44 protein-coding genes and 1 pseudogene (1 of these 45 running past the window's edge) are annotated in these 57,671 nt (G+C 45.0%); 34 read left to right on the top strand and 11 right to left on the bottom strand.

Translation table 11 applies throughout. The features are described 5' to 3' along the window. The 3 genes in view from ACESPU_RS20735 to ACESPU_RS20725 are tightly spaced (at most 12 nt apart) and all read left to right on the top strand, a layout consistent with a single transcriptional unit that may run on beyond the window. Positions 1 to 287: the 3' end of a TRAP transporter substrate-binding protein gene (locus ACESPU_RS20735; protein ID WP_005855377.1), read on the top strand. It extends 709 nt beyond the left edge of the window; only the last 287 of its 996 coding nucleotides appear in the window; the start codon falls outside the window, past its left edge; it ends in the stop codon at positions 285 to 287. Continuing rightward, entirely contained in the window at positions 271 to 741 is a 471-nt protein-coding gene (locus ACESPU_RS20730) for a TRAP transporter small permease (RefSeq protein WP_048927709.1), read from the top strand. Before ACESPU_RS20735 ends, ACESPU_RS20730 begins: the two co-directional genes overlap by 17 nt. 12 nt (positions 742 to 753) lie before the next feature. Next, positions 754 to 2,052 (top strand): TRAP transporter large permease, encoded by a 1,299-nt coding sequence (locus ACESPU_RS20725; RefSeq protein ID WP_008780864.1) that lies wholly within the window; start codon positions 754 to 756, stop codon positions 2,050 to 2,052. A 178-nt stretch (positions 2,053 to 2,230) separates the two neighbouring features. Here the strand turns inward: ACESPU_RS20725 and uxuA are convergent, their stop codons facing one another. From uxuA to ACESPU_RS20705, 4 genes are all read right to left on the bottom strand, one after another. Beyond that, positions 2,231 to 3,409 (bottom strand): mannonate dehydratase, encoded by a 1,179-nt coding sequence (gene uxuA, locus ACESPU_RS20720; protein WP_158532506.1) that lies wholly within the window; start codon positions 3,407 to 3,409, stop codon positions 2,231 to 2,233. Positions 3,410 to 3,491: 82 nt separating this feature from the next. Continuing rightward, a complete protein-coding gene (locus tag ACESPU_RS20715) occupies positions 3,492 to 4,304 on the bottom strand; it encodes an SDR family oxidoreductase (protein ID WP_005865131.1) in 813 nt (270 codons plus the stop codon). Further along, positions 4,304 to 5,365, bottom strand: coding sequence for a LacI family DNA-binding transcriptional regulator (locus tag ACESPU_RS20710; protein ID WP_121772991.1), 1,062 nt, complete (start codon positions 5,363 to 5,365; stop codon positions 4,304 to 4,306). Before ACESPU_RS20710 ends, ACESPU_RS20715 begins: the two co-directional genes overlap by 1 nt. Positions 5,366 to 5,399: 34 nt before the next feature. Next, on the bottom strand, positions 5,400 to 6,026 hold the full coding sequence (locus ACESPU_RS20705; RefSeq protein WP_008780866.1) for a hypothetical protein: 627 nt from the start codon (positions 6,024 to 6,026) through the stop codon (positions 5,400 to 5,402). 300 nt (positions 6,027 to 6,326) lie between these two features. On the opposite strand from ACESPU_RS20705, the gene ACESPU_RS20700 reads away from it, so the two are divergent. The 5 genes from ACESPU_RS20700 (at position 6,327) to ACESPU_RS20680 (ending at position 13,645) form a co-directional block, all read left to right on the top strand. Next, positions 6,327 to 7,538, top strand: a complete 1,212-nt coding sequence (locus tag ACESPU_RS20700) for an efflux RND transporter periplasmic adaptor subunit (RefSeq protein WP_373133636.1) — start codon at positions 6,327 to 6,329, stop codon at positions 7,536 to 7,538. A 53-nt stretch (positions 7,539 to 7,591) separates the two neighbouring features. Continuing rightward, complete coding sequence (locus ACESPU_RS20695; protein ID WP_048927712.1) at positions 7,592 to 10,813, top strand: efflux RND transporter permease subunit; 3,222 nt, start codon at positions 7,592 to 7,594, stop codon at positions 10,811 to 10,813. A 3-nt stretch (positions 10,814 to 10,816) separates the two neighbouring features. Continuing rightward, a complete protein-coding gene (locus tag ACESPU_RS20690) occupies positions 10,817 to 12,208 on the top strand; it encodes a TolC family protein (protein WP_005865140.1) in 1,392 nt (463 codons plus the stop codon). A gap of 23 nt (positions 12,209 to 12,231) precedes the next feature. After that, positions 12,232 to 12,999 (top strand): acyl-ACP--UDP-N-acetylglucosamine O-acyltransferase, encoded by a 768-nt coding sequence (lpxA, locus tag ACESPU_RS20685; protein ID WP_022193086.1) that lies wholly within the window; start codon positions 12,232 to 12,234, stop codon positions 12,997 to 12,999. A gap of 184 nt (positions 13,000 to 13,183) precedes the next feature. Next, positions 13,184 to 13,645, top strand: coding sequence for a hypothetical protein (locus ACESPU_RS20680; protein ID WP_022193087.1), 462 nt, complete (start codon positions 13,184 to 13,186; stop codon positions 13,643 to 13,645). Between the two features lie 270 nt (positions 13,646 to 13,915). Here ACESPU_RS20680 and mdh read toward each other — a convergent pair whose 3' ends face one another. Next, positions 13,916 to 14,857 carry a malate dehydrogenase gene (gene mdh, locus ACESPU_RS20675; RefSeq protein ID WP_158532504.1) on the bottom strand — a complete coding sequence of 314 codons (942 nt, stop codon included), beginning with the start codon at positions 14,855 to 14,857 and terminating at the stop codon, positions 13,916 to 13,918. Positions 14,858 to 15,129: 272 nt separating this feature from the next. Here mdh and ACESPU_RS20670 point away from each other — a divergent pair, with 272 nt between their 5' ends. Together ACESPU_RS20670 and ACESPU_RS20665 are read left to right on the top strand one after the other, a co-directional pair. Beyond that, positions 15,130 to 17,907: a SusC/RagA family TonB-linked outer membrane protein gene (locus tag ACESPU_RS20670; RefSeq protein WP_373133635.1), complete on the top strand. Its 2,778-nt coding sequence runs from the start codon at positions 15,130 to 15,132 to the stop codon at positions 17,905 to 17,907. 12 nt (positions 17,908 to 17,919) lie between these two features. Beyond that, positions 17,920 to 19,545 (top strand): RagB/SusD family nutrient uptake outer membrane protein, encoded by a 1,626-nt coding sequence (locus ACESPU_RS20665; protein ID WP_373133634.1) that lies wholly within the window; start codon positions 17,920 to 17,922, stop codon positions 19,543 to 19,545. Positions 19,546 to 19,596: 51 nt separating this feature from the next. Here the strand turns inward: ACESPU_RS20665 and ACESPU_RS20660 are convergent, their stop codons facing one another. The 3 genes from ACESPU_RS20660 to ACESPU_RS20650 are packed head-to-tail and all read right to left on the bottom strand — an operon-like array spanning position 19,597 to position 21,908. Then, on the bottom strand, positions 19,597 to 20,781 hold the full coding sequence (locus ACESPU_RS20660) for a class I SAM-dependent rRNA methyltransferase (protein ID WP_130882296.1): 1,185 nt from the start codon (positions 20,779 to 20,781) through the stop codon (positions 19,597 to 19,599). Beyond that, positions 20,782 to 21,363, bottom strand: coding sequence for a 3'-5' exonuclease (locus ACESPU_RS20655; RefSeq protein ID WP_005855416.1), 582 nt, complete (start codon positions 21,361 to 21,363; stop codon positions 20,782 to 20,784). After that, positions 21,360 to 21,908, bottom strand: coding sequence for a DUF5063 domain-containing protein (locus ACESPU_RS20650; protein ID WP_005865156.1), 549 nt, complete (start codon positions 21,906 to 21,908; stop codon positions 21,360 to 21,362). Before ACESPU_RS20650 ends, ACESPU_RS20655 begins: the two co-directional genes overlap by 4 nt. A 211-nt stretch (positions 21,909 to 22,119) precedes the next feature. On the opposite strand from ACESPU_RS20650, the gene ACESPU_RS20645 reads away from it, so the two are divergent. From ACESPU_RS20645 to metH, 19 genes are all read left to right on the top strand, one after another. Further along, positions 22,120 to 23,505, top strand: coding sequence for an aldo/keto reductase (locus tag ACESPU_RS20645; protein WP_005865158.1), 1,386 nt, complete (start codon positions 22,120 to 22,122; stop codon positions 23,503 to 23,505). 21 nt (positions 23,506 to 23,526) lie between these two features. Beyond that, complete coding sequence (locus ACESPU_RS20640; protein WP_146375558.1) at positions 23,527 to 25,047, top strand: 4Fe-4S binding protein; 1,521 nt, start codon at positions 23,527 to 23,529, stop codon at positions 25,045 to 25,047. A 156-nt stretch (positions 25,048 to 25,203) separates the two neighbouring features. Beyond that, positions 25,204 to 27,723 carry a DNA translocase FtsK gene (locus ACESPU_RS20635; RefSeq protein WP_008771632.1) on the top strand — a complete coding sequence of 840 codons (2,520 nt, stop codon included), beginning with the start codon at positions 25,204 to 25,206 and terminating at the stop codon, positions 27,721 to 27,723. Positions 27,724 to 27,725: 2 nt separating this feature from the next. Next, complete coding sequence (locus tag ACESPU_RS20630) at positions 27,726 to 28,400, top strand: LolA-like putative outer membrane lipoprotein chaperone (protein ID WP_005865168.1); 675 nt, start codon at positions 27,726 to 27,728, stop codon at positions 28,398 to 28,400. Between the two features lie 37 nt (positions 28,401 to 28,437). After that, positions 28,438 to 29,391 (top strand): thioredoxin-disulfide reductase, encoded by a 954-nt coding sequence (gene trxB, locus ACESPU_RS20625; protein WP_005865171.1) that lies wholly within the window; start codon positions 28,438 to 28,440, stop codon positions 29,389 to 29,391. A 111-nt stretch (positions 29,392 to 29,502) separates the two neighbouring features. Further along, positions 29,503 to 30,279, top strand: a complete 777-nt coding sequence (locus ACESPU_RS20620; RefSeq protein ID WP_122380754.1) for a glycerophosphodiester phosphodiesterase family protein — start codon at positions 29,503 to 29,505, stop codon at positions 30,277 to 30,279. Between the two features lie 12 nt (positions 30,280 to 30,291). Further along, positions 30,292 to 31,779 carry a glycoside hydrolase family 10 protein gene (locus ACESPU_RS20615; protein ID WP_087346683.1) on the top strand — a complete coding sequence of 496 codons (1,488 nt, stop codon included), beginning with the start codon at positions 30,292 to 30,294 and terminating at the stop codon, positions 31,777 to 31,779. 45 nt (positions 31,780 to 31,824) lie between these two features. After that, positions 31,825 to 32,253, top strand: a complete 429-nt coding sequence (locus ACESPU_RS20610; protein ID WP_008771636.1) for a hypothetical protein — start codon at positions 31,825 to 31,827, stop codon at positions 32,251 to 32,253. Between the two features lie 113 nt (positions 32,254 to 32,366). Then, a complete protein-coding gene (locus ACESPU_RS20605; protein ID WP_122380753.1) occupies positions 32,367 to 34,604 on the top strand; it encodes a TonB-dependent siderophore receptor in 2,238 nt (745 codons plus the stop codon). Between the two features lie 163 nt (positions 34,605 to 34,767). Next, on the top strand, positions 34,768 to 35,118 hold the full coding sequence (locus ACESPU_RS20600; RefSeq protein WP_122380752.1) for a cation transporter: 351 nt from the start codon (positions 34,768 to 34,770) through the stop codon (positions 35,116 to 35,118). Positions 35,119 to 35,286: 168 nt separating this feature from the next. Then, complete coding sequence (locus ACESPU_RS20595; RefSeq protein WP_005865183.1) at positions 35,287 to 35,814, top strand: RNA polymerase sigma factor; 528 nt, start codon at positions 35,287 to 35,289, stop codon at positions 35,812 to 35,814. 6 nt (positions 35,815 to 35,820) lie between these two features. After that, positions 35,821 to 37,089 carry a porin family protein gene (locus ACESPU_RS20590; RefSeq protein WP_122380751.1) on the top strand — a complete coding sequence of 423 codons (1,269 nt, stop codon included), beginning with the start codon at positions 35,821 to 35,823 and terminating at the stop codon, positions 37,087 to 37,089. Positions 37,090 to 37,144: 55 nt separating this feature from the next. Beyond that, positions 37,145 to 37,918 (top strand): hypothetical protein, encoded by a 774-nt coding sequence (locus tag ACESPU_RS20585; RefSeq protein WP_005865187.1) that lies wholly within the window; start codon positions 37,145 to 37,147, stop codon positions 37,916 to 37,918. A 128-nt stretch (positions 37,919 to 38,046) separates the two neighbouring features. Then, entirely contained in the window at positions 38,047 to 38,808 is a 762-nt protein-coding gene (locus tag ACESPU_RS20580) for a hypothetical protein (RefSeq protein WP_158532501.1), read from the top strand. A gap of 5 nt (positions 38,809 to 38,813) precedes the next feature. Then, on the top strand, positions 38,814 to 39,563 hold the full coding sequence (locus tag ACESPU_RS20575; protein WP_008778525.1) for a hypothetical protein: 750 nt from the start codon (positions 38,814 to 38,816) through the stop codon (positions 39,561 to 39,563). Between the two features lie 33 nt (positions 39,564 to 39,596). Next, positions 39,597 to 40,163, top strand: a complete 567-nt coding sequence (locus ACESPU_RS20570; RefSeq protein ID WP_005865193.1) for a YIP1 family protein — start codon at positions 39,597 to 39,599, stop codon at positions 40,161 to 40,163. A gap of 14 nt (positions 40,164 to 40,177) precedes the next feature. Next, on the top strand, positions 40,178 to 40,639 hold the full coding sequence (smpB, locus tag ACESPU_RS20565; protein WP_005855460.1) for an SsrA-binding protein SmpB: 462 nt from the start codon (positions 40,178 to 40,180) through the stop codon (positions 40,637 to 40,639). Between the two features lie 6 nt (positions 40,640 to 40,645). Continuing rightward, the gene (locus ACESPU_RS20560) at positions 40,646 to 41,605 is read left to right on the top strand and encodes a nucleoside recognition domain-containing protein (RefSeq protein WP_005865195.1); all 960 of its coding nucleotides are present in this window, start codon (positions 40,646 to 40,648) and stop codon (positions 41,603 to 41,605) included. Then, on the top strand, positions 41,598 to 45,290 hold the full coding sequence (gene metH, locus ACESPU_RS20555; RefSeq protein WP_122380749.1) for a methionine synthase: 3,693 nt from the start codon (positions 41,598 to 41,600) through the stop codon (positions 45,288 to 45,290). The genes ACESPU_RS20560 and metH overlap by 8 nt, the downstream gene beginning before the upstream one ends. Positions 45,291 to 45,409: 119 nt before the next feature. Here metH and ACESPU_RS20550 read toward each other — a convergent pair whose 3' ends face one another. The 3 genes from ACESPU_RS20550 to ACESPU_RS20540 are packed head-to-tail and all read right to left on the bottom strand — an operon-like array spanning position 45,410 to position 51,720. Beyond that, positions 45,410 to 46,966 carry a M81 family metallopeptidase gene (locus tag ACESPU_RS20550; protein WP_005865200.1) on the bottom strand — a complete coding sequence of 519 codons (1,557 nt, stop codon included), beginning with the start codon at positions 46,964 to 46,966 and terminating at the stop codon, positions 45,410 to 45,412. 34 nt (positions 46,967 to 47,000) lie between these two features. Further along, entirely contained in the window at positions 47,001 to 48,512 is a 1,512-nt protein-coding gene (locus ACESPU_RS20545; RefSeq protein ID WP_005865202.1) for a RagB/SusD family nutrient uptake outer membrane protein, read from the bottom strand. 13 nt (positions 48,513 to 48,525) lie between these two features. Next, entirely contained in the window at positions 48,526 to 51,720 is a 3,195-nt protein-coding gene (locus tag ACESPU_RS20540; RefSeq protein ID WP_181987541.1) for a TonB-dependent receptor, read from the bottom strand. A gap of 906 nt (positions 51,721 to 52,626) precedes the next feature. Between ACESPU_RS20540 and ACESPU_RS20535 the strand changes: the two genes are divergently transcribed. The 5 genes and pseudogenes from ACESPU_RS20535 to ACESPU_RS20515 form a co-directional block, all read left to right on the top strand. After that, positions 52,627 to 53,559: a site-specific integrase gene (locus ACESPU_RS20535; RefSeq protein ID WP_048927729.1), complete on the top strand. Its 933-nt coding sequence runs from the start codon at positions 52,627 to 52,629 to the stop codon at positions 53,557 to 53,559. Between the two features lie 419 nt (positions 53,560 to 53,978). Continuing rightward, entirely contained in the window at positions 53,979 to 54,641 is a 663-nt protein-coding gene (locus tag ACESPU_RS20530) for a transcription termination/antitermination NusG family protein (protein WP_005865210.1), read from the top strand. 9 nt (positions 54,642 to 54,650) lie between these two features. After that, entirely contained in the window at positions 54,651 to 55,088 is a 438-nt protein-coding gene (locus ACESPU_RS20525) for a hypothetical protein (RefSeq protein ID WP_048927730.1), read from the top strand. A gap of 238 nt (positions 55,089 to 55,326) precedes the next feature. After that, positions 55,327 to 57,275: pseudogene (locus ACESPU_RS20520) on the top strand (polysaccharide biosynthesis protein). A gap of 34 nt (positions 57,276 to 57,309) precedes the next feature. Next, positions 57,310 to 57,671 (top strand): BT0820 family HAD-type phosphatase (locus ACESPU_RS20515; protein WP_347112081.1); only part of this gene is annotated, 362 nt, incomplete at its 3' end.

The raw sequence follows: 57,671 nt of genomic DNA, 5'->3' as shown, positions 1-57,671 counted from the left end.
CGGACGTGATCATCATTAGCTTGGCTACTTGGCAGAAGCTGACGGAACAAGAACGTAATTGGCTGCGACAGGCCGCTGACGCCGCCGCTATTTATCAACGGAAACTTTGGGCGGAGCAAGAGAAGCAATCGCTAGAGGAGATGGAAGCGCATGGCGTAGAGATTATTTACCCGGATAAGCAGCCGTTTATGGATGCCGCCGCCCCGATGATCGAGCGGTTTAAGAATGATCCGGTTTTTCATGATTTAATTGATCAAATACAGAATACCCATGAGAAAGATAATTGATAAAGGATTGGAGCTATCGTTGATTTTCTTGATGGCTTTCTTGGTCGTGGATGTGCTATGGCAGGTATTAAGCCGGTATATTCTGGTTTCCCCGAGTTCCGTGACGGATGAATTGGCCGGATATTTATTGATCTGGGTGGGATTGTTGGGGGCCGCTTATGTATCCGGTAAAAATGAGCATCTAGCGATCGATTTATTGCTTCAACATATGCGTCCTTCCCGCAGAAAGCTCTTGCGATTGTTTATCTTCTTGATCGTATTTTTATTCGCTGTATTTGTATTGATCGTAGGAGGGGCTTGGCTGGTATACACTCGTTTTCATTTGGGAGTTACTTCGGCTTCCTTAGAGATTAATTTAGGATATGTGTATTTGGCATTGCCGCTAGGGGGATTGCTTACCGCTTATTATGCGATAGATAACGCGATCACCTTATTTCGTTCCTCTAATTCTTAAAAGACTGATGATATGGATATTATAGGTATACTCGTATTAGTGATAAGTTTCTTTTTCCTGCTGGTGGTCGGGGTTCCGGTAGCGTATAGCATCGGTGTGGCGGGTATATTGACGATGCTCGTGAATATAGACTCGCTTCCCGCCCTTACGACTTATGCGATGCGTATGGCTTCGGGTCTGGACAGTTTCGCTCTGTTGGCGATCCCGTTTTTTATATTGGCGGGGAATATCATGAATAGCGGAGGTATCGCCTTGCGCTTGATCGATTTCGCTAAAGTGCTGGTCGGACGGTTGCCCGGAGGACTGGCGGTGGTCAATGTCGTGGCGAATATGTTATTCGGGGCGATCAGTGGCTCTGCCGCCGCCGCTGCCTCTGCTATCGGGAGTATTATGACACCGGAGATGAAAAAGGCCGGTTACGATCCGAATTTCAGTGCCGCCGTAAATATCTCTTCCGCCACTACCGGCATGACGATACCTCCGAGTAATGTCTTGATCGTTTACTCCTTGGCGAGTGGTGGAGTCTCTGTATCCGCCTTGTTTATGGCTGGTTATCTACCGGGAATTCTTACGGGAGTGGCGATCATGATCGTAGCCGCTATGTTTGCCGCACGAAAGGGGTATCCGGTTGGCGTACGTGTTCCGTTCTCGGAGGCGACAAGGGTATTTTTCAGGGCGATCCCTAGTTTGATGCTATTGGTGATCGTGATCGGAGGAATCTTGGCGGGACTGTTTACGGCGACCGAGGCTTCGGCGATCGCTGTATTGTATGCGTTAATCCTCTCTTTTATCTATAAGGAACTTACTTGGGCTAAATTGCCGCAAGTGTTATTGCGATCGGCCAAGACTACGGCCATCGTCCTTCTTCTGGTGGCGACCTGTACGGGTTTATCTTGGATCATGAGTTATGAGAATATTCCTCAGACGGTAAGTGCCGCTTTGCTAAGTATAAGCGACAATCCGGTGGTCATCTTGATACTTATAAACGTGATCCTATTGATTGTCGGGATCTTTATGGACATGACGCCCGCTGTCTTGATCTTTACCCCGATCTTCCTGCCGATAGCGACGGGGCAATTGGGGATGGACCCGGTACATTTCGGGATCATGATGGTATTGAACCTTTGTGTGGGATTATGTACGCCACCGGTGGGTTCGGTATTGTTTATCGGATGTAGCGTGGCGGGGACAAAGATCGATCAGGTGATCCGTCCGTTGCTGCCGATGTTCGCGGCGATGGTTATTGTCTTGTTCTTGGTGGCCTTCTTGCCGGATTTAAGCTTATTGATTCCCCGGTTGTTCGGTTTGTGATGTTCCCCCATAGGGTCGAAGTAGCCTTGTGCTATAAATAGGGCAGTACTGTGTACGAAGTATTCCAGTACTTACGTACTGAGTACCGCAATACTTCGTACAGAGTACTGTAGTACTTTAGCCACAGTACTGCGGTACTTCGTACACAGTACTGTGCTAACTGTAAGACGCTGTCTTTTTAATGTCCTTTGAACAGGGATAAGGCGATACCCATCTCCAATCCCCGTAGTTCGGCCAGACCCCGTAAACGTCCGATGCAGGAGTAGCCCGGGTTGGTTTTCTTCTTTAGGTCGTCTATCATTTGATGTCCATGATCCGGTCGCATGGCGATGGAGCATTGGCGGCGTTGTTGCAATTCCAGTAAGGCTTTCATGACACCGTACATATCCACATCGCCCTCCAGATGGTTCGCCTCGAAGAAATTACCCTCGGAATCTCGTTGCGTACTGCGGAAATGAACGAAATCGATCCGATCCCCGTAACGTTCCATGATCCCGGCCAAGTCGTTATCACTTCTGACACCGAAAGAACCTGTGCATAGGCAAAGCCCGTTGCTTGGATTCGGCACGGCCTCTATTAACTTCCGGAAATCATCTTCCGTGCTCAAGATGCGGGGAAGCCCGAGAATGGAATAGGGGGGATCATCCGGATGGATAACGAGCTTGACACCGGCCTCGTCCGCTACGGGAGCGATTTCCCGCAAGAAATAGATCAGGTTCGAGCGAAGTCTCTCCGCGTCGATATCTTTATAACGGTCTAACGCTTCCCTAAACTGCTCGATCGTAAAAGTCTCTTCCGAGCCGGGTAGTCCGGCGATCATATTGCGAACCAATAGCTGGCGGTCTTCCTCGCTCATAGCGTCATAGCGTGCCTTGGCTTTCGCCTTGTCCGCCTCCGTATATTCGGCTTCCGCCGCCGGTCGTTTCAATATAAATAAGTCGAACGCCATAAAAGCCGCACGTTCAAAGCGCAAGGCTTTGGAACCATCCGGCATCGTATAAGCCAAATCGGTACGAGTCCAGTCCAATACCGGCATGAAGTTGTAAGTAACTACCCGGATATCGCAAGCTCCCAGATTACGGATGCTTTGTTTGTAGTTCTCTATATAGGTTTGAAAATCCCCGGTTTGCGTCTTGATATGCTCGTGTACGGGCACACTCTCAACCACACTCCACTGTAATCCGGCGGATTCGATCAAGGCTTTCCGCTTTTGAATCTCTTCCGTAGTCCAAACTTCCCCGTTCGGGATATGGTGCAACGCATTTACGATACCGGTGGCACCCGCCTGACGGATGTCCCAAAGGCTGACAGGATCATTCGGTCCGTACCAACGCCAAGTTTGCTCACATAGATACATAATGAATAATTTTTAAATTTATCAATGTGCCAATATGCCAATGCGGTTTGATGCATGGCTGGTTGGCACATTGGCACATTATTTAGATGGAGAAAGCGTCGAAGCCTCCGTCTATGGGGATCACGGTACCGGTTACGAATGCGGAGGCGTCGCTCGCCAGCCATTGTAAAGTACCGAGTAATTCCTCCGGTTTTCCTAAGCGGCGGAACGGCGTGTGCGCGACGATCGTGTTGCAACGATCACTAGGTGATCCATCCGGATTGCTCATCAATGCCCGGTTCTGCTCGGTAAGGAAGAATCCCGGTGCCATGGCGTTTACTCGCAGGCCCTCTCCGAATTTAATCGCTAGCTCCCCGGCCATGTATTGCGTGAAATTGTTGATAGCGGCTTTCGCGCATCCATAGCCAACCACACGAGTCAATGGGCGTAGGGACGATTCGGACGAGATGTTAATAATGCTTCCTTTCCCTTGCCCCACCATGACCTCGGCGAAGACCATTGTCGGCAGTACGGTCCCGAATAAGTTCAGGTCCACGACCGTCCGGAAAGCATCGATATCCAGATCAAAGATCGTCTTGTCGGGAGGAATCGTCGCTCCGGCTTGGTTACCACCCGCCAAATTGACTAAAACATCAATCTTCCCATATGCTTTCAATATCTCTTGCTTGTTTTGCTCCAGCAAGGCTTTATCCAGTACGTTTGAAACCAAGAATAAGGCCTCGCCCCCTTCCGCTTTAATCTCACCAACCAAGGCAGATCCTTTTTGCTCGTTTCGTCCGAGGATTACGACGTACGCGCCTTCTCTCGCCAAGTGCTTGGCCATGCAGGCTCCTAATATACCATAGCCTCCGGTCAACAAAATCACTTTCTCTTTTACGCTAAATAAGGAGTTCATCAGATATAATTATTGTAGTATTGTATATTTTCCTTTACCAAGATATCAATCGGCATATAATTGACAGGCTCAATTTTCTCCTTAAGGATCAAATGCCTAAAAAGTGCCTTGATACAATGATATCCTTGTACCTCCGGTCGCTGGGCGATCAAATGCGTGATCAAGCCGTTTTCCAGATAACGGACATTCGGTTCTATCACATCGTAGCCAAGAAGCTTGAAAGGATAGTCCGGCCGTTCGCTACTTAGATAATCTCCAAGGAAATGGGCCCTCGAATTAAAGATGATACCGATTCTTACTTGAGGATATTTGTCGAAGAAAGTATTCAGTAGTCTCGTATTCTCTTCTCGGTCATCCGCGTGCACATGCAGCAAATGAATCTTTCCCTTGAATGAGGTATTGGCGAGATAATCCCGGAATCCTTCCTCTCGCTTCTGCACTTGCGTAGAACATGAATCCCCCTTACGGGTGAAACGGAAAATCACTAGATCGTCCTCTTCACGGATTTGCTCGAATAAAAGGCGTCCCGCTATATACCCCGAATCATATGAATGCGTTCCGTAGTAAGAGATACAATTCGTGTGGTCGATAAAAGAATCGATTAATATATAAGGAATACCTTTCTGGTCTAGCCGCTGGGTCAAGGTCAAGACACTTTGCTTGAATAATGTAGCAATGATAACCCCTTGGCAATCCGCGGTCTCAATCTTCGGGATTAATTCGTCGAAACTGTTGCTATCGTATTGGTCAAAATAGATTTGCTCGACGTCTATATTATAGCTAAACAATTCCCGTTCCGCTTTCTCTATCCCTTGGCTTAGTTTCGCCCAGTATTCCCCTTCAAGAAAAGAAGGGATCAAAGCGATGAAATGATATTTTTTCTTCAACGCTAAAGAACGGGCTATCAGATTTGGTTGATAGTCAATTTCTTTTAAGACTTTCTCCACCTTTTTCCGTGCATCCTCCGATACCTTTCCCCGCTCATGTAAAATGCGGTCTACCGTACCGGTTGATACGCCGGATAATTCGGCGATATCTTTTATCCTGTAATTTTTATTCATGGTATAGATTGTAGTGTGTATTCGTCCTCTCTGCTTATTCGAGTATTTGAAGAGGAGTGTTCAATTTACGGAAAACGTAGCCATACATCATATAGATAAGAGGAACGGCGACGAAAATTCCGATACCGAACAAAATACATCCTAATATCAGGATCCCGATCATAACCAACGCCAGAATGAACAGAGGCAATACTTGTCCTTTCGTTATCTCCCAGCTTTTATGCAAAGACTCGATAATCCCGGCGTTTTCCTCGATAATAAAGGCTTGGAAGAACTGAAGGCGCAATGCCAGATAAATACCGGGGATGATAAAAAATAAGAAACCCGCCAATACGACAAATCCCGTGATAAGACTCGCTAGAAAGTAGGTGATGATATTCTTTGTCTGTTGTCCATATGCGGAAAACTGAGGTTCTTCCCCATCCAACGCCTGAAATATATTTTTCATATATCCTAAGGAGAAAATAATGGAGAATAACGCGCTGATCACGTTTACGATGATTTTACCGATAATAGAACTTTGCATGGGCATCGCGAACGCTGTCAGCGTGAAAGACAAGATACAATATCCGATTAATAATCCGGCTAATATCCATAGCTGCGACTTCGTTCCCTTCCATGCGGTACTGAATACTTCTGATATTATAAATTTAGGCTCCATAATATATAATATTTGTTTATTGTGTGTGGACACAAATGTAAAATATATTGTTGAAAAAAACAATTTTATTTTCGTTTGAAACCAAAAGAGGTGTATTTCAACGGGTACTTCTTTCTAAGTGCTATTAATTTAGGTGAAAAAGATAAGTAGGAAACAGAAATCGTGTAAAAAGTTTCTACATTTGTAGGATGAAACAGCGAGTAAAGACCCTATTGTGTGAATAGATGTAAAAGATATCCACTTGGGTTAGAAAGAGAAGGTAACTGAAAAACAGCCTTGAATATATAATTATATACAAATATGGATAAACGAATGCTGAAAATTACGATTACTCAGTTAAGGCAGATCGCATTGTTTGCGGTTGGTATGTCTTTATTAACTGCCTGTGGAAACAGTCAGAGTGGTATGAAATTAGGGGATGCTGAGTTCGCTGTGATGGCGGTCAATTCAACGACTAGCGACCAAACAACATCCTATCCGGCTACCATCAAAGGTACGCAGGATATCGAAGTCCGTCCTCAAGTTTCTGGATTTATCGTGAAATTATGTGTGGATGAGGGAGCTACGGTTCGTAAAGGACAGGCGTTGTTCCAAATTGATCCTACGCAGTACGCTGCTGCGGTAGGTCAGGCTAAGGCCGCGGTAGAGATGGCGAAGGCAAACGTAAGCACTTTAACATTGACCGAGAAGAATAAGAAAACTTTGTTTGATCAGAAAATCATCAGTGATTTCGAGTATCAGATTGCCGTGAACCAGCTGATGTCGGCAAAAGCGAGCTTGGCGCAGGCGGAGGCTCAATTGGTTAGCGCTAACCAGAACTTGTCTTTCTGTACGGTTACAAGTCCCTCGAACGGTGTTGTCGGTACATTCCCGTATCGTGTAGGTAGCTTGGTAAGCGCTTCGATCGCTCAACCGCTGACTACCGTATCTGAGATCGGTGATATGTATGTGTATTTCTCTATGACGGAAAAGGAGCTATTGGCATTGACGAAAGCCGGTGGTACCTTGAAAGAGCAATTAGAGAAGATGCCGGCCGTAAGACTGCAATTGGCGGATGGCTCTACGTACCATCATGAGGGTAAGATTGATGCCGTGAGCGGTGTTATCGATCAATCTACCGGTTCTGTAAGCATGCGTGCTATTTTCTCTAACGAGGGAAATGTCTTACGAAGCGGTGGTACTGGTAATATCATCTTCCCATATACGATGAACGATATCATTACGATCCCTCAATCGGCTACCGTGGAGATTCAGGATAAGAAATTCGTATTTGTATTGCAGCCTGATAATACCGTGAAGAATACCGAGATCAAGGTTTCCAATTTGAATGATGGCAAAAATTATTTAGTGACGGGAGGCTTGAAGTCCGGTGATAAGATTGTCGTGGAAGGCGTACAGATCTTGAAAGACGGCCAGGAAATCCAGCCGATTACTCGTGAGCAGCAAAAGGCAAAGTACGATCAGGCCTTGAAAGACCAGCATGACGGTAATTTGCAGACTGCTTTTAATTAATAGGTATATAGAATAAGACAAATATTCGCTTTTGTCGAGTAAAAACGAAAGATATGAAATTAGATAGATTTATAAACCGCCCGGTGCTCTCCACGGTGATTTCCATCTTGATTGTCATCTTGGGTTTCCTAGGCTTGATTTCCTTGCCGGTTACCCAATATCCGGATATCGCCCCTCCAACCGTTTCGGTAAGGGCAACTTATACGGGTGCCAATGCGCAAACGGTATTGAATAGTGTGATCGCGCCTTTGGAAGACCAGATCAATGGTGTTGAGAACATGATGTATATGAGTTCCAATGCCTCTAATAATGGTTCCGCGGATATCTCCATTTATTTTAAGCAAGGAACGGACCCGGATATGGCGGCTGTCAATGTGCAGAACCGTGTATCTATGGCACAAGGTTTGTTGCCCGCCGAGGTAACGCAGATTGGTGTGACGACCCAGAAACGTCAGAACTCAATGTTGTTGGTTTTCTCCGTATACGCGGAAGATGATCGTTATGACTCAGAGTTTCTTGAGAATTACGCGAAGATTAACTTGATCCCGGAAGTCCAGCGTGTGCCGGGTGTCGGTGATGCCAACGTGTTGGGTACGGACTACTCCATGCGTATTTGGTTGAAGCCGGATGTGATGGCCCAATATAAATTAAGTCCGAGCGACGTAACCGTTGCCTTGTCTGAACAGAACGTAGAGGCCGCTCCGGGTTCGTTCGGCGAACAAGGAAATCAGTCTTTCCAATATACGATCCGCTATAAAGGACGTTTGCAAGAGGCTAATGAGTTTGAGCAGATTGTTGTAAAGGCTTTGCCGGATGGTGAGGTCTTGCGTTTGAAAGATATCGCCGATATCGAGTTGGGGCGTTTGACTTACAACTTTATCAACCGTGTAAATGGTCACGACGCCGTTACCTGTATCGTTTACCAGATGCCGGGAACCAACGCTACGGAAACAATTAGTAACATTGAAACCTTGCTGGAGGAAACTCAGTTGACAATGCCTCCCGGAATGAAGGTGAATATTTCCATGAATGCCAATGACTTCTTGTTCGCTTCTATTCACGAAGTAATCAAGACTTTGTTGGAGGCGTTCGTATTGGTGTTTATCGTGGTATATGTGTTCTTGCAGGATTTGCGTTCTACGTTGATTCCGGCTATCGCTATCCCGGTTGCCTTGATCGGTACCTTCTTTATGTTATCCTTGATCGGATTTAGTATCAACTTGTTGACTCTTTGTGCTATGGTGCTTGCCATCGCTATTGTGGTCGATGATGCGATCGTCGTCGTCGAGGGTGTCCATGCCAAGTTGGACCAAGGGTACAAGTCGGCGAAACTCGCTTCTATCGATGCCATGAGTGAGTTGGGTGGCGCTATCGTCTCCATTACGTTGGTCATGATGTCCGTGTTTATTCCCGTAAGTTTCATGGGAGGTACGGCCGGTACGTTCTATCGCCAGTTCGGTCTGACGATGGCGATCGCTATCGGTTTGTCCGCTTTGAACGCCTTGACATTGAGTCCCGCCTTGTGTGCGATATTCCTGAAACCACACGATACGGAACATAAGGAAAAGAAAACGACCTTCGTTTCCCGATTCCATACTTCGTTTAATGCGGCTTATGATTCTTTGTTGGCTAAATACAAGAAAAGTATCGTATTCTTCATTCAGAAAAAATGGCTTTCATTCGGTATTGTTGCCGCATGTATTGCGTTATTGGTGTTCTTGATGCAGGTTACTCCTACAGGCATGGTGCCGAACGAGGACACGGGTACGATTATGGGTGCTGTTACGTTACCCCCGGGAACTTCCCAGGAGCGTACCTTTGAGGTAATGAATAAGGTGGATAGCTTGATCGCTGCCGATCCGGCCGTTGAGTCTCGTACGGCGGTTGTCGGTTTTAGTTTCATCGGTGGTCAGGGACCTTCTTACGGTTCATTCATCATCAAGCTGAAAGATTGGGAGGAGCGTTCTATGATGCAAAATTCCGATATCGTATATGGTAGCTTGTTCATGCGTGCCCAAAAGATCGTAAAGGACGCTCAAGTATTGTTCTTTACGCCTCCTATGATCCCCGGTTACTCAGCGTCCAGTGATATTGAGCTGAATATGCAGGATAAGACCGGAGGTAATTTGGATCGTTTCTTTGATATCTCCAAGGAATATATGGCTGCTTTGACGGCACGTCCGGAGATCAAGTCCGCTCAAACTACGTTTAACCCGAACTTCCCGCAATACGAGATCGATATCGATGCCGCCGCATGTAAGAAGGCCGGTATCAGTCCGAAGGATATCCTGTCTACCTTGCAGGGATATTATGGTGGTTTATATGCCTCTAACTTCAACCGTTTCGGTAAGATGTACCGTGTAATGGTGCAAGCGGATCCTGATTTGCGTAAGAATATGGAGTCCATGAAGAACATCAAGGTAAAGAGCGGTAACGATATGGCTCCGATTTCCCAGTTCATTACGATGAAGAAGGTATATGGCCCGGATATCATCAGCCGTTTCAATATGTATACCGCCATCAAGGTCATGGTTGCCCCGGCGGATGGTTATACCAGTGGTCAGGCGTTGAAAGCGATTGACGAGGTGGCTAAGACAACGCTTCCGGCAGGTTTCGACTATGAGTTAGGTGGTATGGCACGTGAGGAGGCAAGTACGAGTGGCAGCACGACGGCTTTGATCTTCTTGTTGTGTTTCGTATTCGTTTACTTGCTGTTGAGCGCGCAGTATGAGAGTTACATCCTTCCTTTGTCCGTATTGCTCTCCGTGCCGTTCGGTTTGATGGGTAGCTTTTTGTTCGTCCAAGGTTGGGCCGCTTTGGGAAATATCCCGGCGTTGAAGATGATCGTAGGAACCATGTCTAACAATATCTATATGCAGATCGCCTTGATCATGTTGGTAGGTTTGTTGGCGAAGAACGCTATCTTGATCGTAGAGTTCGCTTTGGAACGTCGTCGTATGGGTATGAGTATCACATGGGCTGCCGTATTAGGAGCCGCCGCCCGTTTGCGTCCGATCTTGATGACCTCATTGGCGATGGTGGTCGGATTGTTGCCTATGATGTTCGCGTTCGGAGTAGGAGCGCACGGTAACCGTACATTGGGTACAGCGGCTATCGGCGGTATGTTCATCGGTATGATCTTCCAGATCTTTATTGTTCCGGTTTTGTTCGTGGTATTCCAGTACTTACAGGAGAAATTCAAGCCGATCGAATGGGAAGATTTGGATAACAGCGATATGAGTACGGAAATAGAACAGTACGCTAAAATAAAATAAGAGATGACAATGAAGAAACAAATTATATATATGGTATGTGCGACTGCTTTGTTAAGCAGTTGCCATATCTATAAGGCATACGAGCGTCCGGATTCCATCGATGCGACGGGAATTTATCGTGATCCGGTTTCCGAGACTGATACATTAGCCTCCGCGGATACGACCAATATGGGAAACCTTCCTTGGAAGGAAGTTTTTCGTGATCCGAAGTTACAGGCGTTAATTGAGGAGGGATTAGCTAATAATGTAGATATGCAGGCAGCCGTTCTTCGGGTAGAGGAAGCGAAAGTATTGTTGACTTCCGCCCGTCTGTCTTTCTTGCCTTCTATTAATTTCGCTCCCCAAGGGACGATTACATCGATTGGAAATAGCGAATACGTAAAGGCTTACTCAACGCCTTTGGCCGCTAGCTGGGAGGTTGACCTATTCGGAAAGCTCTTGAACGCGAGCCGTGGCCAAAAAGCCTCCTACTTACAGAGCCAGTATTCAAGACAGGCCGTGCGCTCTCAATTGATCGGTGGTATAGCGAATACTTATTATACCTTGTTGATGCTTGATCGGCAGGTGGAAATTACCGCTAAGACGGTTGATATCTATAAAGAGAATGTTCGTGTCATGGAGGCTATGAAGATAGCGGGTATGGCTACCGAGGCTGCCGTGACGCAAATGCGTGCCGCTTACCATCAGGTTTCCGGCTCGTTGATCGAGTTGGAGAGCCAGGTGCGTAGCGTGGAAAACTCATTGTCCGTGTTATTGGCTAAGGCCCCTCAACAGATTGATCGGGGTACTTTGGAGGAACAAGTAATGCCGGAGGATATCATGGTGGGTGTGCCTTTGCAATTGTTAGAGAATCGTCCGGACGTGAAGATCGCAGAGATGACACTTGCTAGTGCCTATTATACGACGAACAAAGCCCGTGCCGCTTTTTATCCGGGATTGAATATCACGGCGACAGCGGGCTGGACGAATGGTTCAGGCATCTCTGTCGCCAATCCGGGCCAATTTATGTTTCAAGCTTTGGCTTCGTTGGCCCAACCGATCTTCAACAATGGTAAGTTGGTCGCTAACTTGAAGGTATCGAAGGCAGAAGAGAAGATCGCTCAAATGAATTATCAGCAGACAATTCTGGAAGCAGGTAAGGAGGTGAGTGATGCTTTACATCAGTATGATGCCACGAGCAAGAAGCTTGTCCAAGATAGAGCGCAGATCGAGCAGCTAGAGAAAGCGGTGGCTTATACCAGCGCCTTGTTCCAGTCGGCTCAATCTACTTATTTGGAAATCCTTTCCGCACAGCAGAGCCTCTTGAGCGCTCAGTTGACGGAAGTATCCGACAATGTGCAACGTATGCAAGCGGTTGTCAGTTTATACAGTGCCATCGGTGGTGGTAGAGAATAATAACCTTTAAATGTAGTAAAGTTATGATTAGTCCATTAGCATATGTAGATTCAAGCGCAAAGATCGGGAAGAACGTTACGATTCATCCTTTTGCGTACATTGATAAGAACGTGGAGATCGGGGATGATTGCGAGATCATGCCTCATGCCAGCTTGATGAGCGGTACACGCATGGGAAATCGCAACCGTGTATTTAACGGAGCTGTTATCGCTGCTGAGCCTCAGGATTTCTTTTATAAGGGAGGTGATACGATCGCCGTAATCGGAGATGACAACGTGATTCGTGAGAATGTGGTGATTAACCGTTCCTCGACAGCGGAAGGACGTACTAGTATCGGTAATGGTAATTTCTTGCATGAGGGGGTACATGTTTCTCATGATACGCGGATCGGAAATCGTAGTGTATTCGGCTATGGTAGTAAGATTTCCGGAAATTGCATCTTGGAAGATTACGTGATCTTCGGAGGCAATGTGTTGATGAGCCAAGGATCCCGGGTTGGGGCTTGGGCGATGATTCAAACCGGCTGTCGTTTCCGTAAGGATATCCCTCCTTTTATCGTAGCGGCAAAGGAGCCTACCACGTATTATGGCGTGAACTCTTTCATCATGTCTCATGAGGGATTCAGTGAAAAGGTTATCAAGCACATCAGTCATGCGTACCGGATCATCTTCCAAGGAAACAGCAGCCTTACGGATGCCTTGTTAATGATCAAGGATCAGGTTCCGATGAGTAAGGAGATCCAACATATTATAGATTTCGTTGGTGAGTCTAAATTAGGTATTGTCAAATAAATACCAATAACAAACGATAGGTAAAAGCCGAAGGAAATCATTTCCTCCGGCTTTTTTTATATAATGGAAGGACGGTTTGGTTAATAATGTTTGTTAAATAATGGTAAACGTGCAGCATTTGTCTCTTTTTAAGTGTCTTACTAATAAGACAACACGCAATGAAATCCAATAAAGGAGGTTTAATATGAAAAAGTCATTTTTATTATATCTTATCATGTCTGTATTTCTCATCGGTTATTGCGCTTGCGATAATGATGAGGAAAATTTTGATACGGCTACTACCGGACAAGTGATCAAAGTCCCGGATGATATCAAATCTTTTAATTCAGTTACAAAAGAAATCGTTTTCGAGAAGAATATTTCTATCAAGCAAGACGTGCTAGGCAATGAGAAGGTTGAATTCCGGATAGCTGGAAACGGTCACTTCACGGTAGGCAGTATCTCTTCGATAAGTTCCGTTATCTATAATGCCCCAGTCTTATTAGGGGATTATCAGAGATATTATTTATATGATGGATATCCTGTTGTAGATGTTCTACAAAATGAGGTAAGTAACCAAGAGGAAAGGGACGAAAACATGCAAAAGATAGAGAAAGCTTGGAGCAACTTCCTGAAAGTATTGAATGAGGCTGGAAAGTTGAAGTAGTGATTACCGGTTTGGGATGAAACGAATAAACTTAGTGAAGCTCGTATTGAACTAGTGAAGGCTTTTCATATTCAAACAAAAACTGTACTTTTGTCATAAATGCTTTACCGTGATCTTTTGAAATAAATCAATGGAGATACGTATGTATCTTCAAAGATTGAAAAATACGAATATTATCTTCGTTCCGTCGTAACTGTCCGTATCCACATAAAAAGAAAGAGGCCAACCCCGAAGGATCAGCCTCTTTTATCGCTTTAATAGAAATTCAAATTAAAGTGCACCCACTTCTTTCAAAGCCTCGTTAGTCTTATGAACAGCGGCAGCGCTCTTAGCGAACAACTCTTTCTCTTCAGCTGTCAATTCCAACTCAACGATCTTCTCGATACCGTTCTTGCCAAGGATAACAGGAACACCGATGCAAAGATCAGATTCACCGTACTCACCTTCCAAGTAAACAGAGCAAGGAACCATCTTACCTTGGTTGTGAATGATAGACTCAACAACAAATGCTCCAGCAGCACCCGGTGCATACCAAGCAGAAGTACCTAACAATTTAGTTAATGTAGCGCCACCAACCATTGTGGAAGCAACAACCTCTTGCAATTTCTCTGCGCTTAACAATTTGCTAACAGGGATACCTTTGTAAGTAGCCAAGCGAGCCAACGGAATCATTGTAGTGTCACCGTGACCACCGATTACCATACCCTCAACCTCGTTAGCGTTACAGCCTAGAGCCTGAGATAAGAAATATTTGAAACGAGAGCTATCCAAAGCACCACCCATACCGATGATACGGTTCTTCGGCAAGCCTAAAGACTTCAATGACAAATAAGTCATTGTATCCATCGGGTTAGAGATAACTACCAAGATTGCGTTCGGAGAGTATTTCAAGATGTTTTGAGCTACGCTCTTAACGATACCAGCGTTAACACCGATCAGTTCTTCGCGAGTCATACCCGGTTTACGAGGAATACCAGAAGTGATAACTACAACGTCAGAGTTAGCTGTCTTCTCATAATCGTTTGTGCAACCTACAACCTTAGTATCGAAACCTAGCAATTGAGCGGTCTGCATCATATCCATCGCTTTACCTTCGGATACGCCTTCCTTTACGTCTAGCATTACAACTTCGTCTGCCACTTCATTGAAGGCAAGAGCATTTGCGCAAGTAGCGCCTACATTTCCGGCACCAACAACTGTTACTTTTGACATAATAAATAAGTTTTAGTATGTTATTACTTAATAATACGCTATGTTTTTTAACGATGGCAAAGGTACAATCTATTACGGAATAAAGAAATATTTCCGTATATATTTTTGAGGGACATTATTAAATATCGCTAAAGCCTTGTCGAGGCTTCTTGACAACTTGGTACGCTTTTATTTTTAAGATCTTGAGGAAATGTTGTATCTTGGGTGCGAACAAAACTAAACCGAGGGAAGTTTTATTTATATGGGTTATTAATCTTAAATCCAACGTACTTATGAAAGTTTTTATATATATCCGAAAAGTCCTGTTTTTGTTTCTGTGCGGGGCCTTGTCTTTCTCTTACGGCTACGGTCAGGAGCTGCCGCTTCTGCCGGATACGATCAAGCCTCTCTTGTCGGACTCCAATTTGATAGATGAGTTGATCACTGTCGGATATGCTACGGGCAATCGTAGTACTTTATCCGGTTCCGTAAACCGGGTGAATGAAGGGGGGATGAATGAGGGATTGATCTCTACACCCTTGGACGCTCTTCGGGGAAGGGTGTCCGGCGTTAGTATCCCGGTTGGAGGAAATAGCGCCGCTGCCTTGGCTGCCGTCCGGGTCCGGGGTACAACTTCCTTGACGGGAGGTAATGATCCGTTGGTGATTATTGATGGGGTTTTTGCCGATCTTAATTTGCTTAGCTCGATCTATCCGGCGGATATCGAGAACTTCACGATTTTGAAAGATGCCTCGGAGACTGCTCAATATGGTTCTCGTGGCGCTTCCGGTGTTATCGAGGTAACGACAAAGAAAGGGCGGCAGGGAGCTTTTAGTATCAGTTATGATGGGAGTTTCGGTGTGGAGGCGGCTTATAAAAGTTTGGATATGTTATCGGCGAATGGTTTCCGGAAACTGGCGGAGGAACGTAATATCGGTATTTTAGATTTAGGGAATAATACGGACTTTCAGGATGAGGTCACCCGGTTGGGGTTGGTGCAGAATCATCATATCGCTTTTGGGGGTGGTTCGGAGACTTCCAGTTATCGTGCCTCCTTGGGATTTGTGGAAAGGGAAGGGGTTATCCGAAATACGAATTCACGTAATTTTACGACCAAGTTGAATATTACACAGCATGCGTTCAATGATCTTTTGGTCTTTGATTTAGGCATATTTGGTTCCTTGCTGAAAAATGCTTATTTAAATGACGTACAGAAGATGTTCTATTCCGCCGCTACTTTCAACCCGACATTCCCGAATCATAAGAATATGGAGACGGGTAGGTGGGATCAAATAACTAACGCTAGCCAGATCACGAATCCTTTGGCTTGGTTGGAGGTGAAGGATGATGATTCGAATGCTCATATAAATACGCACTTAAAACTGTTTTTTAACTTGAGTAAGCATTTAATGTTTACGGCTTTCGGTTCGTATACCTATAATGTAATAGATAACGCCCAATACCTCCCTACTTCGGTTTGGGCGCATGGGCAGGCTTATCGGGGGGAGCGGAAAACAGAATCTTTATTGGGAGATTTCATGTTGGCCTATAAAAAAGACTTTGGTTTGCATCAGCTAAATGTATTGGGATTGGCGGAAGCTCAGAAAATGATAACGAGAGGTTTTTATACGACTGCGACGAATTTCAGTACCGATCGTTTTGGTTATGATAATTTACAGGCAGGTGCGGTACGTTTATGGGAGGGGACCGGTTCTTACTATGAGGCTCCTCATCTGGCTTCTTTCCTTGGACGTGTGAATTATATTTATGATGGAAAGTATATCGCTACCGTGAATGCCCGTGCGGATGCCTCCTCGAAAGTGGGGGCAAATAATAAATGGGGATTTTTCCCTTCGGCTTCTGTCGCTTGGGTGTTGACCGAAGAGGAGTTTATGGAAGGTATCTCGTGGGTAAGGAATTTAAAGATTCGTTCGGGATATGGCCTTTCCGGTAATCAAGACGCGATCGATTCTTACAATTCTTTGCGATTGATGAAGCCTAATGGGGTTGTTTCCGTAAATGGTGCGCCCACCGTTACCTTGGGTACGATCCGTAATGCGAATCCGGACTTGAAATGGGAGGTAAAACGTACGTTCAATGCCGGTATCGATGCCGGGTTTTTCGACAATCGTTTTATTCTCGCCGTAGATTATTATAATTCCAAGACGGATGATATGTTGTATTTATACGATGTAAGCGTTCCGCCTTTCGCTTATAATAAAATGTTGGCTAATCTGGGGTCGATGCGAAATAGTGGCGTGGAATTGGGTATTGGCGTCACGCCCTTGCGTACGAAAGATATGGAATTGAATATAAACGTAAACGTAACTTTCCAACGGAATAAATTGCTCTCCTTGAGCGGTTACTATAAAGGGGAATATATGTCCGCCCCGGAATATACTAGCATCTCGGATTTAAATGGGGCTGGTTTCCATGGAGGGTATAATCATATCGTTTATCAAATGGTCGGACAGCCTTTGGGTGTTTTTTATTTACCGAAATGTACAGGTTTGGTTTCCGATGGGAACGGTGGCTATAAGTATGAGATTGAGGACTTGAATGGAAACGGGGTGAGTTTGGAGGATGGTGAGGATCGTTATATTGCGGGACAAGCCATGCCGAAAACACTTTTAGGCTCTAATATCAGTTTCCGGTATAAACAATTCGATCTATCAGTACAGATTAACGGAGCCTTTGGGCATAAGATTTATAATGGAACATCGCTAACTTATATGAATATGGATATATTCCCGGATTATAACGTGTTGCGAGAAGCCCCATCCCGGAATATCCAAGATCAGACGGCTACGGATTATTGGTTGGAGAAAGGGGATTATATCAATTTTGATTATTTGACGTTGGGTTGGAACGTGCCTCTGGGTAATTTAAGGAAATATGTAAGAAATGTACGACTTTCGGTTTCCGTAAATAATTTGGCGACAATTACAGGTTATTCGGGATTGACTCCGATGATAAATAGCTCTATCGTAAATAATACGTTAGGTATAGACGATAAGCGATCTTATCCGGTGGTTCGTTCCTATACGATGGGGTTGAGTTTTAATTTTTAAAAAGGTGTTCGTATGAGAAAGCTTTCTATTTTATCCTATATATTTGCGGGTTTGATGTTATCGTCGTGCGATGGCTATCTGAAAGAGGACCCTCGTGATCAGCTTTATCCGGAGGATGCGTACGATACCCCGCAGAATGTCTATCTGAATACGGTTGCTTCCTTATATAATTATATCGGAGGTTATAGCGATAGCCAAGGATTGCAGGGAACGTACCGGGGTGTCTACGACTTGAATACCTTTACGACTGATGAGGCCATGCTCCCGACTCGTGGCGGCGACTGGTATGACGGTGGTTTCTGGCAAGGTCTCTTCTTGCATAAGTGGGGAACGAATAGTGACGCTATCCAAGCTACTTGGGAATATCTGTATAAAGTAATCGTATTAAGCAATCAATCTTTAGAGATATTAGGCGAGTTGCGGCAAAAAACGGATTATAACGATTTAGATCGGTATGAGGCGGAGGTTCGTGCCTTTCGTGCGATGTATTATTATTATTTAGTCGATATGTTTGGCCGTGTCCCTCTTATCGTTTCTTCTTCCATTCCGGTGAAAGACGTGCGGCAGAGTGACCGGAAAGAGGTCTTTGATTTTGTTGTAAAAGAATTACAAGAATCCCTTTTGTTATTGAGTACGGCGCATAGTAATTCGCCCGGCGATTATTATGGAAGGATTACGAGACCGGTTGTTTATTTCTTATTGGCGAAGTTGGCCTTAAACGCAGAAGTGTTTACGGATAACGACTGGACGGATGGTCTGCGTCCGAATGGACGGGAAATCTATTTTAGGGTAGGCGAGAGGAAGTTGAACGCTTGGCAAACGGTTGTGGCGTACTGTGATTCAATAACGGACTTAAACTATAGCTTATCTCAGAACTATGCGGATAATTTTTCTGTATTTAATGAATCGTCCGGAGAGAATATTTTCACGATTCCGATGGATAAGAACTTATATACGAACCAAATGCAATATCTTTTCCGCTCCCGTCACTATAATCATGCCAAAGCATATGGATTGGGGGGAGAGAACGGCTCTTGCGCTACGATAGAGGCCCTTCGGGTATTTGCGTATGGGACGGACTCGGTCGATACCCGGTTTTATGAGAATTATTACGCCGATACGATGTTTGACCTCAATGGTGATACGATTCGGTTAGATAATGGGACTCCTTTGGTGTATTTACCTCTAGAAGTTAGGTTGGATTTGTCTAGGTTGCCTGCCGAGAAAACGGCGGGTGCCCGCATGAAGAAATACGAGATCGATAAGATGGGAACGAAAGATGGAAAGCTATCGGATAATGATATCGTATTATTCCGTTATGCGGATGTCTTATTAATGAGATCGGAAGCGAAAGTGCGTAATGGAGAGAATGGGGATGAAGAGTTGAATACCGTTCGTTTCCGTGTGGGAATGTTACCTCGTAAGGCGACATTAGAAAATATTTTGGCTGAGCGTCAACTGGAATTGGCTTGGGAAGGCTGGAGGAGGCAGGATTTGGTACGTTTTGGAAAGTTTACCCGCCCTTATACGGATCGCCCTCAATTGCCCCATGAATCGAATGGCTATACCACCGTTTTTCCCATTCCCGATAAAGTCCGTTCCTTGAATCCGAACTTGACACAAAATCCGGGGTATTAACTTGGACTTTGGGTGAAAACAAAGAATTAGTTTTCACCCAAAGAGCATCTCTTATTCTACATACAATACCAAACCTTTCAGATATTCCCCTTCCGGATGGTAGATATTCACCGGATGGTCTGCGGGTTGGGTTAATTGATGCAAGATACGAACGCTACGGCCGGATTGGGCGGCGGCGCTAAATACAGCTAAACGGAAGTTTTCCTTGCTGACAACCTGTGAGCAGGAGAAGGTAAACAAGATTCCTCCCGGCTTGATCTTCTCGAAAGCGATCGCGTTTAATTTGCGATACCCTTGTAAGGCGTTACGTAGTACATTCTTATGTTTAGCGAACGCAGGAGGGTCCAATATGATTAAATCATAATTACTTCCCATTTTTTCCAAATACTTAAACGCGTCTTCCGCATATGCCTCATGACGGGGATCTCCCGGGAAATTCAACTCGACATTTTTTTTCGTCAAAGAAATCGCTTTCGCCGAACTATCTACGGAATGAACCACCTTAGCGCCTCCTCTCATCGCATAGAAAGAGAAACCGCCCGTATAACAGAACATATTCAATACGGAGCGATCTTTTGCGTAATACTCCAACAAAGAGCGATTCTCCCGTTGATCCACGAAGAAACCTGTCTTTTGGCCTTTCTGCCAGTCTACACAGAATTTCAGTCCGTTTTCTATAGCGATATCTTCCACTTCGCCTCCGAATAAGTAACCATCTTCGCTACCTAAATTCGCTTTATAAGGTAAAGTCGCTTCCGATTTATAGTAGATGTTTTGTAAAGTATCGCCCAATACCGCTTTCAAAGCCTCCGCGATCTGATGACGGGCATAATGCATTCCTACCGAATGTGCTTGCATAACCGCCGTATGCGCATACATATCGATCACCAATCCCGGTAAGTTATCGCCTTCGCCGTGAATCAGGCGGAACGTATTATTATTTTCTACCCCAGCCAGCCGCAAGGTCTTTCTGAGTTCGTAAGCGATACGGATACGTTCAACCCAAAAAGCATCGTCGATGGCGATTGGGGTGAAAGATAACACACGTACGGCGATACTGCCGATTTGGTAATGGCCGATCGCCAAAAAACGCTGGTTCGCTCCGTATACCTCTACCAAGTCACCCTCTTCCGGATCGCCTTCAACAGATTGGATCGCTCCGGAAAATACCCATGGATGGAAACGCAATAGCGATTCTTCTTTCTTAGGCTTGAGAAAAACTTTACAATACTCCATTTATGCTTGATTCAATAAATTATATATTCTTAGGCAGGCCCAAGCATCGAGGGCCGCATATTTCTTTTGTGAGTCTGTCAATACATCCGCCTCCCAATTCGTGAGGCGTTGTCCTTTTGATATCTTTTTTTGGAAAAGTATCGCATATATCTTTTGCAGGCTGGCATCCTCGATGCCGAACTGGCCTACGTAATTCTGTAAATCAAGGAAATTAGCGGGTTCTATATCCGAACGCTTCCGTATCGCCCCGAAATCATCCCGTAAAGATAACCCGATCTTTAAGGTCGAACTGCTTTTTAGGAATTTCTCCAGAGATTCCGGTATACCGATATGATTCAAGCGGAACAAGAAACAAGTATCATCCGTTGATATCTGCATCAATGAGATTTTGTAACGCTGTCCCTTCTTAAAGCTGGGACGGGTCTCCGTGTCAAAACCGACGATCGGAAAACGCAGCAAGTACTCTACGGCCTTGTCTGCCTCCTCTTTACTAAGGATCGTAATGATACGTCCCTTGAATTCCTCTACGGTAAGTTTCGCTATTTCCTCTTTAGCAATTGTATGTATAAATTGTTGTATCATTCTTCCTCTTCATTCTTTTCCAAATCCTCATCACCACTGTAACGCACAGCGTGCAACGCTTTCAAGGCATTCAATAATTGCTGTCCCCAGTATTCTTGGAAGTTCGTGCGGCACAAAGCGATAGCCTCTTGCATAACTTCCTCGTTTCCTTGACGGAATAAAGATACGAAATTTCCTGTATCTTGATAGACATCAGCCAAGTTCTCGGAAATAAATGCTGCGATAGGAGTATCGCTATACCGCATATCCGCATGAAATGTTTCCAGATAGGAATCTCGTTCGCCAAGCAAACCGGCTATCCGTGAACGAACCGACTCGTACATGTCTTCTGAAACGGAAAGCTCGAGTTCGGTTTCCTCTTCAGATTCCACTTCGGGCAACAGGCTGGCCTTTAAGTATAATAGAGGCAGGAGTTTTGTCGCCTTATCTACGAAGTCGAAAAGCCCGGTATTTCCGGCGGTCTCAACAAAGGTACAATATTCCAGTGCTACCGTAACAAATTCTAGCGTGTTGCGCTCGTATATCGGATTTTCTTCTTTTTCCATGTGCCTGTTCGTCTAATCATTCTTGATAACAATTCGCAAAAATACAACAAAAATCCGTTTTTTTCGTGATAAAGTCCCGAATATTCTTTTTAGTCGGGGATTGCTCTCCTATATATTTCCTGTTTTATTATTTTTGTGCAATTAATAGAAGGAATGTTAATGATAGACTAATGTTGGATATACTAATTAGGATAAAAAAACCGATCGAGTTATGAGTTCATGTGGAAAGAATGAGAACCCTCAAGAGATGAATCGCCGTAAATTCTTGAAGGTATTTGGGGGTGGGGCTGTCGCCTCTTCGGCGGCGCTTTACGGTTGCGCTCCCAAGAATGAGCCGGGGGCGGCTGTGGCGTTAGGTGAGGTTCCTACCGATAAAATGACCTATCGCCAACATCCTACGAATGGCGATAAGGTTTCTATTTTAGGATATGGTTGTATGCGTTGGCCCTTGAAACAAGGATCGGACGGTAAAGACCAGATTGATCAAGAAGCCGTGAATCGTTTAGTGGATTATGCGATAGAGCATGGGGTGAATTACTTTGATACTTCTCCTGTTTATGTACAAGGTATGTCCGAGAAAGCGACCGGTATCGCATTGGCACGCCATCCTAGGAACTCCTATTATTTGGCCACTAAACTGTCAAACTTCCAGAACTATACGAGAGAAAACTCGTTGGCAATGTATCGGCAGTCGTTCCGTGATTTGCAAACCGATTATCTGGATTATTATTTGCTTCACTCTATCGGTGGGGGGAATGGTATCGAGCTTTTCAATGACCGCTATATAAATAATGGAATGCTTGATTTCTTGGTGAAAGAACGGGAAGCGGGACGTATCCGTAACCTAGGTTGGTCTTTTCATGGGGATGTAAAAGTGTTTGATTATGTGTTGGATATGGGCGTGAAATGGGATTTCGTTCAGATCCAGCTGAATTATCTGGACTGGAAACATGCCTCGGGACGTAACGTAAACGCTGATTATCTGTATGGCGAATTAGAGAAGCGAGGTATTCCGGCGGTTATCATGGAACCGCTATTAGGAGGTCGCTTATCGAATGTTCCGGATCATATCGTTGCTCGTTTGAAACAGCAACGGCCTGAGAATAGCGTGGCTTCATGGGCTTTTCGTTTCGCCGGCTCTCCGGATGGGGTCTTGACGGTGTTAAGCGGCATGACGTATATGGAGCATTTGCAAGATAATATCCGTACCTATTCCCCGCTTATCCCGGTAACGGACGAGGAGAAAGACTTTTTGGAAGAGACGGCTCAGCTTATGATGAAATATCCGACAATACCTTGCAATGATTGCAAATATTGTATGCCTTGTCCATATGCATTGGATATTCCGGGTATTCTCTTACATTATAATAAATGTGTGAACGAAGGAAATGTTCCGAAAAGCGCACAAGACGAAAATTACGCGAAAGCTCGTCGTGCCTTCTTAGTCGGTTATGACCGGAGTGTCCCAAAGTTGCGTCAAGCGAACCATTGTACAGGGTGTGAGCAATGTAATCCTCATTGTCCGCAGGGTATTGATATCCCCAAAGAGATGCAGCGTATCGATAAATTCGTGGAAGAGTTGAAAGTGAATGGTTAACCTTTAAACAAATGGAAAATTATGTTACGAAAAATAAGAATATTCGCCGCCACCTTTTGCTTTGTGCTGATAACCCTGTTATTTCTTGATTTCACGGGTACGATTCACGCTTGGTTCGGATGGTTGGCAAAGATACAGTTTTGGCCTGCGTTGTTGGCTTTGAATGTCGGTGTTGTGGTAGGGTTGGTAATCTTGACTCTTTTATTGGGGCGTGTATATTGCTCCGTTATCTGCCCTTTAGGGGTATTGCAAGATATCATTTCGTGGTTTGCTAGTAAACGGAAGAAATACCGCTTTTCCTATTCTCCCGCATTGAAGTGGGTACGTTATGGTACCTTGGTTGTTTTTATAGTGGCTTGTATTGCTGGTGTCGGTTCCTTGGTAGCGTTGATTTCGCCTTATAGCGCTTATGGGCGTATCGCTTCTAATTTATTTGCGCCAATCTATCAAGAGGGCAACAATCTATTGGCCTATTTCGCGGAACGTATGGATAGTTACGCATTCTATTCGGTGGACGTATGGGTGCGTAGTCTGGCTACGATGGGAATCGCTATTCTGAGCTTTGTCATATTGGCGATTTTAGCTTGGAGAAATGGACGTACGTATTGTAATACGATCTGTCCGGTGGGTACGGTTCTCGGTTTTTTGTCGAAGTATGCTTTACTTAAACCTCGCATTGATACCGATAAATGTAATGGTTGCGGATTATGCGCACGTAAATGCAAGGCTTCCTGTATCGATTCTAAGAATCATGCGGTCGATTATAGCCGTTGCGTGACTTGTATGGATTGTTTGGATAATTGCCGTCAAGGTGCGATTTCGTATACGAGGGCACGCAAGGCTGATAAAGTTACTTCGGTAAAAGAATCCTTAACGAAGGACACTACGGATGTTTCCCGCCGTCGAGCCTTGTCGGCTACGGCATTGGTAGCCATGTCTTCCGTTTTACATGCCCAGCAGAAAAAACTGGAGGATTATGTGGAGATGAAGAAAGACGGAGGCTTTGCGCCGATTAAAGAACGTAAAGAGCCGAATCGTTTGGCGCCATTGGTTCCTCCCGGAGCTTTGAGTATCGGGAATCTGGCGCAACATTGCACGGGGTGTCAGCTTTGTGTATCTGTCTGCGAGAATCATGTCCTGCGCCCGTCTACGGATCTGATGAAACTGATGCAGCCGAAGATGGCATTCGATAGAGGGTATTGCCGTCCGGAATGTGTGAAATGTTCGGAGGTCTGCCCGACGGGAGCGATCAAACCTATTACGAGAGAAGACAAATCTGCTATACAGATCGGTCATGCCGTATGGGTAAAAGATCTTTGTATTGTCAATACGGACGGTATGAGTTGTGGTAATTGTGAACGCCATTGCCCGACAAAATCGATCCAGATGGTGGCGAAAGACCCGGCAGATCCGAAGTCGTTAAAGATCCCGGTGATCAATACGGAAACTTGTATTGGTTGTGGTGCTTGCGAGCATCTTTGTCCGTCTCGTCCTTATAGCGCGATCTATGTGGAAGGGCATGAGATGCACAGATCTATTTAATGCCGTTTAAATCTATCCCTAAAAACATGTACGTGTTTCAGCGAAAACATGTACATGTTTTTTAGAAAACACGTACGTCTTTTTTTCAAAGGTTCGTCAGACTCGATTTTTCTATGTACATTTGCGTGTTATAAAAGAATTATTGAGAAACTATTTATGGCAAAGAAGACAACAACAACGAAGCAAAATCATACAGAACCGAGCTGGTTCGCTGCCTTGAAGACTTTTTTTACAAATGAACGGACCCGTTTCATTACAGGTTTGATTATCTCTATACTAACCATTTATGTAGGGCTTGCCTTGATTTCGTTTTTCTTTACAGGAGCTGCCGATCAAAGCAAAATAGAGAATGTTCCTTTAGGTGATTTATTGATCAATCGAGGATCGGTAGAGAATTGGACGGGTGTACGCGGGGCGTATTTGTCTGATCTGTTGATGAATCGTTGGTTCGGTATCTCTTCTTTTATGATCCTCTTTTTCTTGGGATCGGTTGGGGCGAAACTCATGAACTTAAATAAAGTATCCTTGTTGAGGCGTTTTTTGTTTAGCGCTTCGGCGTTGATCTGGGGATCTGTGTTTTTTGCTTTTATATTTATCAAGGGATATGAGGATACGTTTATTTATCTAGGCGGTCAACACGGATATTACATCTCGGAGATGTTTATTACCAATATCGGAATCCCCGGTACGATCTTGCTTTTATTAGGCTCATTCTTAATCATCGCTATTTTTACCAGTAAGAAGACAATCCCGTTCTTACAGCGCGTATTTTCTTTAGGTTGGGTGAAAGATCGTTTGAAACGTGAAGGCGAGGTAGATGTCGATCAGACGGAAAAGGAGGATAATGTAATTCCTCGCTCTAAGCCTGTCGTAGAGCAACCGGATGAACAACCGGAAATGGATGAGTATGAGGAGTTCGATACGGAGGCTGAATTGTTGAAAGCCGAAGGGAAAGAAAACCGTAAAACAGTACCGGAATATAAGAACGAAGAGGTCGCTGTTGCTGATGATTTAGTAGTTACGATCGCTCAAGGTGACGACGATCCGATAAACGAAAAAACAGATGAGATAAATACCCCGGAGTCAGAGGATGAGGAGGATGCCGGATTTACGGTGGAAGTTGCCGCCGGTAATGATGAGACCTACGATGCCTCGGCCTTGGGTACGTATGATCCCCGTTTGGATCTTTCCCGTTATGTATTCCCTACCTTGGACTTGCTGAAAGCGTATGATAGTGGGAGCATGGAGATCAATCGGGACGAATTGGCGGAAAACCAACGCTTGATCAAGCAAGCCTTGGAAGATTTCAATATAAAGATCGCTTCGATCAAAGCGACAGTCGGACCTACGGTTACGCTTTATGAGATTGTACCCGAGGCGGGTGTCCGTATTTCTAAGATCAAGAACTTGGAGGATGATATCGCCTTGAGTTTATCCGCTTTGCAGATCCGTATTATCGCCCCGATGCCCGGAAAGGGAACGATCGGTATCGAGGTGCCGAATAAGAATCCTCAGACGGTATCGATGCAATCTGTTATCGCTTCACGCCGATTCATTGAGGGTAAGTATGAGTTGCCTGTGGCGATGGGTAAGACGATTACGAACGAGGTGTTCATGTTCGATCTTTGTAAGACACCGCATCTATTGGTAGCCGGTGCTACGGGACAAGGTAAGTCTGTCGGTCTAAATGCGATCATCACTTCCTTATTATATAAGAAGCATCCATCGGAGTTGAAATTCGTGATGGTAGACCCGAAAATGGTTGAGTTTAGTATCTATTCCAAGATAGAACGTCATTATCTGGCGAAACTTCCGAATGCGGAGAAGCCGATCGTTACGGAGCCAGCTGACGCTGTCGCTACATTGAACTCGTTGGTGATCGAGATGGAAGACCGGTACCGTTTACTGGTGAACGCGAATGTTCGTAATATAAAGGAATACAACGCTAAGTTTATCGAACGGCGGTTGAACCCGCAGAAGGGACATCGCTTCTTACCCTATATCGTGGCGGTAGTGGATGAGTTTGCCGACTTGATCGCAGTGGCCGGACGTGAGATCGAGTTGCCTATCTCTCGTATTGCGGCGAAGGCCCGTGCGGTAGGTATCCATATGATCTTGGCTACGCAACGCCCGGATACAAAGGTGATTACCGGTACGATCAAGAGTAACTTTCCGAGCCGTATTGCCTTTAAGGTTGCTTCTATGATCGATTCACGTACGATTCTGGATGCTCCGGGCGCTAACCGTTTGATCGGACGGGGCGATATGTTGATTGTCGTGGCGGGACAAGAGCCGGTTCGTGTGCAGTGCGCTTTCGTAGATACGCCCGAGGTGGAGGATATCGTGGATTATATCGGTGAGCAGACTGGTTTCCAAACCGCTTATTTGCTTCCGGACTATGTGCCGGAAGGTGGGGAGGCATCAACTTCGGGAGCAGTCGATTTATCAGATCGAGATCCCTTATTTGACGAGGCGGCTCGTTTGATCGTGATTCAGCAACAAGGTTCTACTTCTTTGATCCAGCGTAAATTCGCTATCGGTTATAATCGTGCCGGACGTTTGATGGATCAATTGGAGGCTGCCGGTATTGTTGGCCCGTTTGAGGGAAGTAAGGCCCGTCAAGTATTGGTGCAAGATGAGTATTCGTTGGAGCAAGTATTAAATGCTTTGAAATAAATATGAGAAGAGAACATAAAATAAGAGTGTGGCGGTGTATCGCGTTTGTCGGATTATTCTTGTGTTTCCTGTTGGGACTAGGAGTGGGGGCGCATGCCCAGAATGCGAATGATATCTTGGGGAAGGCGGCCGCTGCTTATGAGAATTCGAACGGGATAAGCGCTTCTTTTACGATGTTTACCCGTTCTGCCGGTCAGAATGCGGGAGAGAGTTTTGAGGGAACCATCCAGATGAAAGGTGATAAGTTTACATTAGTCACGCCGGATGCGCTTACTTGGTTTAATGGTACGACGCAATGGACGTATGTGGAACGGAACGATGAGGTGAACGTGACGAATCCTACGGGAGAAGAGTTGCAATTTACAAATCCCGCTCTTTTATTAAATAGTTATAAGAAGGGATTCACGGCGGCTTATAAAGGCGAGAGTACGGCACCGAACGGAAAAGCCGCTTACGATGTGGAATTGACACCGAAGAAAAAAGGGGATATCGTGAAAGTGGAGTTGCAAATCGAGAAATATTCAAATTTCCCGGCTCGTATCACGGTTACTTCTAAAAACGGCGTTAGCAGTACGATCCAGATCAGCCAATTGAAAACAGGTATAAACCAACCGGATCGTTTTTTTGTTTTTAACGAAGGGGATTATCCGGACGTAGAGGTGATAGACCTTCGATAATAGAGAATTGAAAATTGATAATTAATACTTAGATACTATGAGCGATTCAGTGAATGAGAAAGTACGTTGCCTTATTATAGGCTCGGGTCCAGCAGGTTATACGGCAGCGATATATGCTTCCCGTGCAAATTTATCTCCGGTGCTTTATGAAGGAATACAGCCGGGGGGACAATTAACGACAACTACGGAGGTGGAGAATTTCCCGGGATATCCGGACGGTATAACCGGTCCTGAGTTAATGGAAGATTTAAAAAAACAAGCCGTCCGTTTTGGTGCGGATATCCGTTTCGGTATCGCTACAGCCGCTGATTTGGGCGAGGCTCCTTATAAAATTACGATTGATGGTGAGAAAGTGATCGAGACGGAGACTTTGATTATCGCTACGGGTGCTTCCGCGAAGTATCTGGGTCTTCCGGATGAGCATAAATATGCGGGTATGGGTGTATCCGCTTGCGCTACTTGCGATGGTTTCTTCTATCGTAAAAAGACGGTAGCGGTAGTAGGTGGTGGGGATACGGCCTGTGAGGAAGCGATTTACTTGGCAGGTTTGGCGAAGCAGGTTTACTTGATCGTGCGTAAACCCTATTTGCGTGCTTCAAAAGTAATGCAAGAACGTGTCTTCAAGACTCCGAATATCACGGTGCTTTTCGAACATAACACCCTGGGTTTATTTGGAGAGAATGGCGTGGAAGGTGCTCATTTGGTAAAACGTATGGGAGAGCCGGATGAGGAGAAAGTGGATATCGCTATCGATGGTTTCTTCTTGGCGATTGGCCATAAACCTAATTCGGATATCTTCAAGCCATGGATAGATACGGACGAGATCGGTTATATCGAGACAGTTCCGGGAACTCCCCGAACGAAAGTTCCGGGTGTGTTTGCTGCTGGAGATGTCGCTGATCCCCATTATCGTCAAGCTATTACCGCTGCGGGAAGTGGTTGTAAGGCTGCTATCGAGGCTGAACGTTATTTATCAGAGATCGGAAAATAGTTGGCAGTTGACAATTGATAGTTGACAGTTGCGACAAGCGGTATTTAACTGTCAACTTTCACTTGTCAACTATCAACTGTCACTTGTCATTTGTCAACTAATTTAATTTCCATGAATTTAAAATCTACTCTTCTTTTGCTACTTTGCCTGATGATGGCAGGAATGGTAGCGGCAAAGGATAACACGAAAGTGATCGCCCATCGGGGGTATTGGAAAACGGAGGGCTCTGCTCAGAACTCTATCCGTTCTTTGGAACGTGCCAGCGAGATTGGTGCCTATGGCTCGGAATTCGACGTACATCTTACGGCGGACAATGTGCTGGTAATATTCCATGATAATGATATCCAAGGAAAACATATTCAATCCTGTACTTATGATGAATTGAAAGATTTGCAATTGAGCAACGGCGAAAAGCTCCCTACTTTAGAGCAATATTTGAAACGTGCGAAGAAATTGAAGAATGTCCGGTTAATTTTAGAACTGAAAGCTCATGAGACCCCGGAACGCAACCGTGAGGCTGTTAAAGCTGTTGTAGATATGGTGAAGCGTATGAAATTAGCGAAACGTACGGATTACATATCTTTTAATATGGATGCTTGTAAAGAATTTATCCGTCTATGTCCGAAATCTGAGGTTTCTTATCTGAATGGAGAATTATCCCCGATGGAATTGAAAGAGCTTGGTTTTACAGGATTAGACTACCATTATAAAGTCTTGCAATCTCATCCGGATTGGGTGAAGGATTGTAAAGTCCTAGGCATGACTTCGAATGTCTGGACCGTAGATGACCCTAAATTAATGGAAGAGATGATCGATATGGGAGTCGATTTTATTACGACTGATTTACCGGAAGAGACTCAAAAAATACTACATTCGCGGGCTCAATAAGGCATTATAAAGATGAGAAAGTTTTGTCTGTTGCTTATCCTGTCGCTGGCTTTACCCGTTTTTTGTCTGTTACAAGCGGTAGAGCCTCCCAAAAAGGAAATTCGTGCGGTTTGGTTGACTACGGTTTATGGTCTGGATTGGCCTCATAAACCGGCTACTACCGAGGCGGGACGAAAAGCCCAGCAACAGGCATTGCTTGATATCTTGGACCGGCTTCAAGAAGCGAATTTTAATATGGTCTTCATTCAGGCTCGCTTGAGGGGAGACGTGATGTATCGTTCGGCTATCGAACCAGTCAGTAAGACATTCTCCGGTAAGTATGGAGAATTACCGGGATATGATCCGCTCGCTTTTGTCGTGGATGAATGCCATAAGCGTGGAATGGAATGTCATGCGTGGTTCGTAACTTTCCCGCTAGGAACGGAAAAAAGCGTGAAGGAGCAAGGAAAGCTTTCCGTGGTTAAAAAGAAACCAAAACTCTGCAAACGGCATAATGGGGAGTGGTATTTGGACCCCGGCGTACCGGAGACCGCTGATTATATCTTATCCTTAGTCAAGGAGATCGTGAATGGCTACGATATAGATGGCATCCATTTTGATTATATCCGCTATCCCGAAGAGGCGAAAACATTCCCGGATAAAGCGTTGTATAATAGATCCGGTAAGAAAAAGTCTCTGGCAGACTGGCGTAGGGAGAATATCAACCGGATGGTTTACCGTATTTACGATTGGGTAAAGCAAACGAAACCTTGGGTGCAGGTGAGCAGTTCGCCACTCGGGAAATATAATCGTATTGAACGGGTACCTAACGCGGGTTGGACCGCTTACGAAAGTGTCTTCCAAGACCCGAAGATGTGGATGCAACAAGGTAAACAAGATATGATTGTTCCGATGATGTATTACCTGCATAAGAATTTCTTTCCTTTCGTGGATAATTGGGTGGATAATTGTAACGGGCGTTTGGTCGTACCCGGCTTGGGAGCTTATCGGATGGACAAGAGTGAGGCGGACTGGGCCGTGAATGATATAACGGACCAGATCGATTATAGCCGTTATTACGGAGGAGCCGGCTGTGCGTTCTTTCGTTGTGGAAATGTCCTGTATAATGACAAGGGACTTTATAAAGAGTTGAGAGACAATTACTATAAATATCCGGCCCAATTGCCTCCATTGACTTGGCTGAATGATTCGGTACCTGCCGCACCGGAGGGGATCAAAGTGGAACGTTTGGACGATGAGTTGCACTTAACTTGGGAGAAACCTGTGTCGGAAAAGCAGGACTTAACTTATACCGTTTATTATTCATTGACAGATTCGATCGATACGGCTTCGGCAAAATCCATATTAGCTACAAATATTTATGGCAACGAGCTTTTTCTTCCTATCGATGTAGAGTCTGAACGTGGGTATACATTTTCTGTAACGGCTTCCACCCGTTACCGGATAGAGAGTGAACCTTCTCCGGATACCTATTATTACCTGTCTAAATTTATCAAGTAAAGGGGGTATTTTGATTTCGAGTTTTTTTGCTTATTTTTGCGGCATATGAGACGATTTGCCACATCCTTGTTTCTTGTAATTCTTGCTTCCTTAATCTTTTATGGGGGAGCGGGGGTTAATTTCGTATCTTATTGTTGTGGCGTTTGCGAGAAAGAGGGAGTGGAGGCTTTATTGGAAGCTAAGTGCTGTGAGATTCATGGACATGATCATAGTCGTGATAATCTTGCGAATAATACGGTGGAGTGTTGTGGCATGAACGGCTGTGGCATTGAACGGGTTGATTTTGATTGGAATTCTGTAAATATACAAGTGCCGGATCTGCAACCAGTCGTACATGATTTGCTCTTTTCCTCTATTTTCGAGAGTTTACAAATCGCTTCCTTATTTGCTGATTCCTATGAGATTAGGGTGACAGGTCCTCCCGTAGCCTGTCCTCGTGTGTACCTTTCTTTATTGACTACGCTTTTGATTTGATTGTATTCGTGAGGGTGGAAGCTGCTCGCTGAATACCCTTTGGTTTTTAAGGTAGGGGATGCTCTATCCCTGCGGAAGCATGTATTTAACGATTCAATCAAATAACAACTATCATGTTAAGACAATTATATCTGATATTTTTATTGTCCTGTTTGACTTTTACTTTGACTTGGGCCGAGGATTCCGGCAAGAAAGTGAAAGGACGTGTATGTGATGAAAACAAACAACCTATTATCGGTGCAAATGTATATTGGGAAGGAACCCAAAATGGAACCACGTCCGATGTGGATGGAAATTTCGAGTTAGAACGAAAAGGTGACTCCAAGAATCTGGTGGTTAGCTATATCGGTTATATGACTGAGGTCACCCCTGTGGATGAGAAGGACGATGCTATGCAGATTATCTTAAAAGGTGAGATCGCCTTGGATGAGGTCGTGGTTAGTGAGCGCAAGATGGGAACCATCGCTTCCCGTACGAGCGTATTGCAAACTCAGAAAATTACGTACGATGAGATTTGCCGTGCGGCCTGCTGTAATCTGGCGGAGAGCTTTGAGACAAATCCGTCTGTCGATGTATCGTACTCGGATGCGGCTACAGGTGCCCGGCAAATTAAGCTGTTGGGATTGGCGGGAACCTACGTACAAATGTTGACCGAGAATTACCCGAATTTCCGGGGGGCCGCTTCCTTATATGGGCTGGATTATGTTCCGGGAGCTTGGATGGAAAGTATTCAGGTGTCTAAAGGAACCTCTTCGGTTAAGAATGGGTATGAGGCGTTGGCCGGACAAATCAACGTGGAATTCAAGAAGCCCCCTACGGCGGATATTTTCTCTGCTAATGTGTTCGCTAGTGATGCCGGACGTTATGAAGGGAATGCGGATGCTTCTTGGCATATCAACGACAAGCTCTCTTCCGGTTTATTGGTACACTACTCGAATGATAAAATGCAACATGACGGTAATGACGATGGTTTTCTCGATACGCCGCTAAGGGAACAGGTGAACGTAATGAACCGTTGGTATCATAAATTGGATAAATACGTGGCTCAATACGGAGTTCGCTATCTGCATGAGAGCCGTACCGGTGGGCAGGATACGAAACACCATGATTTCACCGACCCGTATCGGATTCATTTAAATACGAACCGGGCCGAATTATTTACGAAGCAGGCCTATATTATCGATAAGGAAAAGGTAGAGAGCGTGGCATTGATACTTTCCGGTTCTTATCATGAGCAAAAATCAAGATATGACCGTACGCCCTATAATGTATATCAGAATAATGTATATGCCAGTTTGCTGTATGAAAAGGAGTTTACGCCGATGCATAGCTTGAGTACCGGATTAAGTATGAACTATGATGGTTTCGACGAGAATCTGGTTCAATATGCGGGAGGAGAGTCGGTCCGTCATGCCTATGACCGTACGGAAGTCGTGCCGGGAGCTTATGCCCAATATACGTTCAATCTGAATGATAAACTGATCTTATTGGCGGGTGTACGTGCGGATTATAGTACGTTGTATGATTTCTTTGTAACCCCTCGTGTACATATTAAATATAATCCTTTTGACTGGTTCCATATCCGGGCTTCGGCAGGTAAAGGATTCCGGACAGCGAATGTGCTGGCAGAGAACAACTTTTTGTTATCCAGTAGTCGAAAAATGTATATCGCCGACAATCTGGATCAAGAAGAAGCGTGGAATACCGGTCTGAATCTGTCATTTTATATACCTTTGTTCGGGAAGGAACTGAGCTTGAGCGGGGAATGGTATTATACCGATTTCTTGAAGCAAATCGTGGTGGATATGGATAGTGATCCTCATGCGGTTCGTTTCTACAATCTGGATGGGCGTTCCTATTCGAATAGCTTCCAAGTGGAGGCTTCCTATCCTTTTTTCCGGGGATTTACGTTAACGGCCGCTTATCGTTATACAGACGCGAAGACCGATTACCGGAATGAGGAGGGTGTGGCGCATCGATTGAAAAAGCCGTTGGTTAGTGATTATAAAGGTTTATTGACCGCTTCTTATCAAACCCCGTTGAAAAAATGGCAGTTTGATTTGACCGGCCAGTTTAATGGAGGCGGTCGTATGCCGATACCGGATGCGTCTAATCCGTTATGGGAGCCGAATTTTAAGGCTTATACGGTAGTGAATGCGCAGATTACGAAATATTTCCGTCAATGGTCTATTTACGTGGGAGCGGAGAACCTGTTTAATTACAAACAACCGAATCCGATTATCGATGCCAGCAATCCCAGAGGGGATAACTTCGATGGATCTATGGTGTGGGGACCGGTGCATGGACGGAAAATTTATGCGGGTATCCGCTTTAATATAAGCAGGGATTGACACGTATATACGTATAAGCCCGTACGTATATACGTGTAGGCCTATGCGTATACTGGTGTGCCCCTACGCCTATATACGTGTAGCCCGATGCCTATAGTGGTGCTTTTCTTTTGGTAGATATGAATGGATAATTAGAACTGTTAATATTAAAAAACAATTGATTATGAGACGATTAATTATGTTGCTATTTTGTGCCGTATGTACGGTATCGATGACATTCGCCCAAGAAGCGAAAAAGAAGAAGGACTCTGTGACATTCTTTATCGAAGCGATGGATTGTGATCACTGTATCAAGAAGATCGAGAAAAATATCGCTTTCGAGAAAGGAGTGACCGACTTGAAATGTGATCTGAGCACCCGTACGGCCATTGTGACTTACAAGACGGATAAGACTTCGAAGACCCGCTTGACCGCGGCCTTCAAAAAGATCGGTATGGAAGCGGTTCCGGTAGATAATGGCGCCGGCTGTCCGGTACCTCCGGCGAAAAAAAGTGAGCATACTCACGCTCATTAACATGGAAATTCATAAGAACATCTTATCTTTGCAGATGTTCCGTGAGGGCGGGCCGGAGTGTCCGCCCTGTTTATGAAATAATTTTTCTACGGAATGCAGCGTTTGTTTAATTATTTACATCCTAATATTGTACAGTCTCCAGAAGGGAGACGTTCAAGGCACGACTGAATGAATGAGCTACAACTGATAGAGGGTTGTCGGAAGGGGGAGAGACGAGCTCAAAAAGAGCTTTATGATGCGTATTCCCGAAAAATGATGGGAGTTTGCCTTCGTTATGTGAACGACAGGGAAACGGCTCGTGATTTGTTGCAGGATGGCTTCGTGAAAATCTTTACCAGTATGGATTCCTATACAGGGAGTGGTTCATTTGAGGGGTGGATGCGGAAGATCTTTGTTAATTGTGCGTTGGAATATCTGCGAAAGTCGGATGTGTTGCGTGAAGCGACCGATCTTGACAATACGGCGGAACTGATTCAACCCGATAGTTCGGCTATCTCGGACATGTCGGCGGCTGAGTTGATGAATCTAGTGAAGGAGTTGCCGGTTGGCTTCCGTACCGTATTCAATATGTTCGCGATAGAGGGATATTCTCATAAGGAGATCAGTGAGATGTTGAACATTACAGAGAGTACTTCCCGTTCCCAATATACCCGTGCCAAGCAGTTATTACAACGTAGAATTAACGCATTGTATTGAGATAAGATGAGTAAAAAGGAAAGAGATATATGGGATGACGCGATCCGATCGAAGCTAGAGGATTTCGAGATGGATACGCTACCCGGCGACTGGGAGGCTATAGCCGATCGATTGCCCGGAAAGGCTCCGGTTCCTTTGCGTCGTACGCTTCGCTACTGGGTTGCCGCCGCCGTGATCTCCTTATTGGTCGTATCGGGTGGTATCTATTTATATGACAGGGAGATGGAAGATCTACCTATAGCCCAAGAAATACAGTCTTCACAAGAGTCGACATCTGTGGATACCCCGGTTGTTCCGATAGAGAAAACAATGGAGCAAGCGCCCGTATTAGCGACTATTCCTGCTGCTGCGGTCGTGAAGGCAAAAGCGGCATCTGGAGCGGTTAAAGTGGGAGCTAAGGCTAGGATGGCAGCGTTCCGGCAAAATGTAGAGAGTGCAGAGGATCGGCCTATTTCTGAGTCGGAGGTAATGTCTGCTGATAGATCGGCGAATGAGAAAGATACCGTTGAACCGGAGGTTGAAAGGAATAATGATGAGATAGTTGTTCTCAAGAATGATGTACTTGTCGCGGATGCTACTCCTGTTGCTAAAAAGAAGCCGGAGAAGACCGCGTCCCGGAAATGGGGGTTCGGTATGGGAGGTGGAGGTCTTTCTATGGGCGCTGATAATCTGGTCCCTCAGTATGTGACGAATAGCAGCGTGCTTAAGAGTGAGAATCTGATGAGCTTAAATTCGTTCGATGCGGAGAAGAAAGATCCTGCTAAGACGGATATTCATCATAAGACGCCTATTGGGGTGGGGATCTCAATTAGTCGTTATTTGAATAATCGTTTTTCTTTGCAGACTGGATTAACTTATTCTTACTTAAGATCGGAGTGGAGTACGAATAATACGTATCATATAGAGAATGATCAGCGATTGCATTTTATAGGAATTCCATTATCATTGACTTATAAGATCGCGGAATGGAATCGTTTTATGTTTTACGCCTCAGCCGGAGGTATGGCGGAAGTGAATGTCGCTGGCAAACGTAGAATGAAATTATTCTCGGATGAGGTAGAGATCGCAAAGCAAAGCGAACATATTCGAATGAAAGAATGGCTATGGTCTGTAAATGCCCGTGCGGGTGTAAGTTATCCGATTATCCGTTTTGTAAGCGCTTTCGCTGAGGTGGGAGCCAGCTATTATTTTGATAATGGTAGCGAGATCGAAACCATCCATTCGGAGAAGCCGTTTAACATGAGCCTTCAGTTTGGATTTCGTTTTGGTTTTTAATACTCGATAGATTAACAGTGTAAATACAAATACTTAAAAATAGAAAAATTGAATTATGAAAGCATTTAAATTAATTGGAGCAGCGGCGGCTGCGTCATTATTGTTGTTGACCTCTTGTCTTGGAGAATCGAATAATACGGTGACTCGTGCCGGCTTTGGTGTCGCAGGTCTTTCTGAAAAGACATATAAAACGGTACTGAATACAAATATGGGAGCATTATACTCTCCGTCTTTATCGGCACAAGTAGTTGACGGAGCTTGTTACTTGATCAACTATGAATTAGACCTAAATTCTCCGGAGAATGCGAATGCGGCGACAAATGGTTATTTAACAGCGACAATCTCTGTGGCAGATGAGATAACAAAAGGACAGCCAGTCTTTTATAATGTGCCAGATTCGGCCAGCTTACTTCAGAATGAGATACCTGTAAAAAACCTATTTAGCAATGGCGACTATGGGGTGTATGTAGACGGTTATTTATTCTTCTTTATAACAATGGATATGTTTAAGGATCAGAAAAATTCTTATACTTTATATTGGGATCGTTCAAAGGAGCCTACTATGGTGGATAATGTCCCGACATATGACTTGTTCTTGCGTGTCGCTAAAGTAGCGGACGGAACAGGTTCTGCTGCATCATCCATAGGAGAAGTCCGTGCGTTTAATGTTAAGTCTGTATTGGAGTCTGTGAATAGCGCTGAGGCTAATAAAGATTCAAAGTCTTTTAATCTTAAGGTCAATTATCTAAATACGATTAATGAAAAAGATAGTACGGATTTGAAATGGGCTTCTTATACCGTTCTATTCCAAGTCGTGAAAAACTCATAAAGAAATTAGTATAGAAGTTGAGGGCGTACCGATAAGAAGATTATCGATACGCCCTATTTTTTTGCCGTTTTTTTTATGTATATGGGTAAAGATCGTATCTTTGCGTACTTTAAGAGGAGTATTGTGAAATGAGATACAAGAATTTAATAGGTTTTGTCTGGGTGGCGGTTATCATGAGTCTGTTTACTTCTTGCCTAAAAGACATAAATAACGTCTATAATCCGGGAACGACCGCCGCTGTGGTTCGTCAACATGGAGATAGCGCGTTGATGATGGCTAATACCCGGTTCGGTTGGATCTATTCGACGAAGCTGAGCTCATACTCAGAGGGTAAATGCTTGTTGGTGAGCTTTGATTATGATCCTAGCTTACCGGAAAATACGAATGCGGAACAAAAAGGGTATTATACGGTGACGATACAAGGGGAAACCGCCGTTAACCAGCAAAACGCTGAGAGTCCTCTTACGGATACGCATAAACTATTGACAAATGAGCAACCGATACTTGCGGTTAATCCGAACGACTCTGTTCTGTACGTCAAATTGGAAGATTATTTGTTTTTGCCTTCTGCCTGTTGGACAACAAAAGACCGGGCTTTAAATTGGCAACTGACTTATGATCCGACTCAACAACCAGTTGTTGAAAATCGGAAATCAATTTATTCCTTATATTTACGGGCTGCCGCTAGGACCGGAAAGCCGGAGGACAAGGCAGAAGAGGCTATCGCGGTTATCAATGCCTTTAATCTGGGGAACTTTATCAAAGATATGCGAGAACAAGGTGGACGTGATGCGGATATGTATGTTCGGATTCATTATATCGATCAAATTAATCCGAAAGATAGTACCCAGTTTACATGGGGAGTAACAGATCCTTTACTTATAAACTAAAGAAGATGAGAAAGCGAATTTTATACGGCTTATTTTTATCCTTGTTTTTCTTAATGACCTCTTGTATGGGGGATGGAAGTAACTCCATCAATTATCATCGGGTAGGAGTGATACGTGAGAATCCTATGCGATGTATCTATACGGCAGATGATCAAGGGAATATCTTTATCGTCTCTTCCTCTGAGTTTGAGAACCGGACGGATTTGAAAGAGGGTGACTGTTGCGTGGTTGATTTCAAGACGAATTTTAGCGAGGAATTGGGCAATGGTGTTTACAACGCTGAGATTTATAAGTATGATTCGGTCGCTGTATGGCCTTTGCATGAGACATTAACTGATACTACGGTCGTATTGGACAAGGAGCGTCTGGTTACGCTGGACTTTAAGAAAAGTATTTATTTGGAAGGACGTTTCTTCTTGCAAACCCAACATATAAATCATCAGGTAGACCAAAAGGATATTTTCAATTTATCCTATAACCCTGATCAGGAGGTGGAAAAAGATGATGACGGACAACGGATCTATAACCTATATCTCCGGGTAACCCAAGAGGGGGGTACCGGCGATTCCACTAAATGGATCAATACGACCGCTTTTACGATCGATAAGTTTTTGGACCAAGCCAAAGCGATAGAGAGCAGGGAGGGGCAAAATGAGATAAACTTTAAAATAAATTATGCCGAACGCTATAATGCGGATACAACCGCATGTGTTTGGGGGGCTACCGACGTATTTACGTTGCGTTTTACGAATTAAATATATACTTTTGCTATTTAAAAGTAAACAGAGATGTATAAGGAGATATTTAGGTGGGTAATCGCTATCATCTCACAGCCAGCGAAGGCGTGGGTCTTGTTAGCGAAAAAAGGAGAGAAGCAGGAGGAGTTCTTATCCCGATTCGTGTATCCTTTGATCGGCTTCGTTACTGTTGCGGCTTTTCTGGGCGTATTGTTTACGCGGAAGGAGTTTGATTTAGAGCTGGCCTTGAAGTCGTCTATCCGGACATTGGTGTCCTCGTTCGGTGGTTTTTACCTCGGGGCTTATCTGATGAACGAGATATGGCAAGGTATATTTAAACGGGAGAAGGATTTGAAACTGTGGTTGCGCTTCGTCGGGTATTCCTCGTCGTTGATGTTCGCTTTGAATATCGTATTGATGTTGCTTCCCGAGTTTTTCTTCTTGCGGATATTTATCCTTTATACATTCTATATTGTTTGGGAAGGCGCTGGTCCGTATATGGGAGTCGAGGAGAAGATCCGCTTGAAGTTCGTAGGATTTACAACCGCCATTATATTACTGACTCCGGCAGTTATCGAGATTTTGTTATCGATGCTGATGCCCGGTTTGAGTTTTTGACAGAATAACACAAGATGAAGGAGAAGATTAGTAATAACATACAGATAAAGAATAAGCGGGCGACGTTCGACTACGAGTTGCTCGACACTTTTACGGCCGGGATCGTACTGACCGGAACGGAGATTAAATCGATCCGTTTAGGGAAGGCGAGTTTGGTAGATACGTTTTGTATCGTGGAAAAAGGGGAACTGTGGGTGAAGAATATGTACATCGCCGAATATTTTTACGGTACGTACAATAATCACAACGCACGGCGGGACCGGAAATTACTTCTTACCAAAAAGGAATTACGAAAGATCGAGGGTGCGGTTCGTGCCAGTGGTTTTACGATCGTTCCCACTCGTTTGTTTATCAATGAGAAAGGATTGGCGAAAGTAGTCGTCGCGATCGCACGAGGTAAAAAGGAATATGATAAGCGAGACTCCATCCGGGAACGTGACGACCGACGGGAGATGGATCGGGCTTTCAAACGATAAGTCGAGATGGAAACAGGGCAAGGCGTGATCGGTAGGGTTTGGGGATGTATCCTGAAAGCTCTGCCTAAAGCAGGCAAGACGTGTTTATGGCTGCTAAAGATTATTTTGCCTATTTCTTTATTGGTCCGTATATTGCAATATTCCGGAATATTAGGTCAGATCTCGGATTGGTTAGTGCCCGTGTTCTCGTTGGTGGGTCTGCCGGGGGAGACAGCCATTGTTTTTATAACCAGTATATTCTCCCCATTATATGCTCCGATCGCTTTGATCACCTCGATGTCTTTAGGAGTCCGTGAAGCTACGATATTAGCATTGATGTGCCTTACTTCCCATAATCTAATGGTAGAATCCTCCGTACAGGCAAAGACTGGGTCTTCTTTCTGGGAGATGACGCTGCTCCGTTTGATCATGAGTTTCGTGATCGCCTTTTCTTTGAATTGGGTAATGCCCCATGAAGGATGGGGACAGGTCGGGATCGCTCAAAGCGCGGCTGTATGCGATAATTGGTTGGAAGTATTCGTACTTTGGTTTACCAGCTCGATGAAGGTGGTGATTTCTATTTTGATAATTGTTACGGCTTTAATGATCCTTCATTATATATTGGAAGAGTTTAATCTAATGAAAGGATTGTCCTCGGTCTTTTCTCCACTGATGCGATTATTTGGCTTGCCTCAAGATGCCGCTTTTTTGTGGTTGGTAGGTAATGTGGTTGGACTGGCTTATGGCGGGGCTATTATGGTAGAGCAAATGGAGCAGAGGAAGTTGTCTTACGGTGACGGCAACTTGCTGAACCATCATTTGGCCGTGTGCCATTCCCTGTTGGAAGATACGATCATCTTTGCCGCGATAGGGGTACCCGTTCTTTGGGTGGTGCCTACCCGTCTGTTTTTCGCCATCGTTGTGGTATGGATCCTCCGGGGATATAGTTATATGTACGCAAGAAAGGTAAAACATATTTATGAATAAGGAACGATTTCTGCGACTCTTGAATGAGCGCATTTTGATCTTGGATGGTGGTATGGGTACCATGATCCAAAGTTTCAAACTAAACGAACAAGATTACCGAGGCGAACGTTTCGCCGATTTTCCGGGACAATTGAAGGGGAACAATGATTTATTGTGTATCACCCGCCCGGATGTAATCCAGTCTATTCATCGTCAGTATTTGGATGCGGGAGCGGATATCTTCGCTACGAATACGTTTAACGCGAATGCTATTTCCATGGCAGATTATGCGATGGAGGCCTATGTACGTGAGATAAATCTGGCCGCCGGCCGATTGTCGAGGGAAGTGGCGGATACCTATATGGCAGAGCATCCGGATCGTACGATCTTCGTGGCCGGATCGATCGGTCCTACCAATAAGACAGCTTCCATGAGTCCAGATGTAAGCGATCCCGCTTATCGTGCCGTCACTTATAAAGATTTGTATAATGCCTACAAGGAGCAAGTCGAGGGACTTGTTGACGGCGGGGTGGATATCATCCTTTTCGAGACTACTTTCGATACGTTGAACGTAAAAGCGGGATTGGAAGCGGCTGAGGTCGTGTTGAAAGAGAAAGAAAAAGACCTGCCTATTATGTTGTCTTTGACTTTGTCTGCGCAAGGTGGACGAACATTTTCCGGACAGACTTTATTGGCCTTCTTGGCTTCCATACAGCATACACATATTGTTTCGGTTGGCTTAAACTGCTCTTTCGGAGCGGCGGATATGAAGCCCTATTTACAAGAGTTGGCGAAGTATGCCCCCTATTATATCAGCGCTTATCCGAACGCTGGATTGCCGAATAGTTTTGGTACCTATGACGAGACGCCGGATAAAATGGCCCAACATGTGAAGCCTTTTGTGGAAGAGGGATTAGTGAACATTATCGGAGGCTGTTGCGGAACGACTCCGGCGCATATCTTCCGGTATCCGGAGTTGGTGAAAGGAGCTAAACCGCATATCCCGGCTTTGAAACCGGATTGCCTGTGGCTGTCGGGCTTGGAACTGCTGGAGGTGAAACCGGAGAATAATTTCGTGAACGTGGGAGAGCGTTGTAATGTGGCCGGTTCTCGGAAATTCTTACGCTTGATAAAAGAAGGCAGTTATGAGGAAGCGTTGACGATCGCTCGTAAGCAAGTGGAGGATGGCGCCCAAGTGATCGATATCAATATGGACGATGGTATGTTGGATGCCGTGAAAGAAATGAAGACATTCTTAAACTTGATCGCCTCCGAACCGGATATTGCCCGTGTACCCGTCATGATCGATTCTTCTAAATGGGAAGTGATCGAGGAAGGCTTGATGTGCGTGCAAGGAAAGAGCATCGTGAATTCCATCTCCTTGAAAGAAGGAGAGGAGGTCTTCCTTAAACATGCCGCCCGTATTAAGCAACTGGGTGCGGCTGCGGTCGTGATGGCTTTCGATGAGAAGGGGCAGGCGGATACCTATGAAAGAAAGATTGAGATTTGTGAACGGGCCTATCGCCTATTGACTGAAAAGATCGATTTCAATCCCCAAGATATTATTTTTGACCCGAATGTATTGGCGATCGCTACCGGTATGGAGGAACATAATGGCTATGGTCTGGCGTTTATCCGTGCCGTTGAATGGATCAAGAAGAACTTGCCGGGCGCGAAGGTGAGTGGTGGTGTAAGTAATTTATCTTTCTCTTTCCGGGGGAACAATCATGTACGCGAGGCTATGCATTCCGTATTTCTATATCATGCGATCGGGAAGGGGATGGATATGGGTATCGTGAATCCGTCTACCTCCGTACTTTATGAGGATATAGAGCCGGAGTTCCGTACCTTGTTGGAAGACGTGATCTTGGCACGCCGTCCGGAAGCTGCCGAGGAATTAATTACTTATGCTCAAAATTTACATGTTCAAGCTTCCGGAGAAACTCCGGAGAAGCATGAGGCTTGGCGTGAGCTTTCATTGAAGGAGCGTTTGGAACATGCCTTAATCAAAGGGATCGGAGACTATTTGGAGGACGATTTACAAGAAGCCTTGCGGATTTATCCGCATGCCGTGGATATAATTGACGGTCCGTTAATGAGCGGAATGAATAAGGTCGGCGAGTTATTCGGTGCCGGAAAGATGTTTCTCCCTCAAGTCGTGAAGACCGCACGTACGATGAAAAAGGCCGTGGCTATTTTACAACCGGCCATTGAGTCTGAAAAGAAAGCTTCCGGCTCCGCAAAGGCCGGTAAAGTGATTTTCGCTACGGTAAAAGGGGATGTACATGATATAGGTAAGAATATCGTCTCTATCGTATTGTCTTGTAATAACTACGAGGTGATTGATTTAGGGGTAATGGTTCCCGCAGATGTGATCATAAAGAAAGCGATCGAGGAGAAACCGGATCTGGTTTGCTTATCCGGCCTGATAACCCCTTCTTTAGAAGAGATGGCGCATGTCGCGGACGAGATGCAGAAAGCGGGACTTACGATTCCTATGATGGTGGGTGGCGCTACGACCTCCAAATTGCATACGGCAGTGAAGATCGCTCCGCATTATGATTATCCGGTGATTCATGTGCTGGATGCCTCACAGAATCCGTTGATCGCCGCCAAACTATTGAATCCAGATACCCGTGACGCTTATATCAGGGAGTTGGAACAAGAACAAGAAGCCTTGCGTGCCTCTTTAGGGCAGAAGAAAGAGACCTTGGCTTCTCTTTCAGAGGCTCGTAAGCATCCGATAGAAATAGATTGGACCGGGTATACACCGGTTGTTCCGGCCCGGATGGGGGTACATGTTATCCCTTATATCCCCTTGGAAGAAGTGATTCCTTATATCCACTGGACCTTCTTTTTTAGCGCATGGAAATTGAATGGCCGTTTCTCGGAAATCTCCCAGATACATGGTTGCGATTCTTGTCGTGCCTCTTGGTTGGCCGGATTCCCGGAAAAAGATCGTGCGAAGGCTACCGAGGCGATGCAATTATACAAGGATGCTGTTAGGTTATTGGATCGGCTGGTCAATATGAAGGTTGAATATTGTAAAGCGATTTACGGATTTTTCTCAGCGAATAGTGAAGGGGATACGATCCGAATGGGTGATATAGCGCTGCCTTTATTACGTCAGCAAGTAAAAAAAGAGGAAAATATTTATAAATGTCTTTCCGATTATGTAATACCGGTTTCCGAGGAGCGAACTGATTATGTAGGGGCGTTTGTCGTTACCGCTGGAGCTGGCGCTGATTGTTTGAAGGATAAATTTGAGGAAGAAGGCGATACCTATAATTCAATGTTGCTGCAAACCTTGACCGATCGCCTAGCGGAAGCTACAGCCGAATATCTTCATGAGAAAGTACGTAAAGAATATTGGGGATATGCTAAAGACGAATCCTTGTCTATCCCGGATCTTTACAAGGTGAAATACCAAGGAATCCGTCCGGCTATCGGTTACCCTTCTCTACCGGATCAATTATTGAATTTCACATTGGATGGATTGCTCGATATGTCGCGAATTGGTGTTTCGTTAACCGAGAATGGTGCCATGTATCCTACGGCTTCGGTTAGTGGGATTTATATTGCCCATCCCTCTTCTCAATATTTCATGATCGGTTCTATCGATGAGGAGCAGATGAGAGATTATGCGAGCCGCCGGAATTTAACGGAGGAGCAAGTCCGAAAGTTATTGAGTAGGAATATAGGATAATTTAGTAGCATCACTGCAACCCGGGTTGCAGTGATGCTGCAATGCCTGTGCAGTAATACTGCAACACCTATTGCAGTAACACTGCATAGGCATTGCAGTAAAAAATCGATCAATACGATCTATCTGCCATAGTAATGCTTGGCGGAAGGAACCATGATAACGTTCAATTCCGGATCAGCCATGTCTGGATCGATCGGGAACATCGGTCTCACGATATTCTTATAGGGAAGCTTCTTGAAGTCCTGATCCACGCCTCCCCTTGTAAAAGCCATCACCCAATCCGCTTGTATATTGTACCATTGGGTTACAAGGTAACCCTGTTTAACCATTACGATATCCATTTCCTTCGGGTCAATTCCTGAACCCTCTAGGTTTGGAGTGGGAGACGATGTGCCTACTACCACATAAACGCTTCCGGTCTTTACGATAGCGATATCTCTTTTCCGTCTCCATGATTCCGCGTTCTTGTCTTCTTCCGGACTCACATAAACCACGGTACCCGACAATTTCACGGGACCTTCGTAGGAATTATCGACCATGGCACCTACCATGCCTTCTACGTGTCCGCCTACGCCGACCTTACGTGCCTGCTTAACCACTTCTTCTCCCGGGATGGAGCAATAAAGAACGCTCTTTCCCTTATCAGTCTGGAATTCCGGACGCTTCAAGAGTCTCGCCAAAGTCCAAGTGACCTCGCCTGAGCCGCCTCCGCCGGGATTATCTCCCATATCACTGATAAAGAAAGGCTTCTTTTTGCTTGCTATTGCCAAATCGATACATTTCTCGAGCGAATATCCCGGAGCTTCCAGCGAGAACTGCTTACGGACATCCCAGAATTTCTGGGCGAGTTTCTTCGCCCCGGCTTTTACCTGTTCCTCATCGTCACCGTAAACCATCACGGTTCCTTGGTTCCGTGGGTTGTCTCCCCAAACATAACCGATCCAGATCCCTGCGTCTATCACTCCGGGCATGGCTTCAACCTCGGGAACCAATGCGTACAGCGATTTCGCAGGCTCGACACGGGTACTCGACCATTCGCCGGAAACTAGGACAGGAACAGCAACCCATGCCTTGTATGCCGGACGTCCTTTCCCCGACTCAAGACGTTCCAACAAATTGACGACCCCTCGCCGATGTGATTCGCGAGAATCCGCATGCGGTGCTTGACGATAAGTCGTAATCAAATCGGAGTTGAGAGCTACCAACCAAGACGTATTTCCGTGAAGGTCCATCGTGGTGGTAGTCAAGACATCGTTTCCGATCAAGCTACGCACCTTCTCCATGAATTCGCCCTCGGGATCGGCTACGCCTTCCACGCTACAAGCTCCGTGGTTATAAAACCAGAAAGCGTCATAGGGCATATTGGCCTTGATCATCTCCAATGTTTTTTCCACAAATGCGTCGTACGATTCTTTTGTCACGGGGCCTCTTCCACCGCCATAGCCAATCTGCGTGGGAAGCCAAGTGGCCGCCTGTCCCATTGCGGAGTCTGGGCTGAGATAGTCCGGCATTCTTACGGGGTGTCCTACGAGCGGCTGCCTATTCGGGACGAACACGCTGTTTTCTATCTGTATACCGGCAATACCGATACGAGGTTTTTTCTTCTGTCCAAAGACCTCTCCAACGAACGATACGGCCAAGAGACAGATTCCGAGCAATACTAAATTCCTATTCATACTATTATGATTTTTGCGAATTGTTATTTCCTTATTAATTAGTTATTAAACCGTCACTAATATCAATCTCGGTTTGAGGTATAGGCAATACTTCCGCACCGGCGCTGAAAGGAGTCTTAGCTCCAAATTCCGCCTTCTTGGTTCCGTTAAATACTTTCTCGCCCCATCCTACACGTACCACGTCAAAGAACCGGAAACCTTCCATTCCAAACTCCAGATGACGCTCGTTCATGATGTCTTCAAACAATTGGCTTCCTGTATGGTTTTTAGGAGCCAAGTTGACATGGCTTCTTACCTCATTCAGATACTTTTGCGCATTAGCGATATCGCCGCTGAAATAGCAAGCCTCGGCATAGTTCAAATATACCTCCGCGAGGCGGATAAGCCTGAGGTTCGTGGGTTGATTATTTCCCCGATTCTCCTCTCTTTGCCCGGGCGCGAGATATAGTTTGCGATTGTACCAACCGGTTCGGTCGTCCGTAACGGGTGCCACATCGCCTTTGGCCGCGGTCTCGATCTCTATGGCCTCTTCCGTGGAAAGGAGAGTGGTCTTCTTTCGTATGATATCCCCCTCGGCATCATAAGCGTCTGCCAAGGCCTGTGTAGGTTGTGCGCAACCGAAGCCGATCGTCATGTTTCGGGGCATAGACATCAGCACGTGACGGTTGCCGTTATTAACGCCATACCCGCTTTGGGTTGTGGAGGTATACATATTTACTTCAAGGATTGAAGAAGAGCAGTGCTCGCCGTCCAGTGAGAATTGCCAAGCGTAATCCTCCGGAGCGACCAAGCTATACTCACCCCCGCACTCATTCTGGAATTTCTCGAATGCCTTTTTTACCTCATCGTATTTTTTCTCATACAGATAAATACGTGTTTGCATGGCGATGGCCGCGCCTTTGGTAATCCTTCCCGCATAGCTTGACTCGTAGTTAGCCACCTCACTTTTCTTAGGTAATACGCTAACCGCATCGTTTAGGTCTTGCTCGATAACCGAGTATATCTCTTCGACAGACGCACGTCCGAGTCTCTCATGATCGAGATCCAAGACTCCCGTATAGCAAGGAACACCACCAAAGGTTTTCACAAGCTCGAAATAAGTATAGGCGCGAATAAACTTGGCCTCACCGATCATCTGTTCCCTGTTATATTTCGAGAATAGGGCATCGTCTGCCATTTCCATATCCCGTATAAACAAATTGGCCTTATTAATACATTGGTAAGAATACCGATATTTGTTCAAGATCTCGGTATGATCCGCTTGATACTGATAATTCTCCAGCAACGTGAAGGTTTGTGCGTCGTTCGAAGAACCGCTGTAGGTCGCGTCATTCGACAACACGTCGCCGAAACATTGCATTGACCATGTGTAACGGAAGTCCTTCATGACGGAATAGACAGCGGTCAGACGCAAGAAAGCTTGTCTTTCCTCTGATATCTCTCCAGCCTCCGGACTTCCTAACGGAGCTAAATCCAAATCTGCACAACTGCTGAATCCTGTTAAAATCGCTAGTACGATTCCTATGATATATTTGTTTTTAAACATGACATTATAAATTTTAAAAAGTAACATTAATACCTCCGGTGAATGAAATGTTCTGAGGATAGATACCGTAATCTATGCCTCTAGACAAAGAGCTGGACTGACCCACTTCCGGATCCATACCCGAGTAACTGGATATCGTAAACAAGTTCTGGCCGCTTACATAAAAACGTACTTTTTGTAGTTTTATCCTCTGCGTGAGAGAAGCGGGCAGGGTATAACCTAGCTGGGCGTTTCTCAAGCGGAAATAAGTCCCGTTTTCTACGTACATGTCCGAGAAGCGGTCATTGTCGTTTACGTCCGTAGCCGTCAGGCGAGGGATGTCCGTATTTGTATTATTTGGCGTCCAATAGTTCATTAACGCTCTATCCTTGTTCGTTATATCGTTCGGGAAGTAGGTGTAATAACGCATCGCGTTGAATATCTGATTACCGATTGTTCCACCAAACTGCAAATTGAGGTCGAAGCCTTTCCACGCCATACCCATGTTGATACCGTATATGATATCCGGAATAGGATTACCGATCATGCATCTATCACTTGAGTCTAACTTGCCATCGCCATTCGTATCTACGAACAATACATCGCCCAATTCGGCATTAGGTTGGAAATCCGCCCGCTTAACGGCATTCAACTGTTCCTGTGTTTGGATAAGCCCGTCTGTCTTATAGCCCCAGAACGCGCCGATAGGCATACCTTCATTCGTATAGGTGAGGTACATGCTTCCGTTTCGGAATGGTCCATCGGAGATTGGTGTGCCACCATTCAATTTCGTCATGCGGTTACGGATGGTCGACATATTTACTCCCACGTTGTATTCGAAACCGCTTTCGGTCTTGTCTCTCCACTCGAGATTCATCTCGATACCGCGGTTGTTCGCCTCGCCGATATTGGTGTAGGTGTTGCTGGCATATCCCATATAGATAGGCATAGGAGCGGCCAGCAGCATGTCCTTCGTTGTCTTGTAATAATACTCGAAGCTGAAGACCATGCGGGTGTTAAAGAAGCTTGCGTCAAGACCGATATTCAGAGATTCCGTGGTCTCCCATTTAATATCCGGATTGCCCAATCTGCTCACGGCAATACCTTGATACAAGGTCTCATTCTCTCTCGCTCCGAATAAAGCACCGTATTGCGTACTCAATGACAGCAAACTACGATCCACATAATTGGTGATATTCTGATTTCCGATCTGTCCCCAACCCCCGCGGAGTTTCAAGGAGGAAACCCATTCGGCGTTCAATTTCTGGAAGAACGGTTCGTTGTCGATTCTCCAACCTAGAGCGAACGAGGGGAAGTTACCCCAGCGATTCTTGGAAGAGAATTTAGAGGAGCCGTCTCGCCGGAAAGTGGCTGTAATAAGGTATTTGTTATTGTAATCGTAGTGTAGGCGGCCCAGATAAGACATCAAACCATATTCCGTAGCGCTATTGCTGGCCGTGGTCTTGTTCTTGTCCAGCGTAGCGTCTATATAATGCAGGTTATCCGACTCTCCGATAAGATCTCTCGCATTTACGCTCAAGGTTTCCTGCTTACCCCATTCATTGGTATAACCTACGAGAGCGGATATGGAGTGCTTCTCGGCAAACGTTTTCTCATACGAAAGGGTATTCTCGAACGTATAGTAATGCCCTTTGGTCTGCGACTTCGATAAACTACTCTCTAAATTTCTTTGGCTTGAGGATACCTCATAGACAGGCGAGAAGGTTTTATTGTCTACCCTTCTGATTTCCGCTCCGAAGCTACTCTTGAACTTCAATCCTTTTATAATCTGCCATTCCCCATACATATTGCCGATGAAAGCAAGTTTCTCCCGTTGATTATCCCGATACATGATACTTGCCAATGGGTTATAGTAGTCAATATAAGGAGAGTAACCATATGAACCGTCTGCGTTTTGGGCGGGAGTTACCGGATCCAAACGGATTGCGTTACTTACGACACCATAGTCGGAGTCGTACACATTACTACTGTTGCGCTCGCTAATACTTGCGTCGGTAGATCTTGCGATCGACGCGTTGGTACCCACTACCAAATGATCTTTGAGCACCGTTTTTTCCGTGCTTTGACGGACACTGAACCGTTCGTAGTTGGATTTCTTGATCGTTCCATCTTGGTTGATATAGTTCAAGCCCAGATTGAATTTATAGTCGTTCTCTTTACCACCGCTTATGCCGACACTGTAGTTATGCATAAAGGCCGTATGCGTAATCTCGTCCATCCAATTGGTGGAAACATTACGATTGACAAGGGCCAAGTTGATGGGAACGCTCCTCACTGTGTTCAACTGTTCTTGATAGTCGTACCATTCCGGACCTGACATCAAATCGAGATTATTCAATATTTTGTTCATACCCCAATATGCGTCGAGCGTAACGGTGGTTTTTCCAGCGGCGCCTTTTTTCGTAGTGATAAGGATTACGCCGTTCGCGCCACGGGAACCGTAGATAGCGGAAGCGGAAGCGTCTTTAAGCACCTCCATAGACTGTATATCCGATGTGTTCAGGTAGTTTATATCCGTCACGGGCATCCCATCCACGACGAACAATGGCTCCGCGTCGTTTACCGTACCGACACCTCTGATACGGATCGTGGCGGCGGAACCCGGAGATCCGGAACTGGAAGTGACGGATACACCGGTAGCCAAGCCTTGCAATGCGGTAGAAACATTGGCCACTGCTTGGCGAGCGATTTTCTCCTCGCTCACGGACGAGATAGCCCCCGTGATATCACTTTTCTTCATCGTACCGTAACCAATCACTACCACCTCATCCAACTTTTGTGTGTCCTCTTGCAAGGAGATGCTTAAAACCGATTTATTGCCTACCGAAATCTCCTGGTTCATATAACCGATATAGGACACTTGCAAAATAGCGTCTTTGGCTACTTCCAACGTGAATTTTCCATCTATATCCGTTATTGTCCCGTTTGTTGTCCCTTTTACCATCACATTGGCGCCAATTATCGGCATACCGGTAGCATCAATCACGGTTCCGGTGATCTGACGGGTGTTTTGTTGCGGGGTGGATACGATTGATGGTTTCTCTATAATCTTGATGTCGCTTTTAATGCGCATGTTTGGGGAGTGTACGGAAGCGTATACCCCTGTGGTAAAAATAAATAGCGGGATTGAGGTTAATTTCATGACTCTGCCCAATTTAGTTTTTGTGTTTAATCGGGGTTTAGGATTCCCCTTATAATTTTCATTCATACATTTGTAATGTTTTAGTGTTAGTATTATTTGATTTAAAGGCGCTTAGAAACTTGTTTGGCTGGGTTATGTTGCCATATCTTCCAGCCAGTTTCCCTGTTAGATATGGTTCATGATGGTTCCTGTTTCATAGGCTCTCCTTTCTTTAAGATTAACTTTAGTAAACTAAATATGTTTATTTGGTTGTTTGATTTGCAATATTCGTGAAAAAAAACGACACCTGCAAGCAAGTCTCTGCTAATTTAATATTGTGTATTCAATCGATAGAAGTCATTAATACGGCTTAATTATGTCAATTTGTCATTTCTCTCTCCTTCTGCTTCTTGTATTTGAGATAGGATAGGGTGTGTGTGTATTATATGCGATTCTCTGGTAGTTAAGCCCTGACGAATAGAATGTGTATGAAGGAAAATACTTGCAGTTTGCCTTCTTTTTATCAATATCCGCCGAATTATTATATCTCTTGTTTCAGAAAACTAATAAATGCCTCCTGAATGATATTTGAAAATCAGTCGACTTTTTTGCCGTTCTAGAGCGCAAAGGCTCTATATAGTCTCGTTTTTCAGTGTACAAAAGATTGAGATTAGGAGTAGACCCCAGCTAAATTAGAGCAAGTGCCGGATAATCCGAACTAGATGCCGGGTAGATGTCGGTTATCTGCCGGGAAATAGAAATTATAAGCCGACTAGATACATACAAGTTCAGGATATATCCTAAAAAATGTGCTATTTTGGGTACTAAAGTTCCATAATATTGGTTTAAACGTAACTGTTTTGAAAAAGTATGTGTTTAAAATATGTTTAGAAAGTAAACATTATGATAGTGTTTCGGTAATTCTTTTTGCATTCAGATAGTATGAGTTACATTTGTCAATTCATTTCAAATATTATTTAAAAACAGAGAGATATGGATGAGAAAGGATTCGTGGAAGGGGTGAGAAGGTATATGTCCCAGTTACGAGAGGAAAAGCGTTATTCCTCCGCCAAAAGTTATCAGGATGCGTTGAACTCCTTTATAAAGTATAGTGGAACAGAGAACATTTCCTATTCGGATATCAATAAGGCCAATCTTCACCGATATGAGGCTTATTTGTTGGAGAAAGGCTGCATGTGCAACACGGTTTCCACTTATATGCGTCGTATCCGTTGCGTCTATAACAAGGCGATCGAAGATGGTGATGCGGAATATATCCCCGGTTTGTTCCAAGGAGTTTTTACGGGAGTGGAGAGTAAGCGCAAGAAATCCCTATCCTTAGAGAACCAACATAAGTTGATGACGGTGAAGGTAGAGAGTGAGGTGCTAAGGGAGACACAACTGGTCGTTTGTTTGTTGTTTCAGTATGCAGGAATGTCGTTCGTGGACTTCGCCCACCTAAAAGAAAGGAATATCAAAAACGGGATATTGGACTATAATCGGCAGAAGACAGGCACACCGATGAGACTGGAAATCTTGGATACGGCAGAATTGATGCGCAAGGAATTAATGGGTGACAAGAAGCCGGCCTCAGGCTATTTATTCCCTTTTTTGAGTGGAACGAAGACGGGCTATGAGGCATATCTCGAATACAATGCGGCCCTATCCCGATTCAATCGAAATTTGAAGGCGTTGAAAAAGGCCGCTGGAATAGCATCGGATGTTACTTCTTATACGATCCGCCATTCCTTTGCCATGGCATTGAAAGAGCAAAATGTCCCTATAGAAATGATCAGTGAATTATTGGGGCATAAGTCTATCAAGACCACCCAGATTTATCTGAGAAGTTTCTCTTTAGAAAAAATGACAGAGGTGAATAGCACTTGCTTTGGTTGTGTCTATAATTATGTGTCGAAAGTGGGATGAGGCTACTTAGTGAGTAGCGTTTGTTTCACGCCGCAAATGTAGTAAAAAATAACAAAAAACAAGCAATCATTAGGGTTTGTTTGTGTTTCCAGTTGGATTATCGTTAAATCTTCGTTCTTATTTCTGATGTATAGACATGGCAATAGAGACGAAATGGCCTCGTATTTCCGAAATCATCACGTCCCCCCCTAAAATCGAACATACATTCTTGTAGAGATGGGTATACCCCGTCTCATCCCCTCTAAAAGATGTTTTAAATTACTGTCAGACGGTGGGAGACGGAGCATGCTCCGTCTCTACAACTGAGTAATAACCATTCTCCCACCTTTTGCGCTACTCACTAAGTAGCCTAATTTCTCACATGGCGAAAAAGGGTTATGGTGCATATATCAAACTATCTCTTTTAAGCAATCAACGAGATGCGAGCGAATGTTGTAAAAACGGTTGTAAATTCGGTACCTCATGAGGGTATCGACGCCGTAGGCGTTGAAAGAACCATTCCTGAAAACCCGTTACGGCGAAAATCTGATCAGAAACATTGGTACATCGCTATCGTCAACAACAAGTCCGAGAAACTATGCCGTGACAAGCTGGAAAAGCGCATAGCCAGTCAGCCGGAAGGCGAGAAGGACTATGAGGTTTATATAGCCTCCCAAAAAGAGATGTGTCTTCTGCCAAGCGGCAAGCGTAAGCAAGTAGACCGGATCGTCTTCCGTTCCATTGTATTCATCCGTTGCACCGATGTCTTGCGTAGGAAGGAGATCGTTCATCTTCCTTATATCAAACGTTTCATGGTAAACATAGCTGGCGAACGGTCTGGAGGCATACGCCCCGTAGCCTTCATTCCGGATGAGCAGATGGTGAAACTCCGTAGGATGCTGGACGATTCCGAAGAGCCTGTCATTATCGATCCCCGTCCGCTGCCTCTTGGAGCGAGGGTACGCATTAACGGCGGTAAGTTGCATGGTCTAGAAGGTAACGTGCTGGAAGTGGAGGATGGCAATCTTAACTTTGTGATCCGTGTAGATCTACTGGGATGTGCCAAAGTAAATATCACCCGTGACCTGCTAGAGCTATTATGATACACATAGATGGATACGCACTACGGTAAAAAAGAGGATAGATCCGGAGTACGCCTTATCTCGTTGTTAGGAAACCATTTGAAAGAGATTCTTAAGCGAGAGGCGGATAATCGTGCCTTCATCCATCTTTACTGTACGGGTCCGTATTGGGTGGCGTTCGAGAAATCAGCTTACCTGTTACGCCAAATATCTTCCCGTACCTTAGTGACCCCGTTAAGCCTCACCACGTACCCGTTTCCAATCGTGATGGTCTCTTGGACAGATGGCGAGTTACGTTCCTATACACGTAACCATCTTTTCCATCGCGAAGGCAATGACTACGGTCGGTTATCCGTCCCTACTCGTACGCTTGACGGTTACAAGGAGTGGCATAAGGAAGAGGTGAGGTATTTTCCGATGCCGGAAGTAAAAACCACGTCCATGGATCGTGACATGGAGATTGATTAAAGATACTTCTGAGGTTCAAGAGAGCCTCCAATCAAGAATATATTATCGCTAGGTCGCAATTAGAAAATGAGAATTAGGCGGCCGATATCGATCAAGAGGTCAGCTATCTCTAGTAGCGAGGAGAGTCCCTTTTTCTTTAACCGATAGACTAGACTCTTGCTTTAGCTTATACCACTCCAACCACTTGAGAGGTTCGGTCGCTTATTATTATAGTTAGATAGATATGAATAAAACAAATATGGAAAAGGTGAAATATCGTTATAATCGCTGGCGTTTAGCGCTGGGGCGTCTGGTAAATTTGCGGTATATCAACCGCTGGATCATTTTTTGTGCGGATCTTTTCATTTCCCTATGTGTATCTTTGATAGGAGTGCTGGGATTATTGTCCATCATGCATGTATACATAAGCGGGATTAGTGTATTAAAGGTAGGAATAGCTTCCTTTGTGGCCAGTATCCTTTCTTTTCTTACGTTCAAGGTTTATCACGGGGTGATCCGTCATTCCACGCTACGTGGACTATGGAGGATGGTGGTGTCGCCATCACAAAATCCATCCTCATGTTCATACTGCTTCATCTTTTGAGGGCGGATTTCAATTCCTCTATATATTGGGTGGGAGGGATAACCGATTGTATGTTGACGATTGTTCTGCTGATCACCTTACGTGTATTCGTGATTAATGTATATAATAGCGTGTTGTCCCAACTTGGAAAAAAGCGCAAGCGTGTACTGGTGTTCGGTATGGATGAGGATAGCGTGATGATAGCCACATCACCCAACCGGCAAGTATTCATGCAAAATTATAGCATCATCGGCTTCTTGACGTTTGGTAGCGCTAAAAAGAACCTTCGCATAGCGGAACTTCCCGTTTACCAGATCGAGGACATTGATGACTTGTTGCGTCTGATCCCCAGAAATAACTTGGATGGTATCCTTTTCCCGAATATAAAGACCGTCCGACGAGAACGTGATCGTTTGATTCATTATTGCGAGCAGGCCTCCTTGAAGCCTCTCGTGGTTCCTGATATGGAGGAGGTCCATGAGGGCGGAATGAAGCGTTCAGTCCGTGAGATCCGTATTGAGGACTTGCTGGGTCGTGAGGAGATCAGTATAAATCTGGGCGAGATCGGTCTCTTATTGAAAGATAAGACGATCCTTGTTACGGGAGCGGCCGGTAGCATTGGTAGCGAGATCTGCCGCCAGCTGGCGCATTTCCCGATCAAGAAACTGATCTGCCTTGATGCCGCCGAGACTCCGATGCATGACTTACGCCTGGAATTGGAGGAGAAGTATAAGGAACTGGATTTTGTACCTATCATAGGCGATGTCCGGAATCCGGACCGTGTAGATTACGTATTCCGCAATTGGCATCCCCAGGTAGTATTCCATGCGGCAGCTTATAAGCACGTCCCCTTGATGGAAGAGAACCCTTGCGAGGCTGTTCGTACCAACGTGTTTGGTACCCGAGTGATAGCGGATGCCGCCGTAAGCTATGGTGTAGAGAAATTCGTGATGATCAGTACGGATAAGGCCGTTAATCCAACGAATATCATGGGATGTAGCAAGCGCCTCGCTGAGATATATGTGCAGAGCTTGAGTGTGGCGATCAGTAAGGGGGCTCTAGCGGGAAACACTAAGTTTATCACGACCCGTTTCGGTAATGTATTAGGAAGTAATGGCTCCGTGATACCTCGTTTTCGCGATCAGATCGCCAAAGGAGGCCCAGTTACGGTAACCCATCCCGATATCATCCGCTACTTCATGACAATCCCCGAAGCCTGCCGTTTGGTGTTGGAAGCCGGTACGATGGGCAAGGGCGGCGAGATTTTCATCTTTGATATGGGTGAGCCGGTCAAGATCGCTGACTTAGCGAAGCGTATGATCGAGCTTTCTGGTTTGCAGGTGGATAAAGACATAGAGATTAAATACACAGGTCTTCGTCCCGGTGAGAAATTATATGAGGAACTATTGAGCAACAAGGAGAATACGAAGGAAACCCCTCATGAGAAGATTCGTGTGGCAGCAGTCCGAGAGTACGCCTACAAGGATGTGGTAGAGCACATTGATCTATTAGCTGAATTATCCCTTCATGTACACATTCTTCCTATGGTGAGAGAGATGAAATCCTTCGTCCCCGAGTTCAAGAGCCAAAACTCTCAATTCACGAGATTGGACGGAGTGAATTAGCAATTTAGTTGGTAGTTATAAATCTGAATTATAAATGATTATCGCAGTAGATTTTGACGGAACAATCGTTGAGCATAAATATCCGGCGATAGGGAAGGAGATCCCTTTCGCTTTCGAGACATTGAGAAAGTTACAAACAGAACACCACAAGCTGATCTTATGGAGTGTGCGAGAGGGTAAGCTTTTGGATGAGGCTGTCACCTTTTGCCGAGAGCGGGGCTTGGAGTTTTACGCCGTGAACCGAGATTACCCGGAGGAAGAGAAAAGCCTGAATAACCATTTCTCCCGTAAGCTGAAGGCCGATATTTTTATTGATGACCGTAATCTTGGTGGTCTCCCGGACTGGGGTATGATTTACGAGATGGTGAGTAAAAGACTTTCCTATGAGGATTTAAT

This window comes from Parabacteroides sp. 20_3, from assembly GCF_964238835.1.
GTDB lineage: Bacteria > Bacteroidota > Bacteroidia > Bacteroidales > Tannerellaceae > Parabacteroides > Parabacteroides distasonis.
This window is presented reverse-complemented; position numbering and strand designations above follow the sequence as displayed.

Coding starts and splice junctions, on each gene's coding strand:
- ACESPU_RS20730 (WP_048927709.1), top strand. CDS start 271: ATGAGAAAGATAATTGATAAAGGATTGGAGCTATCGTTGATTTTCTTG.
- ACESPU_RS20725 (WP_008780864.1), top strand. CDS start 754: ATGGATATTATAGGTATACTCGTATTAGTGATAAGTTTCTTTTTCCTG.
- uxuA (WP_158532506.1), bottom strand. CDS start 3,409: ATGTATCTATGTGAGCAAACTTGGCGTTGGTACGGACCGAATGATCCT.
- ACESPU_RS20715 (WP_005865131.1), bottom strand. CDS start 4,304: ATGAACTCCTTATTTAGCGTAAAAGAGAAAGTGATTTTGTTGACCGGA.
- ACESPU_RS20710 (WP_121772991.1), bottom strand. CDS start 5,365: ATGAATAAAAATTACAGGATAAAAGATATCGCCGAATTATCCGGCGTA.
- ACESPU_RS20705 (WP_008780866.1), bottom strand. CDS start 6,026: ATGGAGCCTAAATTTATAATATCAGAAGTATTCAGTACCGCATGGAAG.
- ACESPU_RS20700 (WP_373133636.1), top strand. CDS start 6,327: ATGGATAAACGAATGCTGAAAATTACGATTACTCAGTTAAGGCAGATC.
- ACESPU_RS20695 (WP_048927712.1), top strand. CDS start 7,592: ATGAAATTAGATAGATTTATAAACCGCCCGGTGCTCTCCACGGTGATT.
- ACESPU_RS20690 (WP_005865140.1), top strand. CDS start 10,817: ATGACAATGAAGAAACAAATTATATATATGGTATGTGCGACTGCTTTG.
- lpxA (WP_022193086.1), top strand. CDS start 12,232: ATGATTAGTCCATTAGCATATGTAGATTCAAGCGCAAAGATCGGGAAG.
- ACESPU_RS20680 (WP_022193087.1), top strand. CDS start 13,184: ATGAAAAAGTCATTTTTATTATATCTTATCATGTCTGTATTTCTCATC.
- mdh (WP_158532504.1), bottom strand. CDS start 14,857: ATGTCAAAAGTAACAGTTGTTGGTGCCGGAAATGTAGGCGCTACTTGC.
- ACESPU_RS20670 (WP_373133635.1), top strand. CDS start 15,130: ATGAAAGTTTTTATATATATCCGAAAAGTCCTGTTTTTGTTTCTGTGC.
- ACESPU_RS20665 (WP_373133634.1), top strand. CDS start 17,920: ATGAGAAAGCTTTCTATTTTATCCTATATATTTGCGGGTTTGATGTTA.
- ACESPU_RS20660 (WP_130882296.1), bottom strand. CDS start 20,781: ATGGAGTATTGTAAAGTTTTTCTCAAGCCTAAGAAAGAAGAATCGCTA.
- ACESPU_RS20655 (WP_005855416.1), bottom strand. CDS start 21,363: ATGATACAACAATTTATACATACAATTGCTAAAGAGGAAATAGCGAAA.
- ACESPU_RS20650 (WP_005865156.1), bottom strand. CDS start 21,908: ATGGAAAAAGAAGAAAATCCGATATACGAGCGCAACACGCTAGAATTT.
- ACESPU_RS20645 (WP_005865158.1), top strand. CDS start 22,120: ATGAGTTCATGTGGAAAGAATGAGAACCCTCAAGAGATGAATCGCCGT.
- ACESPU_RS20640 (WP_146375558.1), top strand. CDS start 23,527: ATGTTACGAAAAATAAGAATATTCGCCGCCACCTTTTGCTTTGTGCTG.
- ACESPU_RS20635 (WP_008771632.1), top strand. CDS start 25,204: ATGGCAAAGAAGACAACAACAACGAAGCAAAATCATACAGAACCGAGC.
- ACESPU_RS20630 (WP_005865168.1), top strand. CDS start 27,726: ATGAGAAGAGAACATAAAATAAGAGTGTGGCGGTGTATCGCGTTTGTC.
- trxB (WP_005865171.1), top strand. CDS start 28,438: ATGAGCGATTCAGTGAATGAGAAAGTACGTTGCCTTATTATAGGCTCG.
- ACESPU_RS20620 (WP_122380754.1), top strand. CDS start 29,503: ATGAATTTAAAATCTACTCTTCTTTTGCTACTTTGCCTGATGATGGCA.
- ACESPU_RS20615 (WP_087346683.1), top strand. CDS start 30,292: ATGAGAAAGTTTTGTCTGTTGCTTATCCTGTCGCTGGCTTTACCCGTT.
- ACESPU_RS20610 (WP_008771636.1), top strand. CDS start 31,825: ATGAGACGATTTGCCACATCCTTGTTTCTTGTAATTCTTGCTTCCTTA.
- ACESPU_RS20605 (WP_122380753.1), top strand. CDS start 32,367: ATGTTAAGACAATTATATCTGATATTTTTATTGTCCTGTTTGACTTTT.
- ACESPU_RS20600 (WP_122380752.1), top strand. CDS start 34,768: ATGAGACGATTAATTATGTTGCTATTTTGTGCCGTATGTACGGTATCG.
- ACESPU_RS20595 (WP_005865183.1), top strand. CDS start 35,287: ATGAATGAGCTACAACTGATAGAGGGTTGTCGGAAGGGGGAGAGACGA.
- ACESPU_RS20590 (WP_122380751.1), top strand. CDS start 35,821: ATGAGTAAAAAGGAAAGAGATATATGGGATGACGCGATCCGATCGAAG.
- ACESPU_RS20585 (WP_005865187.1), top strand. CDS start 37,145: ATGAAAGCATTTAAATTAATTGGAGCAGCGGCGGCTGCGTCATTATTG.
- ACESPU_RS20580 (WP_158532501.1), top strand. CDS start 38,047: ATGAGATACAAGAATTTAATAGGTTTTGTCTGGGTGGCGGTTATCATG.
- ACESPU_RS20575 (WP_008778525.1), top strand. CDS start 38,814: ATGAGAAAGCGAATTTTATACGGCTTATTTTTATCCTTGTTTTTCTTA.
- ACESPU_RS20570 (WP_005865193.1), top strand. CDS start 39,597: ATGTATAAGGAGATATTTAGGTGGGTAATCGCTATCATCTCACAGCCA.
- smpB (WP_005855460.1), top strand. CDS start 40,178: ATGAAGGAGAAGATTAGTAATAACATACAGATAAAGAATAAGCGGGCG.
- ACESPU_RS20560 (WP_005865195.1), top strand. CDS start 40,646: ATGGAAACAGGGCAAGGCGTGATCGGTAGGGTTTGGGGATGTATCCTG.
- metH (WP_122380749.1), top strand. CDS start 41,598: ATGAATAAGGAACGATTTCTGCGACTCTTGAATGAGCGCATTTTGATC.
- ACESPU_RS20550 (WP_005865200.1), bottom strand. CDS start 46,966: ATGAATAGGAATTTAGTATTGCTCGGAATCTGTCTCTTGGCCGTATCG.
- ACESPU_RS20545 (WP_005865202.1), bottom strand. CDS start 48,512: ATGTTTAAAAACAAATATATCATAGGAATCGTACTAGCGATTTTAACA.
- ACESPU_RS20540 (WP_181987541.1), bottom strand. CDS start 51,720: ATGAATGAAAATTATAAGGGGAATCCTAAACCCCGATTAAACACAAAA.
- ACESPU_RS20535 (WP_048927729.1), top strand. CDS start 52,627: ATGGATGAGAAAGGATTCGTGGAAGGGGTGAGAAGGTATATGTCCCAG.
- ACESPU_RS20530 (WP_005865210.1), top strand. CDS start 53,979: ATGCGAGCGAATGTTGTAAAAACGGTTGTAAATTCGGTACCTCATGAG.
- ACESPU_RS20525 (WP_048927730.1), top strand. CDS start 54,651: ATGGATACGCACTACGGTAAAAAAGAGGATAGATCCGGAGTACGCCTT.